The 57,671-nt window shown below is 32.7% G+C and carries 49 protein-coding genes, 3 tRNA genes and 2 pseudogenes (1 of these 54 running past the window's edge); 34 read left to right on the top strand and 20 right to left on the bottom strand.

Going from position 1 to position 57,671, the window contains the following annotated elements:
* Positions 1-230 (bottom strand): PLDc N-terminal domain-containing protein (locus DFQ09_RS16745; protein WP_147298364.1); only part of this gene is annotated, 230 nt, incomplete at its 3' end.
* Between the two features lie 806 nt (positions 231-1,036).
* Here DFQ09_RS16745 and DFQ09_RS16750 point away from each other — a divergent pair.
* Positions 1,037-1,600: a Crp/Fnr family transcriptional regulator gene (locus DFQ09_RS16750; protein WP_115812432.1), complete on the top strand. Its 564-nt coding sequence runs from the start codon at positions 1,037-1,039 to the stop codon at positions 1,598-1,600.
* Between the two features lie 60 nt (positions 1,601-1,660).
* Positions 1,661-2,239: an NAD(P)H-dependent oxidoreductase gene (locus DFQ09_RS16755; RefSeq protein WP_115812434.1), complete on the top strand. Its 579-nt coding sequence runs from the start codon at positions 1,661-1,663 to the stop codon at positions 2,237-2,239.
* A 909-nt stretch (positions 2,240-3,148) separates the two neighbouring features.
* On the opposite strand, the gene DFQ09_RS16760 is transcribed toward DFQ09_RS16755, so the two are convergent.
* The 3 genes from DFQ09_RS16760 to DFQ09_RS16770 all read right to left on the bottom strand — a co-directional run bounded on the left by DFQ09_RS16760 (position 3,149) and on the right by DFQ09_RS16770 (position 3,472).
* Positions 3,149-3,222 (bottom strand) — tRNA-Arg (locus tag DFQ09_RS16760).
* Positions 3,223-3,256: 34 nt separating this feature from the next.
* Positions 3,257-3,331: transfer RNA gene (locus tag DFQ09_RS16765), tRNA-Pro, on the bottom strand.
* A gap of 52 nt (positions 3,332-3,383) precedes the next feature.
* Positions 3,384-3,472: transfer RNA gene (locus DFQ09_RS16770), tRNA-Ser, on the bottom strand.
* A 224-nt stretch (positions 3,473-3,696) separates the two neighbouring features.
* Here DFQ09_RS16770 and DFQ09_RS16775 point away from each other — a divergent pair.
* Positions 3,697-4,290 carry a hypothetical protein gene (locus DFQ09_RS16775; protein ID WP_115812436.1) on the top strand — a complete coding sequence of 198 codons (594 nt, stop codon included), beginning with the start codon at positions 3,697-3,699 and terminating at the stop codon, positions 4,288-4,290.
* A 46-nt stretch (positions 4,291-4,336) separates the two neighbouring features.
* On the opposite strand, the gene DFQ09_RS16780 is transcribed toward DFQ09_RS16775, so the two are convergent.
* From DFQ09_RS16780 to tsaD, 7 genes are all read right to left on the bottom strand, one after another.
* Positions 4,337-5,518 (bottom strand): THUMP-like domain-containing protein, encoded by a 1,182-nt coding sequence (locus DFQ09_RS16780; RefSeq protein ID WP_115812438.1) that lies wholly within the window; start codon positions 5,516-5,518, stop codon positions 4,337-4,339.
* Positions 5,519-5,525: 7 nt separating this feature from the next.
* On the bottom strand, positions 5,526-6,614 hold the full coding sequence (locus DFQ09_RS16785; protein WP_115812440.1) for an AI-2E family transporter: 1,089 nt from the start codon (positions 6,612-6,614) through the stop codon (positions 5,526-5,528).
* Positions 6,615-6,745: 131 nt separating this feature from the next.
* On the bottom strand, positions 6,746-7,255 hold the full coding sequence (locus DFQ09_RS16790) for a TrmH family RNA methyltransferase (protein ID WP_115812442.1): 510 nt from the start codon (positions 7,253-7,255) through the stop codon (positions 6,746-6,748).
* A 291-nt stretch (positions 7,256-7,546) separates the two neighbouring features.
* Positions 7,547-8,188 carry a DUF4159 domain-containing protein gene (locus DFQ09_RS16795; RefSeq protein WP_115812664.1) on the bottom strand — a complete coding sequence of 214 codons (642 nt, stop codon included), beginning with the start codon at positions 8,186-8,188 and terminating at the stop codon, positions 7,547-7,549.
* 1 nt (position 8,189) lies between these two features.
* On the bottom strand, positions 8,190-8,894 hold the full coding sequence (locus DFQ09_RS16800; RefSeq protein WP_115812444.1) for a 16S rRNA (uracil(1498)-N(3))-methyltransferase: 705 nt from the start codon (positions 8,892-8,894) through the stop codon (positions 8,190-8,192).
* Positions 8,894-9,526, bottom strand: coding sequence for a peptidylprolyl isomerase (locus DFQ09_RS16805; protein WP_115812446.1), 633 nt, complete (start codon positions 9,524-9,526; stop codon positions 8,894-8,896). The genes DFQ09_RS16800 and DFQ09_RS16805 overlap by 1 nt, the downstream gene beginning before the upstream one ends.
* Positions 9,527-9,830: 304 nt before the next feature.
* Positions 9,831-10,853 carry a tRNA (adenosine(37)-N6)-threonylcarbamoyltransferase complex transferase subunit TsaD gene (tsaD, locus tag DFQ09_RS16810; RefSeq protein ID WP_115812448.1) on the bottom strand — a complete coding sequence of 341 codons (1,023 nt, stop codon included), beginning with the start codon at positions 10,851-10,853 and terminating at the stop codon, positions 9,831-9,833.
* A 370-nt stretch (positions 10,854-11,223) separates the two neighbouring features.
* Between tsaD and DFQ09_RS16815 the strand changes: the two genes are divergently transcribed.
* The 6 genes from DFQ09_RS16815 (at position 11,224) to DFQ09_RS16840 (ending at position 19,338) form a co-directional block, all read left to right on the top strand.
* Positions 11,224-15,591, top strand: a complete 4,368-nt coding sequence (locus DFQ09_RS16815) for a translocation/assembly module TamB domain-containing protein (RefSeq protein ID WP_245940384.1) — start codon at positions 11,224-11,226, stop codon at positions 15,589-15,591.
* Between the two features lie 136 nt (positions 15,592-15,727).
* Entirely contained in the window at positions 15,728-16,714 is a 987-nt protein-coding gene (gene pfkA / locus DFQ09_RS16820; RefSeq protein WP_115812450.1) for a 6-phosphofructokinase, read from the top strand.
* A gap of 32 nt (positions 16,715-16,746) precedes the next feature.
* On the top strand, positions 16,747-17,748 hold the full coding sequence (gap, locus tag DFQ09_RS16825) for a type I glyceraldehyde-3-phosphate dehydrogenase (protein WP_115812452.1): 1,002 nt from the start codon (positions 16,747-16,749) through the stop codon (positions 17,746-17,748).
* A gap of 78 nt (positions 17,749-17,826) precedes the next feature.
* Positions 17,827-18,690, top strand: a complete 864-nt coding sequence (locus tag DFQ09_RS16830; protein WP_115812454.1) for an N-acetylglucosamine kinase — start codon at positions 17,827-17,829, stop codon at positions 18,688-18,690.
* Position 18,691: 1 nt separating this feature from the next.
* Entirely contained in the window at positions 18,692-19,054 is a 363-nt protein-coding gene (locus DFQ09_RS16835) for a methylglyoxal synthase (protein ID WP_115812456.1), read from the top strand.
* A gap of 101 nt (positions 19,055-19,155) precedes the next feature.
* A complete protein-coding gene (locus DFQ09_RS16840; RefSeq protein WP_115812458.1) occupies positions 19,156-19,338 on the top strand; it encodes a hypothetical protein in 183 nt (60 codons plus the stop codon).
* Between the two features lie 72 nt (positions 19,339-19,410).
* On the opposite strand, the pseudogene DFQ09_RS16845 reads toward DFQ09_RS16840, so the two are convergent.
* From DFQ09_RS16845 to DFQ09_RS16855, 3 genes and pseudogenes are all read right to left on the bottom strand, one after another.
* A pseudogene (locus DFQ09_RS16845) lies at positions 19,411-19,605 on the bottom strand (carboxyl transferase domain-containing protein); the annotation flags it as partial.
* Positions 19,606-19,621: 16 nt separating this feature from the next.
* Entirely contained in the window at positions 19,622-20,686 is a 1,065-nt protein-coding gene (locus DFQ09_RS16850; RefSeq protein WP_115812460.1) for a hypothetical protein, read from the bottom strand.
* Between the two features lie 226 nt (positions 20,687-20,912).
* Positions 20,913-22,541 carry an acyl-CoA carboxylase subunit beta gene (locus tag DFQ09_RS16855; RefSeq protein ID WP_115812462.1) on the bottom strand — a complete coding sequence of 543 codons (1,629 nt, stop codon included), beginning with the start codon at positions 22,539-22,541 and terminating at the stop codon, positions 20,913-20,915.
* A 183-nt stretch (positions 22,542-22,724) separates the two neighbouring features.
* Between DFQ09_RS16855 and DFQ09_RS16860 the strand changes: the two genes are divergently transcribed.
* From DFQ09_RS16860 to ettA, 7 genes are all read left to right on the top strand, one after another.
* Complete coding sequence (locus DFQ09_RS16860; protein WP_115812464.1) at positions 22,725-23,078, top strand: DoxX family protein; 354 nt, start codon at positions 22,725-22,727, stop codon at positions 23,076-23,078.
* Positions 23,079-23,096: 18 nt separating this feature from the next.
* Positions 23,097-23,627, top strand: coding sequence for an NADPH-dependent FMN reductase (locus tag DFQ09_RS16865; RefSeq protein ID WP_181897205.1), 531 nt, complete (start codon positions 23,097-23,099; stop codon positions 23,625-23,627).
* A gap of 2 nt (positions 23,628-23,629) precedes the next feature.
* On the top strand, positions 23,630-23,905 hold the full coding sequence (locus DFQ09_RS16870) for a GNAT family N-acetyltransferase (RefSeq protein WP_115812466.1): 276 nt from the start codon (positions 23,630-23,632) through the stop codon (positions 23,903-23,905).
* Between the two features lie 25 nt (positions 23,906-23,930).
* Positions 23,931-24,368, top strand: coding sequence for a MarR family winged helix-turn-helix transcriptional regulator (locus DFQ09_RS16875; protein ID WP_115812468.1), 438 nt, complete (start codon positions 23,931-23,933; stop codon positions 24,366-24,368).
* A 25-nt stretch (positions 24,369-24,393) separates the two neighbouring features.
* Entirely contained in the window at positions 24,394-25,119 is a 726-nt protein-coding gene (locus DFQ09_RS16880) for a pirin family protein (RefSeq protein WP_115812470.1), read from the top strand.
* 103 nt (positions 25,120-25,222) lie between these two features.
* The gene (locus DFQ09_RS16885) at positions 25,223-25,405 is read left to right on the top strand and encodes a CAL67264 family membrane protein (protein ID WP_040757621.1); all 183 of its coding nucleotides are present in this window, start codon (positions 25,223-25,225) and stop codon (positions 25,403-25,405) included.
* A 50-nt stretch (positions 25,406-25,455) separates the two neighbouring features.
* Positions 25,456-27,147 carry an energy-dependent translational throttle protein EttA gene (gene ettA, locus DFQ09_RS16890; RefSeq protein ID WP_115812472.1) on the top strand — a complete coding sequence of 564 codons (1,692 nt, stop codon included), beginning with the start codon at positions 25,456-25,458 and terminating at the stop codon, positions 27,145-27,147.
* A 50-nt stretch (positions 27,148-27,197) separates the two neighbouring features.
* On the opposite strand, the gene DFQ09_RS18995 is transcribed toward ettA, so the two are convergent.
* Positions 27,198-27,362 (bottom strand): hypothetical protein, encoded by a 165-nt coding sequence (locus tag DFQ09_RS18995; RefSeq protein ID WP_181897206.1) that lies wholly within the window; start codon positions 27,360-27,362, stop codon positions 27,198-27,200.
* A 3-nt stretch (positions 27,363-27,365) separates the two neighbouring features.
* A complete protein-coding gene (locus DFQ09_RS18780) occupies positions 27,366-27,590 on the bottom strand; it encodes a hypothetical protein (protein WP_147298365.1) in 225 nt (74 codons plus the stop codon).
* Positions 27,591-27,908: 318 nt separating this feature from the next.
* Between DFQ09_RS18780 and DFQ09_RS16895 the strand changes: the two genes are divergently transcribed.
* The 10 genes from DFQ09_RS16895 (at position 27,909) to DFQ09_RS16935 (ending at position 38,223) form a co-directional block, all read left to right on the top strand.
* Entirely contained in the window at positions 27,909-29,258 is a 1,350-nt protein-coding gene (locus tag DFQ09_RS16895) for a coiled-coil domain-containing protein (RefSeq protein WP_115812474.1), read from the top strand.
* Between the two features lie 150 nt (positions 29,259-29,408).
* The gene (locus DFQ09_RS16900) at positions 29,409-30,452 is read left to right on the top strand and encodes a hypothetical protein (protein WP_115812475.1); all 1,044 of its coding nucleotides are present in this window, start codon (positions 29,409-29,411) and stop codon (positions 30,450-30,452) included.
* Between the two features lie 50 nt (positions 30,453-30,502).
* Positions 30,503-30,628, top strand: coding sequence for a four helix bundle protein (locus DFQ09_RS19155; RefSeq protein ID WP_317124909.1), 126 nt, complete (start codon positions 30,503-30,505; stop codon positions 30,626-30,628).
* A 70-nt stretch (positions 30,629-30,698) separates the two neighbouring features.
* The gene (locus tag DFQ09_RS19160) at positions 30,699-30,833 is read left to right on the top strand and encodes a four helix bundle protein (RefSeq protein WP_317124910.1); all 135 of its coding nucleotides are present in this window, start codon (positions 30,699-30,701) and stop codon (positions 30,831-30,833) included.
* Between the two features lie 170 nt (positions 30,834-31,003).
* Positions 31,004-32,959 (top strand): AAA family ATPase, encoded by a 1,956-nt coding sequence (locus tag DFQ09_RS16910; RefSeq protein WP_115812477.1) that lies wholly within the window; start codon positions 31,004-31,006, stop codon positions 32,957-32,959.
* Positions 32,960-33,034: 75 nt separating this feature from the next.
* The gene (locus DFQ09_RS16915; RefSeq protein WP_115812669.1) at positions 33,035-33,622 is read left to right on the top strand and encodes an NUDIX domain-containing protein; all 588 of its coding nucleotides are present in this window, start codon (positions 33,035-33,037) and stop codon (positions 33,620-33,622) included.
* A 161-nt stretch (positions 33,623-33,783) separates the two neighbouring features.
* Positions 33,784-35,019: a DUF6638 family protein gene (locus tag DFQ09_RS16920; protein WP_115812479.1), complete on the top strand. Its 1,236-nt coding sequence runs from the start codon at positions 33,784-33,786 to the stop codon at positions 35,017-35,019.
* A 180-nt stretch (positions 35,020-35,199) separates the two neighbouring features.
* Positions 35,200-35,736: a hypothetical protein gene (locus DFQ09_RS16925; protein WP_115812481.1), complete on the top strand. Its 537-nt coding sequence runs from the start codon at positions 35,200-35,202 to the stop codon at positions 35,734-35,736.
* Positions 35,737-35,856: 120 nt separating this feature from the next.
* Positions 35,857-37,554: a hypothetical protein gene (locus tag DFQ09_RS16930; RefSeq protein WP_115812483.1), complete on the top strand. Its 1,698-nt coding sequence runs from the start codon at positions 35,857-35,859 to the stop codon at positions 37,552-37,554.
* Positions 37,555-37,752: 198 nt separating this feature from the next.
* The gene (locus tag DFQ09_RS16935; protein WP_147298366.1) at positions 37,753-38,223 is read left to right on the top strand and encodes a hypothetical protein; all 471 of its coding nucleotides are present in this window, start codon (positions 37,753-37,755) and stop codon (positions 38,221-38,223) included.
* Between the two features lie 6 nt (positions 38,224-38,229).
* Here DFQ09_RS16935 and DFQ09_RS16940 read toward each other — a convergent pair whose 3' ends face one another.
* The 3 genes from DFQ09_RS16940 to DFQ09_RS16950 form a co-directional block, all read right to left on the bottom strand.
* Positions 38,230-39,579, bottom strand: a complete 1,350-nt coding sequence (locus tag DFQ09_RS16940; RefSeq protein WP_115812489.1) for a DEAD/DEAH box helicase — start codon at positions 39,577-39,579, stop codon at positions 38,230-38,232.
* Positions 39,580-39,619: 40 nt separating this feature from the next.
* Positions 39,620-43,165, bottom strand: coding sequence for a TraB/GumN family protein (locus DFQ09_RS16945; protein ID WP_115812491.1), 3,546 nt, complete (start codon positions 43,163-43,165; stop codon positions 39,620-39,622).
* Between the two features lie 109 nt (positions 43,166-43,274).
* Positions 43,275-44,165: an aldose 1-epimerase family protein gene (locus DFQ09_RS16950; protein ID WP_115812493.1), complete on the bottom strand. Its 891-nt coding sequence runs from the start codon at positions 44,163-44,165 to the stop codon at positions 43,275-43,277.
* A 116-nt stretch (positions 44,166-44,281) separates the two neighbouring features.
* Between DFQ09_RS16950 and DFQ09_RS16955 the strand changes: the two genes are divergently transcribed.
* On the top strand, positions 44,282-45,574 hold the full coding sequence (locus DFQ09_RS16955; RefSeq protein ID WP_115812495.1) for an anthranilate synthase component I family protein: 1,293 nt from the start codon (positions 44,282-44,284) through the stop codon (positions 45,572-45,574).
* A 217-nt stretch (positions 45,575-45,791) separates the two neighbouring features.
* Here DFQ09_RS16955 and DFQ09_RS16960 read toward each other — a convergent pair whose 3' ends face one another.
* On the bottom strand, positions 45,792-46,481 hold the full coding sequence (locus tag DFQ09_RS16960; RefSeq protein ID WP_115812497.1) for a hypothetical protein: 690 nt from the start codon (positions 46,479-46,481) through the stop codon (positions 45,792-45,794).
* 183 nt (positions 46,482-46,664) lie between these two features.
* On the opposite strand from DFQ09_RS16960, the gene tilS reads away from it, so the two are divergent.
* The 7 genes and pseudogenes from tilS to DFQ09_RS16995 all read left to right on the top strand — a co-directional run.
* On the top strand, positions 46,665-47,981 hold the full coding sequence (gene tilS / locus DFQ09_RS16965; protein ID WP_115812499.1) for a tRNA lysidine(34) synthetase TilS: 1,317 nt from the start codon (positions 46,665-46,667) through the stop codon (positions 47,979-47,981).
* A gap of 87 nt (positions 47,982-48,068) precedes the next feature.
* Complete coding sequence (gene ade / locus DFQ09_RS16970) at positions 48,069-49,691, top strand: adenine deaminase (RefSeq protein WP_115812501.1); 1,623 nt, start codon at positions 48,069-48,071, stop codon at positions 49,689-49,691.
* 88 nt (positions 49,692-49,779) lie between these two features.
* Positions 49,780-51,669, top strand: a complete 1,890-nt coding sequence (locus DFQ09_RS16975; RefSeq protein ID WP_115812503.1) for a CocE/NonD family hydrolase — start codon at positions 49,780-49,782, stop codon at positions 51,667-51,669.
* Between the two features lie 54 nt (positions 51,670-51,723).
* On the top strand, positions 51,724-52,683 hold the full coding sequence (locus DFQ09_RS16980) for a YheT family hydrolase (RefSeq protein WP_115812505.1): 960 nt from the start codon (positions 51,724-51,726) through the stop codon (positions 52,681-52,683).
* A 39-nt stretch (positions 52,684-52,722) separates the two neighbouring features.
* The gene (locus DFQ09_RS16985) at positions 52,723-55,974 is read left to right on the top strand and encodes a DUF7619 domain-containing protein (RefSeq protein ID WP_115812507.1); all 3,252 of its coding nucleotides are present in this window, start codon (positions 52,723-52,725) and stop codon (positions 55,972-55,974) included.
* A gap of 98 nt (positions 55,975-56,072) precedes the next feature.
* Positions 56,073-56,276, top strand: a pseudogene (locus DFQ09_RS16990) (magnesium chelatase domain-containing protein); the annotation flags it as partial.
* A gap of 224 nt (positions 56,277-56,500) precedes the next feature.
* On the top strand, positions 56,501-57,671 hold the start of the coding sequence (locus DFQ09_RS16995) for a T9SS type B sorting domain-containing protein (protein WP_115812509.1). Its footprint extends 3,161 nt past the window's final position; the window shows 1,171 of its 4,332 coding nt (coding positions 1-1,171); its start codon is at positions 56,501-56,503; the stop codon falls past the right edge of the window.

Genomic DNA, 57,671 nt, shown 5'->3' on the forward strand with positions numbered 1-57,671 from the left:
AATTCCGTTCTGTTAAAATTCGGTTGAAATTTTCTCGGTTCTTTCGTTACATATTTTTTCTTTAATTGAAAGTAAAATATCGAGCCTAAAACTGGAAAAAATAGAACAGCTAAAAGCCAAATTGTATTCATATTCGGGTTTTTAAATCTCGACCTTGTTATGTCAATAATTGCCCAAAACCATAATATAATGGTTAAAATCACAAATCCAATAATCAATGTTGTTTCCATAATTTTATATTTTATTATTTAATTTTCTGTTTAGCACAATGTTTGTCTTAAATTGCGTAGAACTTGTTATATCATAACTTTTATCGCTCATATCCCACAAATTAAATAGGTAATAGCAAGTGTTTTAAATATTTAATGTCATTAGCTACGAAGTTAATTATATTTCTAATAAAAACTATACGTAAAGTTACGTACGCTTCATTAAAAGCCAAGATAAAACCTTCTATTCTAAATTACTTACGGTAAACCGTAATTGCCAACACATAACAACCAAAACCCTATACAGATCAAACCCGCTTTGATTATGCAAGGTGGTATTAATAGCTTCAATGCTATAGTCTCTGTCTGCTATAAACGGCATGAGGTGTTTAATTACAGGACGTACTTTTTTTATTTTATGGGCTTTAAGCTTGTTGTCGGTTCATCTAGAAAAATTACTGGTGGAATGTGGTAAACTTTTATGAATATTATCTATAGAAAATTTATTTACTGCAAATTATATGGACAAGTCAACCATTAATTAAGTGTTTCTATTCAAACATTAATCTATATTTAGGTCCAAAAAGCAGAAATATAAAGTATAGGTTATAGCGTGGTTATGTAATGCTTATAGCGTTGTTGTAGCACGGTTATATTGTGTTTTATTCCAGTAAAGAAGTACTGTGGTAAAAAATGCAATTAATTAATATAACTAAATAAGGTTACATGTATCTTTAGACTATAAAACACCAAACATAGTATATAAATTATCAACCTAAATTAAATTTTAACCTGTAGTCATATTTCAAGATAAGACATTAGAGAAAATGAGAAGCTATTTAGAAACATTTAATGTATTGACCGCAAACGAAATTGACCTATTTGAAAAAAAAGTAGTGCTTAAAAAACTAAACAAAGGCGAGTTTTTTATAAAAGAAGGACAAACTTGCAAAGAAGTGGGTTTTGTAACCTCTGGGTTGTTTAGATCATTTTACCATTCATCATCGGAAGAAGAAGTAACATATTGCTTTACTTTTTCCAATTCGTTTGTGAGTGCTTATTCTTCGTTTTTATCTCAAAATAAAACAGTTGAGAATATTCAAGCTTTAACCGATATTGAGATTTTAACAATATCAAGAAATGAAATTTTAAAATTAGAGCAATCAAGTACTAATTGGTTGAGATTTTTTAAACTAATCGCAGAACAAGAATATATCAAAATGGAAAAAAGAATTTTCCTATTACAAAAAGAAACTGCTGAAAAACGGTATCGCGATTTACTCATTAATCAACCTGAATTTTTACAATTAATTCCTCTCAATTTGCTTTCGTCATATTTAGGTATTACTCAAAGACATTTGAGCCGAATAAGAAAGTCGATTTCGAACTAGACAAATGTCCTTTCAAAGAAAATTAATTGTGTAGTTCTTTGTAAAAAACAAAGGACAAGTATGAAACAAGTACTAATAATTAATGGACATCCTGATAAACAGAGTTTTAATTATGCTTTGTCAGAGGCTTATATTAAGGGCGCAAATAAAACAGATTCACTATTGACCCAAATTAACATTGCTGAATTGAAATTCGATCCTAATCTAAAATTTGGTTATCGAAAAAGGATGAAATTAGAACCAGATTTAGTGAATGCCATTGATAAAATAAAAAAAGCCGATCATATCGTGTGGATATTTCCAATGTGGTGGTATGGTTATCCTGCGTTAATGAAAGGCTTCATTGACAGAACATTTCTACCTGGAATTACCTATCAACCAATTGAAGGAAAACCATTACCAGATAAACTGTTGAAAGGTAAATCAGCACGCTTAATTATTACAGCGGATACGCCAAAATGGTATGATTTTCTAATAATGAAAAGTCCCGCAATAAATCAATTTAAAAAAGGGACTTTACAGTTTTGTGGAATAAATCCTATTAAAGTAACTTTTATTGCAACAATGAAAAATTCAAGTAGTGATTTTAAAAAAAAATGGTTAGAAAAAATATGTTTGTTGGGAGAAGCCTTAAAATAACTGAAACAAGCAAAGAGCTGTAAAAAAAAACAAGAAAGAATTTAAAGATTTTTCGCTAAAGTACTTTTGTAATTGCCATTAAATAGTAATCACTATTCAATAATACTAAAATATTGTCTTAATAATTAAAAGGATGCAACAACGCATTCCAATCCAACAATCTATCCTAACAATTAGGTGTTTTTCACAAACATTAGTCTGTATTTAGCTCCAAGAAGCAGACATATAAAGTACAGGTTATAGCGTGGTTATGTAGTGCTTATAGCGTTGTTGTAGCATGGTTATATTGTGTTTTATCCCAGTATAGATAAGGTTTAAGTGTGTTTGTGAAGGGTTATAGTAGTTTTGTAATTAAAAACATAAACAAGGACGTGCATATATGATGGCTTGAATAAGGTATAGCTTCTTAAATTTAAAGTAGAGTGGTGGAGTGCCTTTTATTGGAGATTTATATAAAGTTAAAGTGACTAATTATCTAAGGTATTAGCTTAGTGATGCCCTATCCGTTTAAAATAAAACAAAATTACTAGGATTTAATTTTCTCAATTATTTAATTTGGTATGTGTTTTAGGTACGAGTGGTAATGAACGCCAAAAACTCTAAATAAGATATCTCGGATAGAATGAGAGTTTTAAATAGACTCTAAATTGTAATCGAAATTATATTTGTAGTATTTGCCACCATATTTTATTAAAATAGTGTTAAAAATCAATTTGTGTGCGTAAAGTGTGCGTAATCGAGAAATCTTATAAAAATTATTTCACTCATTAATTAATATATAGTCATAATTTTTGTAAAATTCAGGCTTGTTCTTGTTAACAATAAAAAGGTGTATCATTTTGATTTACAGATTAATACGCGTATTTGTTAAACACAAAAAAGCCTCAACATAAATGTTAAGGCTTTTTGTGATCGCACTAGGATTCGAACCTAGGACCGCCTGCTTAGAAGGCAGGTGCTCTATCCAGCTGAGCTATGCGACCATTCCAGAGTAAAACTCTAAAAATTCAATAAAAGTCGGGGTGGCAGGATTCGAACCTGCGGCCTCCACGTCCCAAACGTGGCGCGATAACCGGGCTACGCTACACCCCGAATTGGTTATCATTAATATTACTAACAGTCGCATATGCTGCAGTAAATTTTGCGGAGAGACAGGGATTCGAACCCTGGGTAAGTGTTTCCACCTACGACGATTTAGCAAACCGCTCCTTTCGGCCACTCAGGCACCTCTCCAATAAGCAAAAGAACATTCTCTTTAAATGCGGATGCAAATGTAACTTAACATTTTAAAGAACGCAACAATTTTTTTGAGTTTTTTTAAAAAAATATCGGAATATTTTACATCGCATATTTAAGTGTATATTTATCAGAGAGATATAAGAATTGTGTCGAAATTTCTTATATCTATTTAGTGTTTGTTTTATTAAAGTGACCATTTATAAATTCTAAAGTGTTAAATGTCTAGTTATAAAAAGGATAGAGCGTTTACAGATTACGTGCATAAACATATTGCACTACCTAATATTTATAAACGCATTGATTGGCAAGAGGTTAGGTTAAAAAAGAGCTACGCTAAATTTATTGACATGACGGACGGTATTGATTACATTTTTAGAAATGGAAATGCTATAAAAAGTGTACAAGAACGTTTTAGAGAAGAAAAATATAAAACCTTCAACGATTTTACAATTCGTTATAGACGCGATAAAAACAAACATGAGGATCGTAAAGAATCTGAATATTTTAAAATGAAGGCGCATTATTTTACTTATGGTATTTTAAATTGCTCTAAAAAAGAAGTAAGCAAATCTTCAGTATTTTTGAAATATGCCATTATCGACCTAAAAAAAGTATATGAAAAGTTAGATTCTGGAGCTATATTTATTTCTGATAATGGCCAGAATAAATGTCGAATTATAAATAATAACCGATTAGAATGTCCTGTGAAATATAATTCAGATGGATCGTCCTCATTCTTTCCTGTTGATATTTCATTCTTGGTTAAACTTTGGGGAGGTGATATGGTTGTTGTTCAAGACGGATTTCTGTGACTGAAGAAATGAATACCAACTAGACAATAATATGATATAAGAATTGCTAATATACTTTAGAGCACACAATAATAATTTTAGAATCATTACAATCTGTAGTGAAAAAGAGATAGCTATTTCCGCCATCCTTAACTTTTAGTTTTTTACGAATATCGCTTACAGAAAGCGGAAAGTTTCGAGTGGTGATGTTTGCTTTCGAGATTTTTTCTTTTGAGAATGTTTTTTTGTTGAATGGTAGGATCTTTTCAATTATAAATCGTCTACCCGGAAAATCTATAAGGGTCTCAGAAGTGTATAAATGCGAGTGTTTGTGTAATTTGTCTATATTAAGAAGCGCACTAACCGAATTAAAACTCCCCGATTTTAAAACAGCAGCATTGGGTTCGTATAAATAGGTGAGGGGCTCATTGTAAGTTGCTATGGCTTCAGACTCATTGCTGAAATTAAAATTAAAATCTTGAGATTTATCTTTTTGTAAATTCACTGTTTTTACTAAAACGTTACCGTTATAATTACGCTCTAAGGTCCATAATAACTCTTTAACCTCATTGTTAACGGCCACAACATGAATTTCTTTTACATAATTTAAATCAGAAAGTGTCGCCGATAAATCCAATAATGGCGAGGTTTTAATCATCACATTCTTAGCATATTTTAGAAATAGATCTTGATATGTTTTTATGTTTGGTTCGCAATCTGAAAGTAAAAACACTTTTTGTTTTGAATCGTCACGACGCGATGGATCCACATAAATCCAATCTAACGGCGTATTAATGTGTTTTAAAGCTTCGATTCCATTTTCGTTAATGCAGATAATATTAGTAATATTGAGCGCTTCTATGTTGTGTTTTACAAGTTCGGATAATTCAGAATTAATTTCACAATGGGTAACATGGTTTACTTGTTTTGAGAAATAATAAGCATCAACTCCAAATCCTCCTGTGAGGTCAATTAACGAATTTCCAGATACTAAACTAGCTTTAAATTCAGCAGTTAGTTCTGAAGAGGTTTGTTCAATATTTAACCTGTTAGGGTAGTATATATTTTGTGTTGTAAACCACGTTGGTAGTTTCTTATGGCACCGTTTTTTCGCTTCAATTTGTTCTATGATTAATTTTGAATCTACCGATTCAAAAGGAATACCTTTTAATAATAAAGCAGAAGTGTCTGAATTTACATTGTCGTTTATAAAGTCTTGAATTTCAATATTTAAAAGTGTCTTATTCAATTTGAAACTATAGGTTTTTGGTGAACTTCTGAACGATGTTATAATCTGATAAGAACTCTTTTAAAATTACTTTTATTGCTGTGTAAGTCGGTATCGCTACAATCATTCCTACTACACCAAATAAAATGCCTGCTATGATGATAACTAAGAAGATTTCTAACGGATGAGATTTTACACTTTTAGAAAAAATGTAGGGTTGACTAAAGAAATTGTCTACCAATTGTGCAAAAATAAAACCAATCATCACATAGGTGGTTTTTGGTAAAATCACTTCGCTAAAGCTTTCTCCTAAATTGCTAGACATACTTAATAAAAGCATTAAAAATCCACTAACTAATGGCCCAACATAAGGCACAAGATTAAGAAGTGCACATAAAAATGCGATAACAATAGCATTATCAATTCCAAAGACTAGTAAGACAATAGTGTATATTACGAATAAGATTAAAATTTGAAATATAAGACCTACAAAATAACGTGATAGTAAATCTTTAATGGTTGTAATTGAGCGCTTAGAACGCTCTTCGTTTCCGCTGGGAATAAATGTCATTAAACCATCTTCAAACAACTTACTGTCCTTTAAAAAGAAGAATGAAATAAAGAGTACGGAGAACAGTCCGATGCTAAAACTGCCTAAGCCGCTAATAAAGCTATTTAAAAAGTCTGGTATAATAGCAAAATCGAGTTTTGAAAGTAAATGTGAATCTTCTATAGATTGTTCAATATCAATATTATTAAACTGAAAGTAGGTGATAATTTGATCATAAAGATTTTCAATATTACCTTGTAGTTGTTCAATATTTAATAAGGCTAAATTATGACCTTGCTCAATTATTAATGGTATAAATAATCCTATAAGACCGACTAATATCCCTAGAAGTAAAACCATTGTGGTAACCACAGCAATGGTATTGTTAAATTTTAATCGCTCTCTTAAAAATAGTATAATTGGTCGTCCTATTAATGAAATAACAACAGCAAGAGCGATGTAAACAATAACAGATTGAATTTTAAATAAGAAATATAATATCAAAATTACAGCTAGAACAACCCCTAAAGCTCGTAAAATACCGTTGGCTATGATTTTTGAATTCATGTGTTTGTATTTATTGTTTTAATAGGACACATGTTGTTCGCTATTAATAGTCTGCTTGATTGAAATTGCGTTTAGCAGGCTCGTTTCATGCGATAAATATACTTAAAGATGTTGAGATTAAATGTTTCAATCTAAATAGCATTCAATTGTTTTGTGATTTCATAAAGGGCAATACTAGTAGCTTGGACAACATTCATGCTGCTATTATTTCCAAACATATTAATATGAACGATAGCATCTACTTGTTCTAAAATAGCCTCAGATACTCCAAAATTTTCATCACCTAAAATTAACGCAATGGGTTGGTTGGTTTGAAGTTTAAATTCGGTTATGGGCTGACTGTTTTCTGAAATTTCTAAAGCAATGATATAATAGTTATTTGCCTTTAAAGTTTTTACTTGTGTTTCAATAGCGTCTTCTATACTGTAATCAACATACTTTTCTGTAGAACGTGATGTCTTTGTCATGCGTTTACCTAATGAGATATCTGAGCCGCAAAAAATGAGTTTTTCAATGCCAAAAGCATCTGCAATTCTGAATAGACTCCCAATATTTGGAGCATTGGTAACATTATCGCAAACTACTGTGATAGGAAATGTTTGTTTTTTGAAATTGGAATTGTAGTGGTTTAACTGGCTCAAAAGTTAGGTTTAAAATTTTATTGAAAGGCTTAATCAATTAATATGAGTTGCATTTCCGCAATTATATATTGAATGATATGAATGTCCGAAGCAACATGTTATTCTTTTAGGACATTCAGCATGAAAGTTAGATAAGCCAGCGGAGTAGGTATGACTATTTATAGACTCCATAGACTGAAATGTAAAAGCTAAAACTAATAAAGCTGCTGTTATTTTATATTTTATGGAAAGCTTCTTCATAATCTATTTCTTCTTTGTTCTTGACTCTTTGATCTTTATTCTAAATAAAAATTAATTCTCAAAAGCATACTTCAGAATGTTAGCACCCATTTTTAGTGCTTTCTCTCTGACATCTTCCGGGTCATTATGTACTTCTTGGTCTTCCCAACCATCTCCTAAATCACTTTCAAGAGTAAATAATAATACCAATCTATTATCTTGAAAAATCCCAAAAGCTTGAGGCGCTTTACCGTCGTGCTCATGGATTTTAGGTAAACCATTTGGAAATTCAAATGCCGAACTAAATATTTTGTGGTCCTTAGGAATTTCGATTAATTCATTATTTGGAAATACTTTCTTCAGTTCTCTAGTGATGTAAGGTTCCATTCCATAATTGTCATCAATATGAAGAAACCCACCAGAAATGAGATAATTCCTTAAATTTTCAGCATCATCATCACTAAAAAACACATTACCATGACCCGTCATGTGTAAAAAAGGAAACTGAAAAACATCAATACTTCCTGCTTCTACAGTTTGAATACTTTCGTTGATGTTAGTGTCAATATTATCATTACAATACTTTACTAAATTCGGTAAAGCCGTTGGATTACTGTACCAATCGCCTCCTCCTTTATATTTTAGGATGGCGACATCTTGGGAAAACAAGAAGAGGGAAAAGAGAGAAAAGAAAAGAGAAAAAAGTACTTTCATATTATTCATTAGTATATGCCACAGAATGGCAAGCTGCAATAGCAGCCGTTTCTGTTCTTAAGCGTGTCTCACCCAAAGTTACGGGAATAAAATGGTGCTCCAAGGCCATTTCGATTTCTTTAACGCTAAAGTCTCCTTCTGGTCCAATTAAAATGATACAATCTGATGCTGTTTTTAATTGCGATTTTAAAGATTTTTTATCTGTTTCTTCACAATGAGCAATAAAAATCTGATCTGTAAAATCTTGATTCATGAAGTCTTTAAAAGCGACTGGAGCATTTAATTTTGGTAAATAACATTGCAGCGATTGTTTCATTGCGGACTGAATGATTTTTTCAAAACGTTCGGTCTTCACCACTTTACGTTCGCTATGATCGCAAATAATAGGGGTAATGGTTTCTACACCCATCTCTGTTGCTTTTTCTAAAAACCACTCGTACCTGTCGTTCATTTTTGTTGGAGCAACAGCTAAATGTAAATTATAACCTCTTTTAGGTTGTAGGCTTTTAGAAGTAATAGCAACCGTGCAATGTTTCTGATCTGCTAATGTGATTTCTGCAGTAAACAACCAACCATTTCCATTGGTGATATGCAACGTGTCACCAATAGTTTTGCGTAAAACTTTTGCGATATGCCTGCTTTCGTCTTTGTCAAAACTAAAGCTTGTATCGTTTTCAGAAATATTTGGATTGTAAAATAATTGCATTATTCAATATCTTCAGTGAATTTTAAGACTGTAATCTCTTCAATTGGTGTTCTGTTTTCGGTTTTAAGAACTAAATAATATTTTTTATTTTCAATATCGTCGATAGGAAAAACATCTCCGATGTCATGATTTTCATGTATTGCCACAGCATCAAAAGCAAGAGGCATATCACCAGCTTTTATCCATCCGGTATCACCTTTTGTTTTTGCTGTATTTCCTGAAGAGTGGTGCTTTGCTAAATCTTTAAACTTATAGCCTTGTTGGTATAATGCAAAGACCTTCTCTCGTTTTATTTTGGCTTCTTCTTCTGAAGTTTTAAACGCATCGATTACAATAATGTCAAATTTAAAATGATCCACATCAGATTTATCCACAACTTTATAAAAGGTTTTTTTAAAGTCGGTTCTTGTTACTTTTTTTCCACCTTTAGAAAGATTAAACAGGTCGTTGGCTAATCTGGTTTTATGTTTTTCTCTATTATATGTAGATAATTTACCTTGTTTAGGTTTGTTTTCTTTTAAAAACGCCGTTGCTTCCTCTGACGTTGAAATGGAATCGAGTTGTTTTTCAAAAGACTCTTGAGAAAAACTGAATAAAGGAATTAAAAGTAAAAGTGTAAATAAATGCTTCATAATTTAGATTTGAATTTAGTTAGATTTTGGGGTACTGCAAAGCAACTAAATTTTAGGTTATAATTGAAGTAAAGAATGTAAGAATATTAACAGATGTTTTAACAATTTTGAAAAAGAAACTCTTTTGTAATGTGCAAAAATCTTGTAGATCTAAAAATTAGACCTGAATTGATGACTTCTCTCTCCAAGAATTTTATTTTTTCTGAGAATCTCTGTGTACAACTTTTTCACTGAGATACTCAGAAGTAGCAGGATAATAAAATCTAATTGGTAAATAGTGTTTTTAAGAATATAAACTCAAAAATTATATTTTCAATCGTGCCGTAGCCATGACATCAAAATCCGAAAAATCTTTCTCTAAATATTTTAAATATCCAACAATAGCAATCATGGCAGCATTATCGGTGGTGTATTCAAACTTTGGAATATAACTCGTCCATCCAAATTTTTGTTCAGCATCTTTAAGTGCTTTTCTAATACCTGAATTCGCTGAAACGCCTCCGCCAATTGCAATATGATTTATGCCAGTTTGCTTCACAGCTAGTTTTAATTTAGCCATTAAAATTCCAACGATAGTATATTGAATAGACGCACAGATATCATTTAAGTTTTCTTCAATAAAATTAGGATTTACTTTGACTTCGCGTTGTACAAAATAGAGAATGTTCGTTTTTAATCCTGAAAAACTGAAATTCAAGCCATCAACTTTTGGTTTGGTAAATTGATACGCTTTCGGATTTCCGAGTTGCGCACGTCTGTCAATTTCTGGTCCTGCAGGATATCCTAAACCTAAAACTTTTCCGCTTTTATCATAAGCTTCGCCAACGGCATCATCAATAGTTTCACCTATAACTTCCATGTCAAAATGACTATTCACTTTTACAATCTGCGTGTGTCCACCAGAAATAGTCATGGCTAAAAAAGGGAAAGGTGGTTTTTTATGATCTTTTTCGTCAATAAAATGGGCTAAAATATGGGCTTGCATGTGGTTGACGTCAATCAAAGGAATATCCAACCCGTAAGCCAACGATTTGGCAAAAGAGGTGCCAACTAATAAAGAGCCCATTAACCCTGGACCTTTAGTGAAAGCTACAGCGCTCAATTGCTCCTTTTTAATTCCGGCTTTTTCTATGGCTTGGTGTACCACTGGTACAATGTTTTGTTGGTGCGCACGCGATGCTAATTCTGGTACAACACCACCATATTCAGCATGTATTTTCTGATCTGCAACAACATTGCTTAGAATTTGATCGTTACATAGTATTGCTGCGCTTGTGTCATCGCAAGACGACTCAATTCCGAGGATGTAAATATTTTCTTTTTTCATAGTCGATATTGGGCACAATAATTGTTAATTTTACCAGTTAAAGTCCTTTTCCTTATTTAACAACGTATTGTATGGACAAAGGTAATAAGAAATCAGACCAAATGAATTTTAAAATGGTTGATAATAAATTTGAATTATTTTTTCTTTTTAAGATATAAAAAATCTAAGCATAGCCATAGCTACGGTTCTATTTTTTAATGAAATAAAAAGGATAAAAGAAACTAATTTAATCGATTATTTTGAAGTTTAATTGGTGTAAAAATTAAATCTCATAAATTCTATCAAACGGATATTCAAAATAATAGGAAAAATAGTAGCAATTATAGTGTTGCTATTTTTTATTTTGTTTCTAGTGTTATCTATTCCAGCTGTGCAAACAAAGTTAGGGAGATATGCTACAGATAGAATTAATAGCGATTTTAAAACTAATATAAATATTGGTCGCGTTGGACTTCAACTCAATGGGGATATTGAATTGAAAGAAATATTAATTAGAGATTATAAAAAGGATACACTGATCAGTGTTGGGGAGTTAAATAGCTCTATAATTAGCTTTCAAAATTTATTAAATAGCAAACTCAATTTTGGTGATATTGACCTTCAGGATGTTATTTTTAACCTAAAAACGTATAAAGGAGAATCAGATACTAATTTAGATGTCTTTGTGGCAAAGTTTGATAGCGATAACCCAAGAGTTGGTCCAAGTGAGTTTTTGTTTTCATCGAGTGATGTTTCCATTGAAAATGGGATATTTAGATTAATTGATGAAAATTTAGAAACACCAGAAATATTTGAGTTTACAGAACTCAATGCAAATACTACCAACTTCTTAATTAATGGTCCTGAGGTAAGATCTCGAATTAATAAATTCAGCTTTAGAGATAGTAGAGGTATAGCCGTTAAGAACTTAATGGCAAATTTTGAGTACACTTTAGATCATATGAGTTTTGGTGATCTTAACATTAAGTCAGAAGAATCGGAAATAAAAGGAGACTTAAGATTTGATTACAACCGAGAAGATTTTAAGCATTTTACAGACAAGGTAAATGTGGTCGCAAGCTTTAGAGATTCTGATATTTCACTAACAGAGTTAAATGTGTTTTTTGATGAGTTTGGTACAGACCAACATGCAGCATTTAATGCCGATTTATCAGGGACATTAAACAATCTTGAAGCTAAAAACCTCAATATAAGCACAACGACCAATACCCGAATTATTGGGGATATTACATTTAAAAACCTGTTTAGTAAAGAGGACGATAGTTTTGCTTTACAAGGAAATTTTCAAAATTTAGCGTCGAATTATAGAGACTTAACGGCTTTATTACCAAGACTATTAGGGAACTCTATTCCTAGTGTTATTTCTAAGGTTGGGAATTTTAACATAAAGGGAACATCATTTATCACCGCTAAACGTGTTGAAGCAGATTTAGAAATAGACACAGATTTGGGTTTTATAAAATCTAATTTACTGCTTACAAATATCGATAATATTGATAATGCCAATTACGTAGGAAATATTGTGTTGGATGAATTTAATATCGGTGAGCTCATTAATGATCCACTAGTTAAAAATGCCTCTTTAAATCTTGATGTTGATGGAAAAGGGTTTACAATTAAAAACCTTAGAACAGATGTTAAAGGAGATGTTTTTGTATTAGACTATAACGGTTATACCTATAGAGATATAAAGCTTTCTGGTGATCTTGGAAATAGTATTTTTAACGGAATTGTAAAAATTGAAGACCTTAATTTACAACTCGATTTTAATGGATTAGCAGATTTTTCTGAAGACCTTAAAAAATTCGACTTTAAAGCCAATGTTGGTTATGCTAACCTTAGTGAATTAAATTTTGTAACACGAGATAGTATTTCAGAATTTAGAGGTTTAGTAACCATGTCTGCAACAGGTACAACTATAGATAATGCCGTTGGTGCCATTAATATTAAGAACACCACCTATAAAAATCAAGATAGTGATTACAGTTTTCAAGATTTTGATATTGTATCTTCTTTTGATAATAATGAAAGAACCTTAGCCATTAATTCACCAGACATTATTAATGGTAAAATTACAGGTCAGTTTAAAACCAAGGATATATTAGGTTTAGTTGAGAATTCTGTGGGAAGTATTTATACCAATTTTGTGCCGAATGTTGTAGGAAAAGATCAGTATATCAATTTTAGATTTAACATTTATTCTAAAATCGCAACGGTATTTTTTAAAGACCTTATTTTAGGTAAAAACACGTTTATTGAAGGACGGATAGAAACCGATGAAAAAGGGTTTGAGCTCACGTTTAATTCGCCAGAAATTAAATTTAAAGATTACTTTGCTAATAATATTAATGTTAGTATTGATAACAGTAATCCTCTATTTAATACGTTTGTGGAAATTGATACTCTTAGTGCAGGCATTTATAACGCTTCTCAATTTAGCCTCATTAACGTTACCAAGAGGGATACTTTATTAATTAAGTCTGAATTTAAAGGAGGAACTAATAATACAGATGACTTTAATCTAAGTCTGTTTTATACTATAGATAAAGCAAATAAATCTGTTGTAGGATTAAGAAAATCTGAAGTAAAGTTTAAAGGATTTGATTGGCTTTTAAATTCAGAAAAGGACACCTTAAATAAAGTGACTTTTGATAGAGATTTTAAAGCTTTTGATATTTTTCCAATACGGATTACACATGAGGATGAAGAAATATTAGTTTCAGGCCAAGTAAAAGACTCTATTAATAAGAACTTCAATGTAGATTTTAAAGATGTGCAATTGGTGAAAATAACACCCCGAATTGACAGTTTGGCTCTAAGAGGTATTGTAAATGGACATCTAGATTTGGTTCAGAATGCAGGCGTTTATTTACCAAAATCTAATGTAGAAGTCAGCGGGTTTTTTGTAAATGATTACGACTTAGGAAATCTTAAAGCCAAAATAGAAGGGAATAATTCTATTACCAATTATAACGTCGATGTTACTTTAGTTAATGATAATTTAAAATCATTAGACGCAAAAGGTACCATAGATGTCGCAGAGAAGAATCCTGTAATTGATTTAAACGTTAAGTTCGAAGAGTTTTTGCTAGATCCTTTAAATCCATTGGGAGAAGGGGTTATTAATAATATAAGAGGTTTGGTTTCTGGTTATGCTAATGTAACCGGAAGCTTAAATAAACCTGCTATTTATGGGGAGCTCTTGCTCGATAGAGCGGGTATGTCCATTCCATATCTCAACGTGGATTATGGTTTTGATTTCGATTCAAAAGTATCACTAAGAGGTCAGCAGTTTATTTTTAATGATGTTTCCATGACGGACTCTAAATACTTTTCTAAAGGAAGTTTAAATGGCTTTATTGCACACAATAACTTTTCAGATTGGAAACTAGGTTTAGAATTAGATACCGACCGACTTTTGGTTTTAAACACAGAAGAATCTGAAGACGAATTATATTATGGTACAGGATTTATTTCAGGAAAAGCAGAAATAAAAGGGCCAACAGATCAACTCACTATTAAAGTTATAAATGGAAGAACCGAAGCAGGAACAGAGTTTTTTATACCGCTTAATGATTCTGAAAGTTTTGGTGACAACTCGTTTATTCATTTTTTAAGTCCTGAAGAGAAAGCAGCCAGAATTAAAGGAGAAATCTCAGAGCAAATTGAAGTTAAAGGTTTAGTCTTAGATTTTGATTTAAATGTCAACGAAAACGCAGTTATTGAAATTGTAATAGATAAAGAAGCAGGAAGCACTATAAAAGGACGAGGAGTAGGTGGTTTAAACTTTTTAATAAATACCAACGGAACCTTCAACATGTGGGGAGATTTTGTGGTTTACGAAGGGTTTTACAATTTTAAATACGGTGGCTTTGTAGAAAAGAAATTTAAGGTTGAACAAGGAGGAAGTATTGTATGGGAAGGTGATCCTCTAAATGCCGAACTAAACTTAAAAGCGGTTTATGAAGGCAATGCTAATCCTTCCGTTTTATTAGATAATCCTATAAATCAGAGTATCGATGTAGAAGTCGAAATTCATTTAACAGGCAAATTAGAACAACCAGATCCACAGTTCGATTTTAGATTCCCTAATGTGAGTTCAACCGTTAAATCTGAGTTAGATTATAGGTTGTCTTCTAAGGACGAACGCGATAATCAAGCCTTAATATTTTTAGCAACAGGAGGGTTTTCTAGCAGTTTAGGAGGTGCTAACTTCACAGGGACGATTTCAGAACGATTAACAGGAATTGTAAACAACCTTTTTGGTACAAATAATGGAAATTTAGATATCGGTATTGATTTTGAATTAGGCCAAGACACACCAGAATTACAGACTAACAATAAGTTTGGTTTAACACTTCAAACCAAAATAAGTGATAAAATATTAGTAAACGGTAAGGTAGGTGTACCATTTGGAAGTGCTAGCCAAACGGTTATTAGTGGAGATGTTCAAATAGATTTATTGCTAAATGAAGATGGTACATTAAGAGCTAAAGTATTCAATAGAGAAAATAGTATTAGAAACTTTGGTGAAGAAATTGGCTATACACAAGGTGTTGGTTTGTCTTATAATGTAGAGTTTGATTCGTTCAAAGAATTACTTCAAATTATCTTTTCGGGTAAAAACAAAAAAGATAAAAATGAAAGTAAAGAGCAGGAAAAAAAGAAGAATGATGATAATGATTTACTGCCCGATTATATGACTATGAAGGATAAAAAGACAAAAAACAAATCTTAAACTCCGTAAATTCTTTCATACTTATTAAATACTTATTAACGAAAACGTTTGAATTGTTTTATCGCTAGTTATTTTATGATAATAGTCACTTTTTTATATATTAAGTTTCTTAATTTTACTGTAAATAATTAAGATAATGCTACAAACAATAAAAAAAATAGGTGTTTTAACCTCTGGAGGAGATGCGCCAGGAATGAACGCTGCAATTAGATCTGTAGTAAGAACTTGTGCTTTTCATGATATAAAATGCTACGGTATTTATAGAGGCTATGAAGGGATGATTGATGGGGATTTTATAGAGATGGATGCACGTAGTGTAAAAGGTATCATTAATAAAGGTGGTACGATTTTAAAATCTGCGAGATCAAAAGAATTTAGAACAAAAGAAGGCCGACAATTAGCTTACGAGCAATTAAAAAAAGCTGGTATTGATGCTTTTGTTGTGATAGGTGGTGATGGTAGTTTTACGGGTGCCATGATATTTAATAAGGAATTTAATTTTCCAGTAATGGGAATTCCAGGTACTATAGATAACGATATCTTTGGTACAACACATACACTTGGTTACGATACAGCTTTAAATACAGTTGTTGAAGTTATCGATAAAATTAGAGACACAGCAAGTTCACATAACAGATTGTTTTTTGTTGAAGTGATGGGAAGAGATGTTGGGCATATTGCTTTAAATGTTGGTATTGCTGGTGGAGCAGAAGAAATTTTAATTCCTGAAGAAGATTTAGGACTAGATAGACTCGTTGAATCTTTAAAACGAAGTAAAAAATCTGGAAAATCATCGAGTATAGTTGTAGTCGCCGAAGGGGATAAAATAGGTAAAAGTGTTTTTGAACTTAAAGATTATGTAGACCAAAATATGGAAGGGTACGATGTTAGAGTTTCTGTACTTGGGCATATGCAACGTGGAGGTCCACCGTCATGTTTTGATAGGGTTTTTGCAAGTAGAATGGGAGTAAAGGCTGTAGAAAGTTTAATTACAGGCAAAAGTAATTATATGGTTGGTATGAAAAACGACGTCATAGAATTAACACCATTTGATCAAGCTGTAAAAGGAAAATCAAAAATAAACAAGGAACTTTTAAGAGTTTCTGATATAATGTCAATTTAATAACGAATAAAAATTAAAATAAAAATAGAGAAATGGCAAATTTAAAATTAGGAATCAACGGATTCGGTAGAATAGGAAGAATAGTTTTTAGAGCAACAGTAAAACGTAATGACGTTGATGTTGTGGCAATTAATGATTTATTAGATGTAGAGCATTTAGCATATTTATTAAAATATGATTCAGTTCACGGAAGATTTGACGGAACTGTTGAAGTAAAAGATGGACATTTAGTAGTTGACGGAAAAACAATTCGTGTTACAGCAGAAAGAGATCCTAAAAATTTAAAGTGGGATGAAGCAGGAGCAACAGTTGTTGCAGAATGTACAGGTATTTTTACAACTTTAGAAACAGCGCAATACCATATTGATGGTGGTGCTAAAAAAGTAGTAATTTCTGCACCAAGTAAAGATGCACCAATGTTTGTAATGGGTGTAAATGATAATACGTTAAAAGCTAGCGATACTATCGTTTCTAACGCGTCTTGTACAACAAACTGTTTAGCACCTATCGCTAAAGTAATTGAAGATAACTTCGGAATTGAAGAAGCTTTAATGACAACAATTCACGCAGCAACGTCTACACAATTTACAGTAGATGCACCATCACCTAAAAATTACCGTTTAGGACGTTCTGCTCTTAATAACATTATTCCAAGTTCTACAGGAGCTGCAAAAGCAGTAGGTAAAGTAATTCCTGAATTAGACGGAAAACTTACAGGTATGGCATTTAGAGTACCAACTGTAGATGTTTCAGTTGTAGATTTAACTGTAAAAACTAAAAAAGACACAACTTTAGCAGAGATTAAAGCAGCAATGAAGAAAGCAGCTGAAGGATCTATGAAAGGTGTTCTAGGATATACTGAAGATGCTGTTGTATCTCAAGATTTTGTAAGTGAAGAAAGAACTAGTGTTTTTGATGCGGATGCTTCAATTGAATTAAATTCTAAATTCTTTAAATTAATCTCATGGTATGACAATGAATTTGGATATTCAAACAAATTAATTGATTTAGCTCAAAAAGCAAATAGCTTATAAGACCTAGTGTTAATTCAGAAAATTCCGTAGAATTATGAATTATCATAGGCTACGGAATTTTTAATTATATAGATTATTATGATTTTAATTACAGATGGAGGTTCTACAAAATGCGACTGGATTGCTATAGATTCTAATGGCAAACAAGCCGTAGACAAAATAAGAACCAAAGGTTTAAATCCTGCTATTGTAGCAGAAAAAAAACTGAATAAAACAATTCGTAAGAGTAAAGAATTAATGGCTATTGCTAGCGATGTTACGCATATTTACTTTTATGGTGCAGGCTGCGGAACAGAGAAACCAACACTGTTATTAAAATCAATTCTTGAATCTTATTTCGTTAACGCAACCGTAGAGGTTAGAGAAGATACCTATGCGGCAGTTAGAGCATGTATTAATTCTAACGATGAAGCTGCTGTAGTTTGTATACTAGGAACAGGTTCTAATTGTAGTTATTATGATGGTAAAGATTTGCACCAACGTGTAAATAGTCTTGGATTTATATTAATGGACGATGCCAGTGGAAACTATTTTGGTAAACAATTAATTAGAGATTACTACTTTAAGAAAATGCCAGATACCATTAGTGTTGCATTTGCTCATAAGCATAATTTAGATGCCGATTTTATTAAATACAATCTTTACAAGCAAACGAATCCAAGCGCGTATTTAGCTGACCATGCCGAATTTATGTTTATCAATAAAGATTCAGAATACATTAGTAATATTATAACTAAAGGTATTCGTCTATTTGCAGAAAACATGATTCTTCAATATAAAGAGGAATTAAAAGCAGGTGCGCCTGTTCATTTTGCAGGATCTATTGCCTTTTTTGGTCAACAAGAAATTAAGCAAGTAGCTAAAGAATATGGCTTTAAAGTTGGTAATTTTGTGAGACGACCAATTGAAGGCTTAGTAGACTATCACGTGAAAAACTTGTAATATGGAAATAGCTATAATAGCTCATGATGGAAAAAAAGCTGAAATGGTTCAATTTTTAAATGAACATAGCAACGTTTTACATCATAAAAATATTAATTTAATTTCTACAGGAACAACTGGAGAAAAAGTATCTAAAGCAGGTTTTAATGTTAATGCTTTATTATCTGGTCCTTTAGGTGGTGATGCACAAATAGCAGCAAGAGTAGCAGAAGGAAAATGTAATATGGTACTTTTTTTTAGAGATCCATTAGATCGCCATCCGCATGAACCAGATATTCTTATGTTAATGAGATTGTGTGATGTACACAATGTGCCATTGGCTACAAATCCGGCTACAGCAGATTTATTAATGAAGTCATTATAGTTTTTTTTTAATAACGTGTTAATAAAACTACGCAAGGCTGTTGTAAAATTTATATTTTGGTTATATCTTTGTACTAACAAAACGAAAACTACACAAGAATTATGTTCGACTTTGATCAATATTTAGGATTTTTAGCATTTTTAACCATATTAACTATAGGATTTTGGTTAATGATTTTCCTTTTAACCTTTGTAGTACCATATTGGATTTTTGGTTCAGCAATGGAACGTTTTAAAGAAGTAAGAGAAGAAAAGAAAGCTAAACGTGAAGGGTTAACTCTTTAATAGCATTTTATGATATAAAAAAAAGAGCGCAATTTGCGCTCTTTTTTTGTGTGTTATATTTACTTATGAGTTTTAAACCTGTAAAACGCCCATATTAAAAGGCTTTTCAATAGGAGCATGGTTAGCAGCTTCTATTCCCATAGAAATCCATGTTCTTGTGTCTAAAGGATCGATAACTCCATCGGTCCAAATACGAGAGGCAGCATAATATGGAGATACCTGATCGTCGTATCTCGATTTAATCTTATTGAATAATTCCTCTTCTTTTTACAGCATTAAACATTTAATTTTCATAGTACTCAATAATACGTTTGGCAAGCATGGTTGGTGTTTTCTTAATCTCACCATCTAAATGCAGCTCACAATAGAGCCAATTGTCATAGCTATCATAATTTTTATATACATATAAGTAAGTAGCAAAAGGTGTCTTAAAATCATCCCTATAAGCTATGATCTTTGATACATCTCCTTTATCATTAAAGAACAATTCTTTGTGAGGTTTTATGTTTTTATTGATGCTCATGAAATCACTCATTTTAATGCGCCTCATTTTGGTTAATTGCCCATTGTTGTTGTAGGTGTACTCTTCTCTAAAAAACACTTGGTTGTCGTAGTAAAGTTTTACGGTGCTCAAGAGGTCAACATCGTTGTAAGTGTATTTTTCTACTGTTTTGAAACGACGGTAGGCATCATAATTATGGTCTATTTGTATAGGATCTCGATAACGGTCTGATATAAAATTGAACTGTTTCTCTATTAATTGATCCTTTGTATTATAAATATAGTTGACTGCGTAAGTAGAATCTATAATTTCCGGTTTACCGTCTATATTTTTATCCCAGTCAGTTAATTTGAACTCTTTTAAAACCTTACCAGAATTATCAAACATATAATCATATCTATAATATATTTTTAAATCCATACTATCGCTAAGATTAATTTGGGAACTACTGCTATAACCTTTTTGATTAAGCTTTAGAGTGTTTGGATTATAGCTGTATCTGGGGTAATCTTTTTGAGTGTATTGCTTCTTAGAGTTAAAATCTTCTTCATCGTAGAAATATATACCAGCATTAGTATCTCTAACGATATGATTAACGCTGTCAATAGGTCTTAGTCTTATTACTCTTCCTAATGAATCAAACTTAGCAGAAATAGTACTTATAAATTCATTTGCTCCTCCTGCATAAAGATTAGCCTTATAATACTGCTTTTGATCGAATGATAAATCTTTATCTACATAGTCCACATAACATTGCAACAGTTTGACGGGGCCTTTTAAATGTCTATTTCTTACCTCTTGTTCATAACGTGGTATAACATCTTTCTTGGTTGTCTTACAAGCCATAAAACCAATACAGGTAAACAAACAAATTATATGTATTAAATAAATGCGCATACTATCTAGGAAATTGAGTTAATGATTTTCTAATGCCTTCATCTCTTGTATTTTAGATATTCGTATCTATTATTTTTTTAATATCGTTAAATGTAGTTAGAAAAGGAATGTCAGCTTGTAATATTAAAAACATTTCAAATAACAAGATTATTTTTGGGTTGTGCGTTCGGTCATATCAAACCTGCAAAACTCCCATATTAAAAGGTTTCTCAATAGGAGCATGGTTAGCAGCTTCTATTCCCATAGAAATCCATGTTCTTGTGTCTAAAGGGTCAATTACTCCATCGGTCCAAATACGAGATGCGGCATAATATGGAGATACTTGGTCGTCGTATCTCGATTTAATCTTATTGAATAATTCCGCTTCTTTTTCCTTAGTGATTTTTTCTCCCCTCTTCTTAAGTGAAGCAGTTTCAATTTGTAATAACACTTTTGCAGCAGAATTACCACTCATTACAGCGAGTTCTGCACTTGGCCATGCTGCAATTAATCTAGGGTCATACGCTTTTCCACACATCGCATAATTTCCGGCACCATAACTATTACCTAATATAATCGTGAATTTTGGTACTACAGAATTACTAACCGCATTCACCATTTTAGCTCCATCTTTAATAATTCCGGAGTGTTCCGATTTACTACCAACCATAAAGCCTGTAACGTCTTGCAAGAAAACCAAAGGTATTTTCTTCTGATTGCAATTGGCAATAAAACGCGTGGCTTTATCTGCAGAGTCATTATATATAACACCGCCAAATTGCATTTCTCCTTTTGCGTTTTTTACTAATTTTCGTTGATTAGCCACAATACCAACCGCCCAACCTTCAATCCGAGCATAAGCTGTGATAATGGTTTTGCCATAATCTTCTTTGTACTCGTCAAACTCAGAGTTGTCAACCAAACGCTTAATAATCTCTTTCATATCGTATTGGTCAGCGCGACTTTTTGGAAGAATTCCATAGATATCATCCGGATTCTCTTTTGGTTTTTTAGATTCAGCTCTATTGTAACCAGCTTTGTCAAAATCCCCGATCTTATCAACGAGATTTTTAATTTTATCTAAAGCATCTTTATCATCCTTTGCTTTGTAATCTGTAACTCCAGAAATTTCGCAGTGCGTTGTAGCTCCACCTAAAGTTTCATTATCAATCGTTTCGCCTATTGCAGCTTTTACTAAATAGCTTCCTGCTAAGAAAATACTTCCTGTTTTATCCACAATGATAGCTTCATCACTCATTATCGGTAAATAAGCACCTCCAGCGACACAGCTTCCCATAATTGCCGCAATTTGGGTAATTCCCATACTACTCATTATGGCATTATTTCTAAAAATACGACCAAAATGTTCTTTGTCTGGGAAAATTTCATCTTGCATTGGTAGAAAAACACCAGCGCTATCCACCAAATAAATAATTGGTAAGCGGTTTTCAATAGCGATTTCTTGGGCGCGTAAATTCTTTTTTCCTGTAATTGGGAACCAAGCACCTGCCTTCACAGTGGCGTCATTGGCAACAACAATGCATTGCTTTCCTTTTACATAGCCCATCTTCACAACAACACCTCCCGATGGACAGCCACCATATTGCTCATACATACCTTCACCAGCAAATGCTCCTATTTCTATAGACTTAGCTTTAGGATCCAAAAGGTAATTAACACGTTCTCTAGCTGTCATTTTCCCTTTAGCCTTATGTTTCTCAATACTTTTTTCACCACCACCGAGTTTTACTTTAACTAATCGTTTTTTTAGGTCAGAAAGTAAAAGTTTATTGTGGTCTTCGTTTTTATTGAATTTGATATCCATATGAGTTGCCCATGAAAGTGGGTGTTGTTTATGAGTTAAAACTTAGTTTTTGTTTTGTACGAATTTACAAAACGAAAAGATGTTTGGAAAGTGATTGGTTTGTAAAATAATATTACATGGAATTATTTTCCTTGGAAACTAATTAGTTTTATTGTAGATTTGTACCTTTAAAACAAATGAAAAATGAAAAAAAATAAGATTATCTATTACGCAGCCACAGGGGTATTAACTTTGTTAATGTTGTTTTCTATTAGCATGTACTTTTTTAAACATGACGATATGGTAATCGCATTCACAAATTTTGGATATCCAGCCTATATTATTTATCCTTATGCTGTTGTTAAATTATTAGGATTGATTGTACTATGGGCACCAGGCCTAAAAACGCTAAAGGAATGGGCGTATTCCGGTTTCTTTTTTGCTTTTATTCTAGCCTTTTTCGCACATTATATGATCGGTGATGGTGAACAAATGGCAGCGGTATTAGCATTTATTTTACTGATAACATCTTATATCTTTTATAAAAAACTCAATTAAACTTAAACACTAAAACAAATGAAGCATATCATAGTATTTGCAGGAAGTAATAGCAGCACTTCAATTAATAAACAATTAGTCACTTACGCGTCACAATTAGTAGATGGTGTTAGTGCAACGGTATTAGATTTAAACGATTTTGAAATGCCAATATATAGTTCAGATAGAGAACAAGCCGGAGGATTTCCTAAAGAAGCTATAGATTTTGTCAGTCACTTAAAAGGAGCAGATGGTTTTATAGTCTCTTTAGCGGAACATAACGGAGCGTATAGTACGGCTTTTAAAAACATATTTGATTGGGCGTCTAGAGTAGAACAAAAGACATTTTTAAACAAATCTTTATTGCTTATGGCAACCTCTCCTGGCGCTAGAGGAGGGGCTTCTGTTTTAGAAATGGCTTCTGATCGTTTTCCTAGACACGATGCCAATATTGTTGCTCAATTTTCTTTACCTTCATTTTATGATAACTTTTCTGATGGTAAGATTACAAATGAAGCCTTAAATTCAGAATTATTAAATAAAATAAAACTATTTAAAGACAGTCTATAATTATGGAATTAAAACACGAAGAATCAAAAAATAGATTTTATCTACTAGATAATAAAAAGGAGATTGGTGAAATCGCGTATGCTAATGTTAAAGACGGTCTCATCGATATTAATCATACAGAGATTGATGTTAACTACAGAGGTCAAGATCTCGGTTTACAATTAATTAAAGCCGTTGCAGATTTCGCAAGAGAAAATAAATTACAAGCAAGAGCAAGCTGTCCTTATGTCGCTAAAGTGTTTGGTGAGACAGATAAATATGATGACATCAAAGCCTAAATAGAATTTTTAAGACTATTAAAATATGGGAGATTTATCGAAAGATATTAATTCAAAATTCGAAAACTTTAAAGTAAAGGCGGTTTTGAATATCATTTATACAGCCAATTGGATTACGAGCCGTCAAAGCGAATCTTTTAAGGACTTTGGGATCTCACAACAGCAGTATAATATTTTAAGAATTTTAAGAGGAGCAAATGAGCCATTAAAAGTGCAAACCATAAAGGATCGAATGTTAGAGCGCTCGCCTAATGCAACACGATTAATGGATAAACTATGTGCAAAACAATTAATTAAACGGTTGCCATCAGAACACGATAGGCGTGTGGTTAAAATTGAAATTACACAGCAAGGCCTGGATTTGCTAAACACAATTCCGAGCGATATGAATAAAGAGTTAATTAAAAATTTAAGTGAAGCTGAAGCGGAACAATTAAGTGACTTATTGGATAAAATGCGCTAGTAGAATTAAATAAAAGGAAATAATCATGAAAAAAGTAATACATAAAGCAGACAGTAGAGGATTTGCAGATCATGGATGGTTACAAGCAAATCATTCCTTTAGTTTTGCAAGTTGGAATAATCCGGAACGCGTGCATTTCGGTGCATTAAGAGTCTTAAATGATGATGTTATTGGTCCAAAAATGGGGTTTGGAACACATCCACATGATAATATGGAGATTATAACCATACCACTAAAAGGAGTTTTAAAGCATCGTGATAATATGAACGACGATTGGCAAGCTGTTCATCCAGGTGAAGTGCAAGTAATGTCAGCAGGAACCGGAGTTCAGCATTCTGAAATTAATGGGGCGATTGATGAGCATTTAAGTTTATTTCAAATTTGGGTAATACCGCAAAAACGAAATGTAGAGCCGCGTTATGATCAGAAATTATTCAAGTCTGAAGATCGAAAAGGACAGCTTCAAACCTTAGTAACGTCTTTTGAAGATACTGATGTAGAAAGTCTTAAAATTCATCAAGATGCTAAGCTTTCAAGAATTGATTTGTCAAAAGATGAAACATTCATATATCAACTAAAAGGGAAGAGTCATGGTGTGTATGCTATGCTTATTTCTGGTAGTGTTGAAATCGAGGGTGAGACTTTAGAATCTAGAGATGCCATTGGAATTTCAGAAACGGATAATTTCAATATAATAGCCAAAACCGATAGTGAGCTATTATTTATTGAAGTTCCTATGATTAATTTTTAGTTGTTTGAAACAATTTACATTAGAAGCATCACAAATAGTGATGCTTTTTTTATTTAAAATGCGATATTTGTAAACTAACTAACGATTAAAACTAAGATTGATTATGGCAATGAATAAAAATACGGTATTAGCTTGGGCAACATGGATTATGGTCTTTGTAGGATTAGGGTTAATTGCCCTTGGAGCATTTAGATATGATGATGTTGCAGGTTGGGGATTTGCTGCTGTTGGTGGTGGTTTTTTCTGTATAGCATGGGTTTTCAATGCTTTAAAAGGACGTGTGTAATTAATTTGTGATGTTCAATAGTTTAACTTTACAATAAATAACTAACAATTATGAGTGACGATAAAAAAGTAATTTTTGCAATGTCTGGTCTAACAAAGACCTTTCCAGGAGCAAATACTCCTGTTTTAAAAAATATATATTTAAGTTTCTTTTATGGTGCTAAGATTGGTATTCTAGGTCTAAATGGTTCTGGTAAGTCTACACTTTTAAAGATCATAGCAGGAGTTGATAAAAACTATCAAGGTGATGTGGTTTTTCAACCGGGTTATACGGTTGGGTATTTAGAACAAGAACCGCAATTAGATGATGACAAGACGGTTATGGAAATTGTGCGCGAAGGTGCTGCAGAAACCGTTGCTATACTTGATGAATATAACAATATTAATGATCAATTTGGTTTAGAGGAAGTGTATAGCGATGCCGATAAAATGGAAAAGCTAATGAATCGTCAAGCAGAATTACAAGATCAGATTGATGCTGCTAATGCATGGGAATTAGATACCAAACTAGAAATCGCAATGGATGCTTTAAGAACTCCAGATGGTGATAAGAAAATTGGTGTACTTTCTGGTGGTGAACGTCGTCGTGTTGCTTTATGCCGTTTATTACTTCAAGAACCAGATGTGTTGTTATTAGATGAGCCAACCAACCACTTAGATGCAGAATCTGTACATTGGTTAGAGCATCATTTAGCACAATATAAAGGAACTGTTATTGCTGTTACACACGATAGATATTTCTTAGATAATGTGGCTGGCTGGATTTTAGAACTCGATAGAGGTGAAGGAATTCCTTGGAAAGGAAACTATTCGTCTTGGTTAGATCAAAAGTCTACACGTATGGCACAAGAAAGTAAAACAGCCTCTAAGCGTCAAAAGACATTAGAGCGTGAGCTAGATTGGGTACGTCAAGGTGCAAAAGGTCGTCAGACAAAGCAAAAAGCTCGTTTGAAGAACTATGATAAATTAATGAGTCAAGATCAAAAGCAGCTTGACGAAAAATTAGAAATCTATATTCCTAATGGACCACGTTTAGGAACAAATGTAATCGAAGCTATTGGTGTTGCTAAGGGTTATGATGATAAATTACTGTACGATAATCTAAATTTCAATTTGCCTCAAGCGGGTATTGTTGGTATTATTGGGCCAAATGGTGCTGGTAAAACGACTATTTTCAGAATGATAATGGGCGAAGAAGCATCAGATAAAGGTGAATTTAAAGTCGGAGAGACGGCTAAGATTGCATACGTTGATCAGAAACATTCTAATATTGATCCTGAAAAAACAATTTGGCAAAACTTTAGTGACGAGCAAGAATTGGTAATGATGGGTGGTAAGGAAGTAAATTCTAGAGCCTATTTAAGCCGATTTAACTTCTCTGGTGGTGAGCAAAACAAGAAAGTAAAATTGCTTTCGGGTGGTGAGCGTAACCGTTTACATCTCGCTATGACACTTAAAGAAGAAGGTAATGTATTACTTTTAGATGAGCCAACTAACGATTTAGATGTTAATACATTAAGAGCGTTAGAAGAAGGTTTAGAGAACTTTGCAGGTTGTGCTGTTGTTATTAGTCACGATAGGTGGTTCTTAGATAGAATCTGTACGCACATTTTAGCTTTTGAAGGGGACTCTCAAGTCTATTTCTTTGAAGGTGGATTTAGTGAATACGAAGAAAACAAGAAGAAACGTTTGGGTGGTGATTTAATGCCAAAACGAATTAAGTATAGAAAGTTGGTAAGGTAAATTTACAGACTATTGAAACAAGAAAGAGCCAGCAAATTGCTGGCTCTTTTTTATGTTTTTTTATTTTCTAACTGTTTTATTTTTTCTTTTAATTTTCTGGATTTTAAATATTGTAAAGCCCATAAAATTGTCATTGTAACAAACCCAATTCCCAAAATACTTATCATTCGTTGAGAAGAGCCATCTAGAATACGCGTAATCGCTGTTAAATTCATTATTTAATTATCACCATAAAGATGCCCGCTATGTAAATCTTCACCAGACTCTTCATAATCTTTATAAGCATTGGTTTGCATTAATTTTTTGTTTTCCGATTTTAACTTATACATCTTAATGATGGCTATTAAAATAAAAACGAGAAAAATAGATGCTACGGCTATTAAGATCATCGTAAGCTGTGTAGTCGTCACAATCAAAGCCTTTGAAAGCAGGTTCTTATGCATTATTATTCGTTTTAGATTTGGGTTCTACAGCGCTAATATATAAAAAAAGTTAATGTTAAATACTTAATAGTAAATTATTTACAAACTATTAGTTCACAAACGCACCGATTAACTGTTGTATAAGTCCGTTAAACCACAGTGTTTTTAAGGTGAATATGAGGTTATTAAATTATTAAGAAATTCAATTTTATTTCAATTTTCTGTAACAAATATTAAAAAACTGCTACCTATATTTTAGTAACTAAAGTTTTTGTAGTCTTAAAAAATTACCGAAATTGCTTAACAGAATGATGTTCAACTTTAATAACACTACACTATATGCCTGATGATTTTGATTTATTAGAAACCAATTCACAAGAGAAAGCTGAAAAAGTCGATGTAAATTGGGGAAAAGCCATTGACCAAATGAAGTCAAAGCTTGCTCAAGAAGATGACCCAGAAAGTCGTCAGAAAATATTAAATGCCACATTAGATAATGTGGTTGATATGGCAGAAAAAGACAGGTCTACGTTATTAGATGCTATTAAGGATTTAACAGATTATCAGGACGAAGTCGGAATTATGTTTGAAGGTTTTTCTGCACTAAACGCTTCAGAACAAAAAATCATAGACGATGCTATTAAACGTTTAGAACGTGCTAAAGTTGAGCTTGAGGATGCAAATAATAAACCAGACACATGGTGGAATAACCTTTGGGGACGCAAAAGCAAAATAAATGATGCCGAAGCAGAACTTAAGAATGCTCAAAAAACACGTGATGCTGCAGATAATGAAGCAAAAGCTATGTTTCAGCAACGAATTGAAACAGCCGATGTTCAAACCTTATTAAATGAATTATCATTTAAGAGTCAAGCAGCGATCAAACGTCTAAAAGACAGAGAAATTGAAATTAAGGAAGTTGAAGAAAGCCTTAAAACAGCTATTGTAGAGGCTTCTAATAATCATACAAAAGCACTTCAAAAGAAAAAAGAAGTAGAAGATAAGCTAGAGACGGAATATGCGTTATTAAAACAAGCACGTCAAGCTTTAGAAGAAGTAGCAGATAAGCAGTCAACTGATTATTCGGATGCTTTAAGTAAAGTTACTACACTAGAGCAAAAAGTAGAAGAGTTAGAAGGTCTTAAGAATGCTTACACAACATTAGCTGCTTCAAAAGATAGTTTCGTACACAAGCATAACCTTACTATTAAAGTATTAACATCTTTACGTAGTAATTTACAAACGCACCGTGCAAAATTAAAGTCTGATACAGATGAGCGTTTAAAGTATTACGATGGTTATGTAGTGGCTTTAAAAGCACGTACAGATCAAGAATTTGCAGCAATCTTAGAACATTTAGGTGTTAAAACGGATGAGCATATTGGAGTCACTTTAGCAGCAATGCATACCGCAAGTGCAAAAGCGCGTCAAGAAATGATGGACAACATTCCAGTGCACGAAAAAGTGATGCAGGGTGTTTATGGTAGTTATGCTGAAGCGCTACAAGAAATTCGAGAAAAAGATAAGTCTATTCAAAAGAATTTTGCTGAGCGTTATGGAATTGATATGAAAGAGATTTTCGAAGATTACTACGCAGCAGATGCAAACGCACCTTCAGGGGGGGATGGAGGAGGAGAGCCAGCAGGTGAACCAAAGCCAGAAGCAGGAGATGATGATTTGTTAGGATAATAAGTAATTGTTAGTTATCAGTATTCAGTTGGTAGTCAAATCGAGACTGAATACTGTGGCTAAAACTATATATTCAATATCTTTTTTAAATAATATTTTCCAGGTATTCTTGGGACACTGCAAACTGAATACTGCCAACGGCCTACTAAAATGATTGTAACACCACTAGATTCAGCAATATTAGATTCCAAAGAGCAATATGTATTCTATCATAGAATGATAGATTTCTCGCTGAAAGAACTCATTGTTGCTGTTCAACAAAAACAAATTTTAAACCAACAAGAAGTACTTCTCTTTAAGCAATACAGCGATTTATTATTGTATTCTATTGAAGCTATGCGTGTAAAATACATGTATGACGATGAAGAAAACATGAAAGTCGATTTAACAGACTCTAGTTTTCCTAATTATTTAGAATTCCGTTACTTATTTAATGATTTAGCATTAAGAGAAGATTATTTAGGCAAACTCACAGATATCGATACTTTAAAAGACGAGTTTTTAGACACTTTAATGAGAAAGAAAGAACCTATTGCTAAGCGTAAGCTCTTTCAAGCAGCGTCAATAGTTTACTATACGTCTGCTAAAAAAGAATATATTTTTAATCGCTTTGTTCAAGGTAAAATTATAGCAGCACCAGAAGGTTCTGTTGCAGAGTATTTGGTGAGTTGGAGTTTTTATGATGTGTCTCACAACAGACCATTTATTTGCTACATGTATTTTGATTACGACGGTAAAGATCCTCTAAAGGAACGCAATGAAATTTATAGTGCTTTAAAATCTATTGCAGACCGTGAAATGTCTTTAGATACTATGGCGTATGGGATTGATAAACGTCTGCCAAAAGTATTTCCAAAGCTCATAAAACGTGTGGATTTAGGTCCAATTCATAACATATTTGCTAAAGACGAAAATAAAGTGACACATGCCATTTTACAGAGTATAGCAAATAAGGAGATTCCATTAGAATCGTATGCGATTTCATTTAAAATAGATGAATTAAAATCGGCTAGCGAATTTAAAGAAGGTAGTTTTTTTAGTAAACAAACCTATCAACGTTGGGATGCTATGTATAGACAACGTTACGTCTTTGCACCGCACAGAATTATACAAATGCTATATAATAAAACACCTGAGATTATGAATAAGTTGGCAATGTCACCTATTCAGATTTCGGAATTAAAAATGGAATGAGTCTGCAGTGTGCAGTCCTCAGTTAGCAGTCAGAATCAGTAAATATTAATATGTCTTTTAAAACATTATTGGCTTATCAAAAAGGATTCGATTTAGCAATGGAAATATTTCATTTAGCTAAAGCGTTTCCTAAGTCTGAAATGTTTGGTTTATCGTCGCAAATGATAAGATTCTAATAGGTCGGTTTGTTAAAATGTAGCTGAAGGCTATAGAAAGCGACAGTACAAAAAGCATTTTAAAAGTAAATTGTCTTATGCTGACAGTGAAAATTCTGAAACACAATTATGGTTGGATTTTGCCTTAGCATGTGATTATATTTCAGAAGAAAAGAAAAATGAATTACAATATAAAAGTGAAGACATAGGAAAGCTTATCAATTAGATGATGAAATATCCTGATAAATTCGGATTATAAAATTTTAATAAAATCTGTCAAGTCCAAGTCGTAGGAGTAAGTACTGAGGGCTGAAGACTGAAGACTAAATAAAAAGCAAGAGTAAGCTGCAACAGTAAATACTGAAGACTGCATACTGTAAACTGAAGACTAAAAAAATGGAACACAACTCAACTTTCCCCATAAAACAAAATGAATTAGATATGCTTCGCGATGAAGCAACATCATACTTAAAATCTATTCAATGGGAACAAGGTCAACGCGCTAAAAACAAAGATAACGACGCCAAAGATGAATCTATTTTATTGTATTTGTCTAGAGCCAATAACGGAAGCAATGTCAATGTCACTTCTGTTTCAAAAACCATTTTGGCTTTAAAAAAGCGCTTGTTGCCAGAATCGGTTGCACTTCCTATTTTCTTAAATCAAACGTTGTATGCTGTACAAGAAGGATTGACTTTGGGTATATGGATTAAAGATTCGTACTATGATGCTTCAGGTTTATCGAGTTTAAGTGAAAATAAATCAGCTTTAGATAGTTCTGGACGACGCGAATACGAAAGTAAAATGCACACCGCAACGGCTTTTATGTTGTTTGCTACAGCCTATAAAATTTTACACGATTTAAAACCGCATGCTTCAGACGATTTATCAGTAATGAAGCAGAAGTTTGCTGGTATTCCAGAAGTATCTTTTTTAACACCTTTAAAAGGAATTTCGTGTCAGTTATTTTATTACGACAAATATTTAGGTCATCCCGAAATTATAAAGTCAGATAAAGATGTTATAGATTTTACAGTGGTTTATTTTGAAGCTTTAATTGCAGAAATTCAACTACGTAAAAGCAGTTTAGAATATACAGAAACCGTTTCGGACCGAACGTACAAACTCGAAAACTCAGACTTTGCAGTTTCAGGTTGGGAAAATGTATTTCAAGGAACAGCAAAGAGTGTTGAATTCAATAAAATACAGTTTGAGCAAATTGTAGGTAACAAGGATGCTAAACATTTTGGTCGTCGATTAACTGAACGTTTGTTAAGCTATGATATTGAAGCAAAGAAAAACCCATTTCAAGAATTAGGTGGATTTATGCCGGTTTTTATGGGTTACGGAATTCCAGGAACAGGAAAAAGTATGTTAATTGCTGCCATCGCCACGAGACTAAAAGAACATTCTGATAATTTAGATATTCCATTTTTATTCCACCCAATGCCAGATACGCTGATATCTACATTTCAAGGAGGTTCTGCCGAAAAAATGGTAGAGTGGATGAAGCCTCTGCAAGATCCTACCAAATTAATTTTTGCACCAATTGATGATGCCGAAAATAATTTGCAAGAACGAACAGCTCAAGGAGTTTCAGCAGGTGTAAAAGAAGTGATTGGTGTATTTTTAAGATATACAGAAGGTGCTTATGCTGTGAATTACGGAAACAGTTCAATTGGTTTATTTACCAACCTTCCAGAAATGCTAGATAAAGCGGTGATTTCTCGTGTGCAAGGTCGATTTAAAATTGATGGAGCACGCTCTGAGCACGATTTTGTAGATCAAGATTATATCTGGTGGAAGAAGTTAAAAGATACCATGCCAGATTTTGTAAATATGAATGATCCGGAAGTTTATAAATACTTATCAGATCAGGGTTTAGCAAACAGTATGGGCGAAATTTTGAATGCGGTTGATCACCCTTCAGAAGAACGTGTTCATGATACGTTTAATAAAGTAGAAAAGCTTCACGAAAACAACGACCATATGTTTTATGCAGCTTTGTATAAAGAGATTCAGAAGATATTTCCGTTTTTCTCTTCAAGAGATGTTAGAAACATTCAATCTGCAATTTCATTACGATTAACAGATTTTGATTTAGAACAAGACTGGTTTGAGAATCCTGAGACGTATTTTAAAAAGGATTATGAAACGAAGTTCGACATGCTTCAAGAATTAATGAAATCTAATATGAAAGGTTTAAACTTTTCAGATATAAGACGACAAGAAGTGATTCGCTATTTGGATAACGTAGCAACCATAGCTGATACAGACTTTAAACGAAAAGTAGATGCGAGAGTGAATCAGATGAATATAGATAGTGAAGCAAGAGCGCAGTTTGGGAACTAAATTTAAAAGTGTAAAGTAAAAAGTGTGAAGTCTATGTCATTCCGACAAAGCGAGGCACGAGCGACAATAAATCTTATGAACAACCTAAAAAACATAACTAAAACAACCCTTTCAAAAGAATGGGCAAGATTAGATAGAATCGATTACTATTATCAATTTAAAAATGGGGAATGGAAACGTTTATCACGGGAATGTTATAACCGTGGAAATGGTGCCGCGATATTACTATACAATGTAGAAAAACAAACGGTTATTCTTACTAAACAGTTCCGTATGCCAGCTTATGAGAATAATAGTAGTGAAGGTATGTCAATTGAAGCCTGTGCAGGAGCAATTGACAATAATGATAAGCCTTTAGAAACCATAATTAGGGAAACAGAAGAAGAGGTAGGTTATAAAATAAGTGATGCTAAACAAGTTTTAACAGCATATACATCACCTGGAGCTTTAACAGAAAAAATGTTCTTATTTATTGCAGAATATGATGAGAACATGAAAGTTAGTAAAGGTGGGGGATTAGAAAGTGAAGATGAAGACATTGAAATTCTTGAAATTCCGTTTTCAGAGGCTTTAGAAATGATTAAAAAAGAAGAGATTATTGATGCAAAAACGATTATGTTATTGCAATATGCTCAGATTAATAAAATTCTAATTCCTGAGTAGAAAGGAATGGAATGAAATAAAAAAAGAAGGTTAAATAAAACCAATGGTGTTTAGTAGGAAATAGTTTTAAAACCTATTAATAATTTTTTGAGAGATTTAATTATAAATAATGAGATTACCGCTGAAGTTTATCTTGAGCGAAGCCGAAAGACAGCAACAAGATGCAGAAACTAAAACAAGCCAATTTATACCGAAGCGAACTTATTCCCATTAGCGGAAAATTAGTAGAACGGTACAACAAATGCTTAAAGACTTTAGGCTTTACAGAAACAAAACTAACATCATTTTTTATTGATGGAGTAGGCTGGAGTCCTGAGGTTGCTGAAGAAAAAAGTAACATGCACTATCTTAATCATGGTGATGCAAATCCGCATGGGATTATAATTTCACCATTACAAAAAGGGAAACCGGTGTATTTGCCTTTTCATTCTTTTGATAAGGAAATGATGCAACATGTTTTTAGAACGCATGGTCAAAAAATTAATGATATTACTAGAGATTCTGCTATTTGCTTAGATTTTGATCAGAATATCGATGTCTTTTATGAGCCTTTAGATGTGTTGAAATATGATAAAATCAATATCACATTCAAGCTTATAGATAACTTAGAACAGGTTCAAAAAGATCAGTTACATCTCGTTGATAAATTTAAAAATGGTAATAACTTTATAGATGAAGGCATTCATCAACAATTACTAGATTCTGCAACTACTTATGGGGACTTAAGAGAAAGAGATTTAAGCTTACATCCGTTACAATTTAGAACAGATTCGTTTTACACAAGAGCTTTTGATGGAGTGTATTTACTTCGCGACTTTATAAAACCGATAGTCGTTTTTGAAAGTAAAGAACAGTATAAGGAAGCGATAAAAGATACCATTCACGATGTGCTGATTTATCATATTGAGCAACCAGAATTAGTAGATAAGTTAAAGGATCATTTAATAATTGAATGTGATTTGGAGACGTTAGTAAAAGCACCAAATTACGATCGCGTTAAGAAGTTTGAATTAGCTCAGTTTTTAAAAGAGACTGAACATCCTATTAAGGATATTTTAAATGATAATGTATTATTTAAAAGTTACTTAAACAAAATAGACATCAATGCCAGAAAGCAAGTGATGAGTGTCGAAATATATCTCGAAAAATTAGAACGAAGTAATGCTTATAAAATTGAAGATATTGTAGATCAGGCCTTTTATTTTGCTTTGCATCAGCCACATTCATCGCTGTCTTCTGAGCATCGCGATTTAATTCATAAGTTACTCATTAACATTGCTCCAATGGATGTGTTATTCTTGTATTGGTATGACAAAGAGCAGTTTTATATAAATTATTTGACTTGGGATGATTCTTTTAAGGATTGGGTAATTGAAAGAATCCGTAACAATATTTAATAATTTTAGACTAATTTAGTAGAGCAATTTTTTTACTCGCAAAGACGCAAAGACGCAAAGACGCAAAGACGCAAAGACGCAAAGGCGCAAAGAAAATATTAATTCAAGTTGTCAGCAAACTTCTAGCTTCAAGCTTCGTGCTTCAATCTTAACTGCTTCCAACTTCTAACTTTTACAACCATGGGAATAGAACTAGTAATTTTTATAGCCGCCATTTTATTCGGAATCTTTCTGTATTGGAGAGAGTCTAATAGCAATGCGACATATCGCTTTTTAAATAAAATAGTGAATAGCAAAGAGCTACAAATGAGTCCGGATAATCCAAAAGGATTTGTTTACCAACAATCACTTTTACCACGTATTATTTTTGTGGTTAGTTTGGTTTTGGTATCCGCGTTAATCGTAGAGTTCTTAACTCCAATTGCTGTTTTTAGTAGTTATAACGGCGTTTCTGCATTTGCATCTTTTGCCGTTGGAACACTTTTAGGAACCTATATCGCTGGTTTTGTAATTAAATCGTCTGAAGTTATTGAGGAACAAAGTGAATCCTTAGAAGACAAGTTTGATGATGTCGTTGAAAAAGGGAAAGATTTTATAGAGGATCTAAGAACCAGAGAGCCAAAAGTGGTTGAGGAAGCAAAGAAAGAAATTAAAACAGAACCTGAAGTAGAAAAGCCAAGTGCACGTGACCGTTTAAAAGATAAGGGATTAATGTAATCCTAAATGTCATACTGAGCGCAGTCGAAGTATCTCATTAACATTAAAATATTTATAAAAATAACGAACAGATTGCCACAGTTGACACAAACGTCAACTTCGCAATGATAAACAATTACTATGATAAAATCATATTGGAATAAAGGCGGCAAACAAAAACGAATCACTGTTTTAGTAGTAGTGCTATTATTAGTGTTATTATTCTTTTTTAGAGATGATTATCAACCTGTTTTATTATTTCTAAGAAAGTATATTTTCATCATATTGGTAAGTGTAATACTTCTATTTTTAGGTTTACGTAAATTCAGAAAATCAGCAAAAGTAGGCAGTCGATTAGGTGTTTTAGCCTTGCTTATTGTCTTTTTTGGTGTATTATATGTTGTTGGTTGGCATTATCAAATGTATGATTATATGAAAACGTACAATGTTTTCAAGAGTATAGATAAAGTTGAAATAAACGAATTACCACTAACCCAAAATGAACGTATTCAGCCTTTACGTAACGTTTTTTCTATGGCTAACGAAAGTGTTGGTGAAACTAAAGACGTGTCCTTACCGCATTTAGTAAGAGTAGATGGTCAGAATAAGTGGACTATGGCTATTCAGCCGAGTGAAAAGTACGTTATGCAACGTATTAGCGATAATACGGAAGAAGTGTTTTCGGTAAGTAGTACCACACCATTTCCTAGATTTTCTAATGAGAATCGTATTGATGTGACGTTTTCAATTGGTGAATCTTTAAAATTTAGTAGAAACACCTACAATGCCGTAGTGCAGCGCTTTAATCCTTGGATGCTGTTTAATCATGAGCCTAGTGATACGTTTTATATGAAAAATGATAATGGCGAATGGGTGCAGGTGGTGAGTTTAATTAAATGGAAAGGTTTCTTTTTTCCTTACCCAAGTTTTGGAGGTGTGATGATTATTGAAAACGGAGAACATGATTTTAACGATTATATGGAGCGTATTTTAATTGGAAAAGGAACGTATGTAAGTCCAGAAGAGATTAAAAATTACCCGTTCTTAATGAAGCAAAATACATTATCTGAAAAGGTGTCTCAACTTGAAGCCGAATCGTTAAAGTTCTTAGGTGGTTTTAGTGATCCTTTACCTTGGAATATGGAAACGGCCGTTAAGATACCGTTGATGCCAAAAGATCAGAATCAACAACCTTATGTTACTGATTTTAATTTTTCAGATTCAAATTCAGATGCTTATAGTGGTTTATACCATTGGTTTGGGTTAGAACCCGTGGGTAATGAGCGTACTAGTTTAAGTTATAGTGTGTTTGTACCTGCTGACGGAACAGATAAACTCTATTATTACGACCATGCGACTAAAAAACAAGGGTATGCTGGTGTTTCTGCAATGCCATTAAAAGTAAAAGAATCTCGTAAGGAATATGATTGGACCGCCAGCACTCCTGTAGAATTTAGACCTTATATTAAAGACATCGCGGGTAGAAAGCGTATGTTTTTCTTAGGAACCATATCATCAATAAGTTCTACAGATGCACAACAGTTTGACGGTTCTGCAACACCAGATTTAGTGTTAATTGATAGTGAATATCGCGATGTCATTTGGATAGATGTAAAACATCCAAGCACATGGGATGAGGAAGTTTATAAACAACTAAATGAAGCTTGGAGAGCTAGTGAGGGTATCGGTTATTTCTTTAATGAAAAACCAAAGGATGAAGATATTATGGAGCAACAAATGGATTCCTTAATGTCTATTCCGAGGATTGAAAATAATACCGATAAGATTAATACTTTACAGCGTCAGCTAGATTCTTTGAAGGCTGTTGGTGGACAGTAACATTTTAAAGTTATAAAATATTTTCAGACCTGTTAGATTTTAAAAACCTGACAGGTCTTTTTTATAAATGATATTTCAATTTGATAAATAATTATTTTACTCAAATGACTTATTTAACATTCTGTTATTATTTCATAATCTATTAAAATACTGTAACAAAACCTTCAAATTTAAGACCTATAATATAAAGGTAATGTTATGGGATACATGGGTTTGGGTTTGCAGAAATGGATTTATGGGATGCGTCCTCGTAAGCCATTTTCTATGCAACGAAAGGGCTCATTTACTGCGGTTCCAACCTATAGTAGGGAATTTAAGCTTCAATACTCAAATAATAAAGGAAGTTATAATTTTGGAATAATATTGTTCCTTGTTATGGTGTTGGTTATTACGTTATGTATTCCAAGTTGGTTAGACCATTCTAGGTTGCAACATAAGCAAGAATTGGCTTGGGCTATAAAGAAAGACAACGATGCTTTTAATTTTTTAATAAAATCAGGAAAGCAGCGTGTAAGTAAAGGCCGAATTTTAGGAGCATACTCTGAATTTAAACTCGCATATGCAATTAAGCCTAAAGATAAAGAGTTAAATCAATTGCTTTTAGAAACTCTAATAATTCTTTGTTTAGATTACAATAAATATTGTGATGATTTAATAAAACTAGAGTAGAAGCGTTTATTTCTTATTCCGCTGATTATAATTTTTATCACCTCTCGTTTTTGGCTTCTTATATTTTGCGGCAATTTTAAATTTGTAAGAACCACCTAAATTTTCTTTAGAGTTCTTTTCAGATTTTTCATGAAACGCTGGTCCAGGAGCATCTTCATCACGACGTTTAATTGGGTTGTTTCGCTCACGAATTTGCGGACGCTCTTCTTCGATTAATTCTGTTGAAATCGTAACGTCTTCGGGAATCTCAAGGGTTTCAATTTTCATCTGCATTAATTCTTCAATGCGTTCTAAGCCTTCTTGTTCGCTTTCAGTAGAAAATAAAATAGTATGTCCTTCTTTTTCAGCACGACCAGTTCTACCAATTCTGTGCATGTAGTTTTCAGGATAATCGGGGGTATCAAAATTAATAACATGAGAAACACCTTCAATATCTAAACCTCTTGCCATAACGTCTGTTGCTACTAACAAGCGATTTTCACCTTCTCTAAATTGCTCTATACTACGCAACCTGTAATTTTGCGTTTTATTAGAGTGAATAACACACGTTTCAGCAGGAAACAATTCTTCCAATTGATCAAAAAGACGATCTGCCATTTTCTTATAAGCCACAAAAATTAAGACTCTTGAGAATTGGTCTTTATCACGAAGCAAATGTTCTAACAGATTAACTTTAGTATAAAAATTAGGAACATTAAAACGTTCTTGTTTTATGTTTTCTAAAGGAGTACCAGAAACTGCGATTGATATTTTTGTTGGACTTTTAAAAAAGTCAGTAATTAAATCATCAACATCTTTAGTCATCGTAGCCGAATACATAATGTTTTGACGACGCGGAGGTAAAATATCGAAAATATTAAGTAGTTGATGTCTAAAACCTAAGTCTAACATTACATCAACTTCATCAATTACTAATTTTTGAATGGACTTTAGCTGTAAAACACGGCTCACAGCTAAATCATACAGTCGACCAGGAGTAGCAACAATGATGTCTTGACCTTGTGCAACAGCTTGTTTCTGTGTATTTATATTAGTACCACCGTAAACACCTAAAACACGATTGTTAATGTATTTAGAGAATTTTTCAATTTCACTAACAACTTGAACCACTAATTCACGTGTTGGTACTAAAATCAAAACTCTCGGATTTTCTTGTTGCGAAAATTTCAAATTTCTTAATATAGGCAACATATAGGCAAGGGTTTTACCAGTACCAGTTTGTGCAATACCAACGACATCTTTACCGGCAGCTACTACATTAAAAGATTCCGCCTGTATTGGAGTAGGAGTGTCAAATCCTAAATCGTCTAAAGCGTTGTATAAAGGTGTATTTAAATTAAGGTCGTTAAAAGTCACGTTTCTGTTTTAAGGTGCAAAGATAGTTGTTAATAGATAACTATTTAGAGAACTCTAAAAAATCTGTAATTAGAGACTCTATTTTAGTCATCCATTCATCATCATATTCATCCCAATAGCTTGAGGAATCAAACATTTTCAATTTTGATTCTTGAGATATTTTCTCAATAGGACCAACGATACCAATATATGAAACGGTTTCACTTGGTTCCTCTTGTATATAGTTAAATTTAACCGCATAAAACGTAGTATTATCTCTATTAATTTTTTTCAAAAATGCGATTTCATCCGGATAACCACCATCTTCACCTGCATAATTGTAAAAGGATAGCTCGGCAAACTCCTTTTCTTTAAGGAATTTTTGATCTATATTCTTTAGCTTGTTGATTTTATGAAAAGCGTCCATGATTTCAAACCTATAATATTTATCGTCTAAATATTTATTTAATAGTTCATCTGAAATAGAGTACTCATTAAAAATTCTAGCAGTAATCGCTAATAATCGTAACCATTTGTCATCATCTCTATTTAAAAGGATTGATGTAACGGTATTACTAATGCTGTCATCATATTTTACAGTATTTAGACTTTGTAAGTAAGCTACCATTAAATTATAATAGGTGTAATCATAATCCTCGTCGTAATCATCTTCAGGTGGAGTTAGATTAAAAAACACTTCAGCGTCTATAATTAAATAATCTAGAATCTTATTATAACTTGATTCTACAATGTTATTTGTTTCTAATTCGGAATTATATATGTCATTAGATAAATAGATAATGTCATTTCTATATTGCGTTACAGACATAAGCGATATTAGTTTATCATAATTTTCTATGGCATAGCTTAATGAGTCGTTAAAAGGTTGAAATAAACTATAGTCATATGAATCTTCTTTAGTCGGTGGATTTGAAAACAATAAAGTATTGTAAAGCGGCAAGGATTTTTCTGATTTAATAGCTGGTATAGCAATGAGTATAGCTGTTTTTAATACATCGGAAGTGCTAGATGTATTGTAAAATGATTCTAGAATATCTAAAGAGGATTCATCATTAATTAGACTGAACTCATATATAATATTAGATTTTATAACATCATCAGTTTCCTCTGAAAAAGAATAATTCAATGCGTCACTTAAAATAGGTAAATCATCTTTGTCAAATTCATAATAATCAAATGCTTTTAAAGCTGCGTTATAGACGATTGTATCCTTAGATTTTAAATCTTCAATAATATACTTTGCTTTAGATTCGTAGATGTCAATATCTGAAGTTACAGGTTGCACACTTATGGAAGTGAACACTTTATCTATAATACCATTATCTAACTCCTCGTCTGTAACAATGGCTTTAGAAATATGTAGCCTGTAATTATCATACCAAAATTGATTAACAACTTGGCGATTTGCGTTTTTAAACAATTTATTTCTAACGGAAAACTGAATTAAAGAATCACCGTTTCTAACTATAATTTTTTCACTAATGATGCTATCGTTGTACTCCGTTAAGGCATTTTTGTAGTCTTCGAGGAGTTTTTTATAACTACTAATTCTAAAATATTTACCAATATTATTATAACCATATTGGTAAATGCCTCCGGAATTTGGATTTAGTGAGGTGTAATCGTAAGAATCTAGAACATTAGAATCCGTATAATCCAATGTGTCAATGACTTCTTTTACATTTTCAAACAGTTTTATTTTGAAATCTTTATTAGGGGATTCATACTCGGTAAGATCAATATCTTCATAAGGCAGTAAAGTGAAACTATTAAAAAATTCGTCGTTAACGTTTACTTTTTCTGTTTCATTAAGTTTTTGTTTAAGTAAAAGGTAGGTTCTATTGCCTCTAAAATAAACACGTACAATAGAATGGAATTTATTATTAATATTTATTTCGTATTCACGCCCTTCAATATCATTCAAGTAAATGATTTTTGGTTCTGATAGTAATGTAGCACTTTGAGTTAGACTGTTTTCTGTTTCTTTAAAAGCTACTTCTGGGTTTTGGAGAAAATAGCCCAAAGGTTGGTCGTTATAGCGAATTAAATAATTGTTTGAATTATCAGTGTCAGTGGCGATAAAAAGGTTAAGGAAATAAGGATCACCTTCTGAATCAATAGGATTAGCATGTTCTCTAGAGACATCTTTAGCGTCAACAGGTATTTGAATTGAAAAAGCTCCCTTCTTACTTTTAAATTCTCGCCAGCCTTTAGTTTCTGGTTTTAATTCTACTCCTTCAACGGCAATTGAATTAAAGTAACGCTTAATATAATTTTCATCGATTTGATCTTGTGAAGTTTCAGCTGAGAAATAGTAGAAATGGTTATTTTTTATGATAAATCTTGCTTTTATCATATGGCCATCAGGTAATTCAGCGGTAATATCAGAGCCAAACTGATCTGGATCCGTTAGTTTTTCCTGTTTAATAACGATTCCTTCTCTTTTTTCGATAATATTAGAAATCATAGTTTCTAATAAGGTGTCTATCTGAGATTGTGCTAAAGTATAGCCTGCACTAAATCCCATAAAAAGGTAGCTCGTTTCAGTGGGCATATCTCCATAACCATAAATTGTAAACTTATCGTAATCTTGCTTAATGTTAGGAGCTTGTGGTAGTTCTAGTTGAAACCCTAAATCATTATCTGTATAGTTATACCAAAAACTTTTTGAAGAATCGACTTTATACGTGTCGGCCACTCCTGTAAATTTAGCCTCAACAACACTGACTTTATAACCTTCTTTTTGTAGCAATTCTATAACATTTCCTTTTCCTACTAAATGAGCTGCTCCAACACCTGCAAATAGACTTCCTTTTTTCATGATTTCGATAATGCTAGCACTCATCACCTTATTTCTAGAAATCATAGTCGCATCATTAATGTCATACTGATTAACAAAATCTGCGATTTTATCTAAATCACCACTAGCATAAACCTTTGTCATTATTTCCTTGGTTCTAGTAATGCTATCTACATCAACACTTAAATGGCTTAGAATTTGTTCTGTTTTCTCTTCATCGGAAAGGTTGTCAAAATAATTCATTTGATCTTTTACATTTTCCAATCCGGTAATTGTTTTATTCATGGTGCGCGCCTGACCTAAAAGATAAAAATCTACAAAGGTAGATTTGTCATCTTCTTTATCAATATCTGGGATTAGCATACTAACCACACGATCTGGACTCATAATTTCAGAGTCGATTAAAGAGTATTTGTTAATCTCTTCAAACCGTTCTAAAAGACGTTTATAGTCGTCAGGGTTTAATAAATTTTTATAAAATGTGTTCGCCGTGATGTCATATTCCTTATTGATAATTGCAGTCATTAATGAGTCTGCATTAACTTCTAAAGCAAAATATTCTGTGTTTTCAATAGCAGGCATCACGGCATCACTAAAGTTAAAAACTCTAGCATCATCAATATGCATGGTTCCAAATATGTAAGAAGGAACATCTGTGTTGCCACCTTCAATTTTCCATAACAAACTATATCTATCGTTGTTTTGAGCAAATGCAAATTGCGATAAAAACGATAGAATTATAAAAAGACGAAATAGGTGATTGTTTTTTAAGATTTGGTAGCTCATAGGATGGTGTTAACTTTTTGTTAAAGCAAATTAATATACTATTTTAAATAATAGGGCATTTTGCTTCAATAAAATTAAAACAACAATCTAGATTTTTAATCTAAACAACTTACTGTAAGTGATTTTTGTTTATTTCAATACTGTAGCTCGCATTAAATTTTGAACCAGCCTCCAATGTTATAATCCCTTCCTTAGTTTCAATGTTTTGATCTGTAGTTTCATTATCAGCAAAACCCAACCAAGGCTCAATACAAACATAAGGTGCGTTTGGTTTTGCCCAAATGCCTAAGTGTTTAAAATCTTCAAAATTCAGAGTCAAAACGTTCCCTTTGGTTTTGTGCTTTAAGCTTACTATTCTCGATTTTAAATCTTTAAAAATTAAAGCGTCTTCGTTAAATAGATCTGGTTTTAGGTTTATGTTGGTGCCTTCCGTAAATGCGGGTTTGGTTTTATCAGAAATTAATCCCGTATTCATGTTTAATAGGTGAGACTGACTGTTTTCAGATTGCTCAAATTCTAAAAAGTAATCGGTATAGTTTTCATCCTTCGAAAGCGGACAATTAAAAGCAGGGTGACCTCCTAAAGAAAAATAAAGTGCTTTGTCGTCTAAATTGGTAACCGAATGTTTAATGATTAGGGTGTTTTTTGAAAGTGTATAAGTGATTTCAAATTCAAACAAGAAAGGATAATAAGTATATAATTCTTCATTTGAAACTAATGAAAACGTAATACTAGAATTGCTCTGATGTTTAATAGTGAAATTATCGTTATGTCTTGCAAAACCATGCTTTGGCATAGGATACGTTTTGTTGTTGTAGATGTATGTATCATCTTTCATGCAACCGATAATAGGGAATAGGTTTGGCGCGTGACTTCCCCAAAACTCAGGATTAGCTTGCCACATAAATTCGGTGTTATGCTTTGCTGAAGTGATGTTACATAACTCGGCACCTTTAGGTTTTATATTAACCTCTAAGAGATCATTTTTTAAACTATACATTGATTTTATTTTTTTTTGAAATATACAATTCTTATAGAACCCATGAAATTGCTTTGGATTCAAATTTATTTCCTACCAAATTTTAATTTAGGTAAATTGCAGCAATTATATTTCTATTGAGAACAACACACATCCATCAACTTAAAAACAGCGCGACCTTTAAGCAAAATTTATTGCTTTGGAGTCAGCAATTTGACGATATCGTTTGGTTAGATTCTAATAACCACAAGGACCAATATAGTAGTTACGATGCTGTGTTGGCAGTCGATGCGTTTACAACAATACGTACCGATTATTTTGATGCGTTTGAGCGTTTAAAGGAATATCAGACATTAACCAACGATTGGATTTTTGGATACCTCACCTACGATTTAAAAAACACAACGGAGCACCTAAAATCGAAAAATTATGATGGTTTAAATTTTCCTGATTTGTATTTCTTTCAGCCGAAGAAACTATTTTTAATTAAAGATAATCAAGTTGAAATTCAGTATTTAAAAATGGTTGATGATGAGATTGAGGATGATTTATTAGAAATCGAAAAATCGAAAAATCTAACCACAGAAAAATCGAACCATCCCATCAAAATAAAACTAAGAATCCACAAAGACTCTTATTTTGAAAAAGCAACTAAAATACTGGCTCATATTCAACGCGGTGATATTTACGAAGCTAATTTTTGTCAAGAGTTTTATGCAGAAGACAGCGAAATAAATCCGGTTGTGACCTTTAATAAGCTGAATGCTATTTCAAAGCCACCTTTTGCGAGTTTCTTAAAGTTTGAAGATAAATATATGATGTCTGCATCGCCAGAGCGTTATATTAAAAAAAATGGAACAACCATTATTTCGCAACCCATTAAAGGGACGGCGAAGCGTTCAGGCGATAAGAAGGAAGACTTAAAACTCGCAGAAGACTTATCTCAAGACCCAAAAGAACGTAGTGAAAATATTATGATTGTCGATTTGGTTCGTAATGATTTATCGCACACCGCTATAAAAGGTAGTGTAGAGGTGAAGGAGCTTTGTAAAGTGCATTCGTTTTTGCAAGTGCATCAAATGATTTCAACAGTGCAATCTAAAGTAGAACCAGAAACTAATGCTGTAGACATCATAAAATCTACATTCCCGATGGGAAGCATGACAGGTGTTCCAAAAATTTCAGCCATGAAAATTATTGAAAACCTCGAGGAAACAAAACGCGGTTTATATTCTGGTTCAGTGGGTTATTTCACACCAAAAGGAAATTTCGATTTTAACGTCATTATTAGAAGTATCCTTTATAATGAAACCAAAAAATACATTTCTTATTCGGTTGGAGGTGCCATCACAGCAAAAAGTGATCCTCTCAAGGAATATGAAGAATGCTTAATTAAAGCAAAAGCCATGCGCGAATCTTTAGAAGGATAGTTTTTTTAGTTGCAATTGCTATAAGCACTTCGACTGCGCTCAGCGTGACATCTAGTTTCAATTTGTGCTTTTTCTTACAGATTTAAAAATAAAATAAAATATCATTTCATCATCTAGAAAAATCGCTATGCACATCTTCGTGCCTTCTTCGTGCAACTCTGAATAATAGTTTATTTACCCTAACAACTAACAACTAACAACTAACAACTAACAACCATCACTCAATATGCCGTCTAAAAGTGCGTTTAACCTTATCAAAAATAGCCTCAACACGTTTTTGTTCAATCTTTTTAATCTTAGCAATAGATTCAAAATCGAGTTTACCTATAATGTATAAATCCACAATATTAGAGACATTAAACGGTAGCCAGTTGTAAAGTTGTCCAAACACTCTCGGAGACTTAGATATAGATAAATCCTTAATATCAAAGGCTTTTAAAATGGAAGTTTCTTTATCTGAATATAAATGCAACGAATTCTCTTCATCTTGATGGTAAGATATATCGTTCAACTCTGTGTTTAGTATAAAATCAAAATCACCGTCAATCGTATAGTCTTCATTTAATTTAGATAATTCTTTCTTAAGAATGTCATCTGTGCTTATGGTGTTCTTATGAAATGCTTCATTTTTAAATAACACATTCATATAATTATCCACAATTCTAAATAATTCTAATCTTATAGCCATAGCATCGGCATCCACATCAAAACCATCACTGTATAAAACGATGATACTTTCGTCAATGATTCCGTTAGATGAAAACATGTTTTTTGGTAAGATGCCAGTTGTTTCAGCGATATAAATTCTATGTTTTACATAAGGATGTAAATGTGGTAAAGCCGAAAGCACCTTTTTGTCAAAGGCAGTTCGTGCAGATGTTGTTGTAGATTCCTCTGATACGTTCATAACCTAATAATTTTAAATTCCCTTAAAGTTAATTAAAAGGAAATGACTTGTATATGATAATTGTCATTTTAACATCCGTTTAAATATGTAGATTATCATTAAGGCAATATCGCTTTCTGAATCTTCCTACAACAACATTAAAGAGTCGGTTTTAGAAACCATAAATTTCAATACCTTTGAAATGTGCAAAACGATTTTCAAATACATATCCATAAGAATCTTCCATTTTTAAAAGAAGGCAAGTTTATAATTGCTATTTCCGGTGGAATAGATAGCGTGGTATTGGCGCATTTATGTAAGCGTCATAATCTTAATTTTTCGCTAGCCCATTGTAATTTCAACTTAAGAGAAGAGGAAAGCAATAAGGATGAGGACTTTGTCTTAGAATTGGCCGAAGAATTAGATGTCGAAGTTTTTATTCAGAATTTTGATACAGAAGTCTATGCAAAAGAGCATAAACGGTCTATTCAAATGGCTGCGCGTGAGTTGCGTTACGATTGGTTTAAAGAATTAGCAGAACAGTTAAAATTCGATTATATCTTAACAGCGCACCATGCTGACGATAATTTGGAAACTTTCCTTATTAATTTTACAAGAGGAACAGGGTTAAATGGTTTAACCGGAATCCCGATGATTAATGATAATGTTGTAAGGCCTTTGTTGCCGTTTTCAAGAGCGCAAATTGAAGCTTTTGTAAATCAGGAAAGCATTTTGTGGAGAGAAGATGCGAGTAATGCGTCGCGAAAGTATTTAAGAAATAAATTGAGACACGAAGTTGTTCCGATTTTAAAGGAAATCAATCCACAATTATTAGATAGCTTTCAAAACACCATTTCTAATCTTAATGATACGGCAGGTCTCATAGAAGATAACCTCAATAACTTTGCAGAAAGCGCTATTGTGAGTAATGATGCTTACGGAATAACTTATAAAATTTCAGAATTCAAAAAACTTAATAATCCTAAAGCTTATTTGTTTGAATTGTTTAAGGACTATGGTTTTACAGAATGGAATGATATCGTCGATTTATTAGATGCGCAATCTGGTAAGTTGGTGAAATCGAATTCGCATCGTTTAATAAAGCATCGCGAGTTTTTAATATTAACCGATTTTTGTCATTCTGAGCAAAGCGAAGAATCTCTATTGATCAATGAAAATAATATAGAAATAGAAACACCAATAGGTAAGCTTTCTTTTGATACTGTTGAAGGCCTTTTTGAGGTTTCAAAAAACACAATTTACATTGATAAAGACCTCTTAAAATTTCCATTAGAATTAAGATTATGGAAAGAAGGAGATGTGTTTCAACCCTCAGGAATGACCGGTAAAAAGAAGCTGAGTAAATACCTTAAAGATGAAAGACAGTCTTTGGTTGAAAAAGAAAATACGTGGTTATTAACATCCGATAATAAGGTCGTATGGGTCGTCGGTAAACGAGCTGATGAACGATTTAAAGTGACAAACAACACAAAAAATAGACTTAAAGTTGAGATTCAATAAGTTAATGTAAATAATTCATAATTAATTATTTAAGTGGGTTGTGTTTTTGAATTTTAAGTGATTTTATAATAAAATAAAACAGACAATTTGATAATAAAAGGAAACATCGTAGATATTCAGAATCGAAGCATCTACAAAGGGGAAGTGACTATTAAAAATGGTAAAATAGAATCTATCATAGAAAAGGATTGTGAAGAAAATCATTTCATTTTACCAGGTTTTGTAGATGCACATATTCATATTGAAAGCTCAATGTTAGTGCCAAGTGAATTTGCAAAGATTGCAGTAAATCACGGAACCGTTTCTACCGTTTCTGACCCACACGAAATCGCCAATGTACTTGGTGTAAAAGGCGTGGAGTTTATGATTGAAAACGGAAAGAAAACCCCTTTTAAATTCAATTTCGGAGCACCTTCTTGTGTTCCTGCGACGAGTTTTGAATCCGCAGGAGCAGTGATTGATTCTGATGATATTAAAACCTTAATGGCGAATCCTGATATTAAGTATTTAGCCGAAATGATGAATTATCCCGGAGTCATTTATGATGATGCTGAAGTGCTTAAGAAAATCGAATGGGCAAAACACTACAATAAACCAGTTGATGGCCATGCGCCAGGATTGCGAGGTGATGATTTAACAAAATATATTTCTGCAGGGATTTCTACAGATCATGAATGTTTCACCTATGATGAAGGTTTAGAAAAGCTTCAAAAAGGAATGAAGGTTATTATCCGTGAGGGTAGTGCCGCTAAAAACTTTAATGCGCTTATCGATTTATTAGACGAGCATTATGAAAACATGATGTTTTGTAGTGATGATAAGCATCCAGATGATTTACTATTAGGACATATAAACGAAGTTTGTGCAAGAGCTGTTGCTAAAGGTAATGATGTCTTTAAAGTATTACAAGCTGCTTGTGTGAATCCGGTGAAGCACTACAATTTAGATGTAGGATTGCTGAATGTTGGTGATGATGCCGATTGTATTGTTGTCGGCGATTTAAAAGATTTTAAAACGCTTCAAACGTATATTAACGGTGAATTAGTTTATGATAATGGAGTGTCAAACATAAAACATGTCGATTTTCAGAATTTGAATAATTTCAAAACGGATAAAAAGGAAGTTTCAGATTTTAGATTCGAATCAAATTCAAAACAAATTAGAGTTATTGAATGTTTGGATGGAGAGTTAGTAACCAATGAAATTATTGAAGATTCAACGATTGAGGATGGAAATCTAGTATCTAATACAGAAACCGATATTTTAAAAATGGTTGTTGTAAATCGTTATCAAAACGATCAACCTGCAATAGCATTTATTAAAAACTATGGACTAAAAGAAGGAGCAATTGCGAGTTCTGTTGGTCATGACTCTCATAATATCATTGCTGTTGGTGTTTCGGACGAAGCGATTTGTAAAGCTGTGAACTTATTAATAGAAAATGAAGGTGGTATTTGTGCGGTTTCAGATTCAGAAGAAAAAGTAGTAGCACTTCCTGTGGCAGGAATTATGAGTGATAAAAGTGCTGACGTTATAGGAAAGCAATATTCCGAATTAGATAAAATGGCTAAACAATTAGGAAGCAAGCTTCATGCACCTTATATGAGTTTGTCGTTTATGGCCTTATTGGTGATTCCGGCATTAAAATTAAGTGATAAAGGACTTTTTGATGGTGGGAAGTTCGAGTTTACTTCAGTTGAAGTCGCTTAAAACCTAATGCCATCCTGTAAGGTTTCTAAAACCTGATAGGTGTGATATTCAAAATTAACTACCTTAGAACCATTAAAATTCAACCCATATGATATTCCAAAGAATTACGCTTTTCCTATTAATTTTTATAACACTTTCAAGTTGCAAGCCTGCTGAAACATCTTCTGCTAAAGCGATTTCGGAAGTTGCCGTTGAGACGATTTACAATCCACAAGACCATTATACAAAGAAAGAAGTGGTGATAGCAATGCGTGATGGAATTAAGTTGCATACTACTATTTATTCTCCAAAGGATACGTCTAAGACTTATCCGATGCTAATGATGCGTACGCCTTACAGTTGCAGGCCTTATGGTGAGGATGAATTCAAATCTAAAATAGGGCCTAACAAATACCTTATGGAAGAAGGTAATATTATGGTGTATCAAGATGTTCGTGGACGTTGGAATAGTGAAGGGGTTTATGATAATATGCGTGCTTATATTCCTAATAAAACAGGGACTCAAATCGATGAAGCAAGTGATACTTATGATACTATTGAATGGTTAGTAAATAATGTTGAAAATAATAATGGAAATGTTGGAACTTACGGTATTTCATATCCTGGTTTTTATGCCACGTATTCTTTGTTAGATTCCCATCCAGCTTTAAAAGCAGTGTCTCCACAAGCCTGTATTGGTGATTTCTTTTTCGATGATTTTATTCATAATGGTGCGTTTTTATTAAGTTATTGGAGAGCAACAGCTTTATTTGGTGCTATAAAACAAGAGCCAACAACTGAAGCTTGGTATGCATTTCCAGATATGGGAACAGAAGATCAACATCAATTTTTCTTAGACCACATGCCATTAAGTAAACTGAATAAATTCTACGACAGCACTAATGTATTTATGGAGCAAATAAAAACCCATGTTACTTATGATGAGTTTTGGAAGAGCAGAGGGATTATTCAACATTTAAAAAATATTAAACCAGCGACGATGATTGTTGGTGGTTTGTTTGATGCTGAAGATTTATACGGACCATTTAATACGTATAAAAGCATTGAAGAAAATAGCGATAATTATAATACTGTTGTTTTTGGGCCTTGGAGTCACGGAGATTGGGCTAGAAATAGCGAAAGACAAGTTGTTGGGAATATTCATTTTGGAGATAGCATATCAGATCATTTTCAGAAAAATATTGAAACCAAATTCTTTAATCATTTCCTAAAAGGAGAGGCAAATGGACAAACTAATTTGCCTGAAGCACAATTCTTTAATACAGGAACAAAAAAATGGCAGTCTTTTGACGTTTGGCCACCAGAAAATGCAACGAAGGAAAGTTATTACATGCAGCCTTATGAGCGTTTAACACAACAACCTAATAAAATGTATGGAGCGTCAGAATTTATAAGTGATCCTAAAAAACCTGTACCATACACGGAAGATATAAAAGTGGGTTTCACGCCAAGAAAATTCATGACAGACGATCAGCGTTTCGCCTCAAGACGCCCAGATGTGCTCACGTTTGAAACTGAAGTCTTGGAGGATGACGTTACACTTGCTGGAGATATTCTAGCAAAGTTATACGTTTCAACAACAGGAACAGCAGCAGATTGGATTGTAAAAGTAATCGATGTGTTTCCTGCAGATACTGAAAACACGGATGATGTTCAAGATCATTTAAAACTAAGTAATTACCACATGATGGTGCGCAGTGAAGTCCTAAGAGGACGTTTTAGAAACAGCATGTCTAAACCAGAGCCTTTTGTGCCAAACGAAAAGACAAAAGTGAATCTAAAGTTGCAAGATGTGTTTCATACCTTTAAAAAAGGACATAAGATTCAGGTGCAAGTTCAGAGCACGTTCTTTCCTTACATAGATGCGAATCCACAGACGTATGTCGATAACATATTTGAAGCCAAGGAAGCGGATTTTCAAAAGCAAACACATAAAGTGTATAATGACTCTGCAATTGAATTTACAATTTTAAAATAATTTGAAGATGTCACCTTGAGCGCAGTCGAAAGGTCGTTATAAAATAAAAAATTAATGCCAATATTAGAATCAACCTACAAACCACCATTCTGGGCTAAGAAAAGCTTTGTGTCAACCGTTTTTTCTGGGTTAGCCAGAAAAGTTGAAGGAGTAGATCAGACTAGAGAACGTATAACACTTCCAGATGCCGACTTCTTAGATTTAGATTGGAGCTACGCGAAACAAAAATCGAATAAGATCATTATTCTCTTACATGGATTGGAGGGCAATGCGCAACGTCCCTATATAACAGGAGCAGCAAAACACTTTAACAACAATGGTATCGATGCTGTTGCAGTCAATTTTAGAGGTTGTGGAGGTGAGCCTAATCTCTTGTTTCGTAGTTACCATTCTGGCGCCACAGAAGATTTAGATGCTACGGTAAAGCATGTATTGTCCAAAGGGCAATATGATGAAATCTATATCAAAGGTATTAGCCTAGGTGCTAATATGGTTTTGAAATATGTGGGTGAAGGAAGGGAGCTTCCAACGGAACTAAAGTCGGTTATAGCCGTGTCTACGCCTTGTGATTTAAAAGGCTCTTGCGGAGAATTATTAAGTTTGAAAAATAAACATTACGCGATTCGATTTTTAGCGCATTTAAAAGATAAATTGAAACCAAAATTAGAGCAATTCCCTAATAATATATCAGTTGCAGATTTTGATTCAATTAAAACTTTAATAGACTTTGATGATGTCTATACGTCGAAAGCGCATGGTTTTAAGGACGCTTTTGATTATTATGAGAAAGCCAGTTGCTTGCAATTCTTGCCAAATATAAAAGTACCGTCTTTAATAATTAATGCACTTAATGATTCCTTTTTATCTGCAGAATGTTATCCCGTAAAAGAAGCGAAACAGAATTCTAATGTCTTTTTAGAAATGCCTAAATATGGAGGGCATGTTGGATTTATTCAAAAAGGGAAGGCGTATTATAATGAGCAACGTGCTTTAGAATTTGTCAACCAAACCTAGTTTACTAATATTTACCTATTTTCACCCAAAATCCCTACTATGAAACAACTAACTACAATTCTATTATGTGTGCTTTTTGCACAAACCGCCTTTAGTCAGATTATCGATTTCCCTGATGCTAATTTCAAGGCTAAATTGGTAAGTCAGAACCAGCCAACTATAGATACTAATAACGATGATGAAATCTCAGTATCTGAAGCAGCTGCTGTAACTGGAAGGTTAAAAATACGTGGTTATGGCGGAAGTACAGGACGAATTTCTGACCTTACAGGGATTGAGTTCTTTATAAATGCTACAGTATTAGAAGCGGAGGATAATGAGTTAACCACAGTGGATTTAAGTAATAATGTTGCTTTGGTAAATATTAATTTAAATAGCAATGATTTAACTGCAGTTGATTTTTCTAATAATTCAGCGTTAGAGGTTATTGATGTAGGTAGTAATAATCTAGCTAGCTTAGATGTGTCGAGCAATGTGAATCTTAGAATATTGAGCTGTACAAATATGCAGATGACTGCTCTTAATGTCAACAATTGTACGCAACTTGAAGAGTTAAACTGCGCTATCAATCAATTTACATCTTTAGATTTAAGTTCTAATACAGCTTTAAAAACAATAGTTGCGCATTCACTTTCTCAACTTACCAATTTAGACCTTTCTAATAATGTATTGTTAGAAACTATAGATTGCGGAAGTGGTGGTTTTTCTACCTTAGATGTTTCCAATAATATAGCATTAACGGAATTGCGATGTTCTTATGGCTTGGTATCAAACCTTGTCTTTGGTTCTAATAATACAGCCTTAACATATTTGGAGTGTCAGCAATCACCAATATCAACGATTGACACGTCATTGCTTTCTGGTTTAACAGATTTAATACTTAATGATAATCAATTTACGGCAATTGATGTTTCTCAAAATTCAAATTTAGAAACTTTAGAGCTAGATGATAATCAGCTAACCACTATAGATATTGAAAGTAATCTGCAATTAAACACATTAAAAGTTGAAACCAACCAATTGCAGACCGCTTATTTAAGAAATGGAAATAATAACCTTCTTACGACCTTGAGGCTTCATTACAACCCTGAGTTGTACTGCGTTTTTGTGGATAATGCCAATATAAACTATGGTAACTGGTACAGAGGAGGTGCAGCCACTTTAGTTGAAACGGAAGCAGAATGTGCTGCAGCATCAGAGGTAACGTTAATACCGGACATTAAATTTGAAATAGAATTAATTAGTCAGGGTTACGATACGAGTCCTTCAAATGGAGAAATTCCGACTTCAAAAATAAACACCATTACAGAATTGGAAATTGAAAGCTCTAATATTACGGACTTAACAGGTATTGCCGATTTTGCGGCCTTAGAAATATTAAGTTGCGCTTATAATAATATTGATCTTATTGATGTTTCAAGTGTTTCGACTTTAAAGCGTTTAAGTGCAAATTATGCTGGTGCTGAACAAGTTATTTTGGGTGATAACCCAAATCTAACATCAGTTAGTTTAACAAGTAATAATCTGGTCTCATTAGATGTTTCGGGTTTGCCAGCATTAACAGGGATAGGGCTTGGTAATAATAATTTAACCACGTTAGATGTTACTAATAATTTAGCGTTATCTGCATTAACGGTTTATGGTAATCCTCTTACGGTATTAGATTTAAGAAATATTAATATTAGAACTTTAAACTGTACTAATACATTAATAGAGTATTTAGATTTAAGTAATAGTACCAATATGAATATATTTTCTATCGGTAATAATCCGAACCTAACTTACGTAAATTTTAAGAGTGGAGGAAATGATAATATTGATCAGATCTATTCAACAACATTTCCAGGGCTTCCTAATTTAGAAACTATATGTGTAGATGATGTTGGTAATTTATTAGCATTGAGAATTCAGGCACTTACAGACCAAGACATAACTCTTACAGAAGATTGTTTAAATCAGGTTACAGGAACATTGCAATACGACATTGATAATGATGGTTGTGACGCTGCAGATTTTAAAATTAAAAATCTAATGATACAGTCTCAGAGTGTTGTAGATACTACGGCAACATTTACAAGTGTTGAAGGTGTGTACGTTAATTATGTATCGTCTAATACGTATGTCACATCGTTAGAATCTAGTCTTCCTGATTATTTTACCGTTGTACCTCAATCACAAACCACGGTCTTTACGGATTTTAATAATACAGAGTTGATAGATTTTTGTATTCAAGCCAATGAAATTGTAGATGATCTTAATGTGATGTTGTTACCTGTTAATCCTGCAAGACCAGGTTTTGATGCTACATACGAATTAATCTTTAGTAACATAGGAACAACGCAATTAGATGGTTCAGTAGCCATAACTTTTGATGACGCCATGCTTAGTTTTTTATCGGCTAATGAAGCGATTGCGTCTCAAACAACAAACAGTCTAACGTTTGATTTTACGGATTTAACGCCTTTTGAGTCAACAACAATTAGGTTAGAGTTTAATGTTTTTACTCCGCCTACTGTAAATAGTGATGACGTGTTGGTATTTACATCAGAAATTCTTCCTGTAAATTCAGATATCACGCCAGAAGATAATAGTTATACATTAGAGCAGGTTGTGGTGAACTCTTATGATCCTAATGACAAACGTGTATTACAAGGTTCAACGATTTTTGAAGAAGAAAAAGGGAATTACTTAGATTATATTATTCGTTTTCAAAATACAGGAACAGCAAGTGCAATCAATGTAAGAATTGAAGATGTATTAGACGCTAAACTCGATTGGAAAACATTACAGCCTTTGGCTTCGAGTCACGATTACACGGTTGAAGTCACAAATGAAAATAAGGTAGCGTTTATTTACGATAACATTAATTTATTGGCACAATCTGATGATGAAGAGCTGTCGCAAGGCTACATTGCGTTTAGAATAATGCCTAAAAACGATGTCGTTGTTGGTGATATTATTGAAGGTGAAGCTGCTATTTATTTTGATTTTAATGCGCCAATTATAACTAATGCGGTAAGTACTGAAATTGTAGCACCTTTAAGTGTTAGTCAATTTCATAAGCAATTGGTGAAGTTGTTTCCTAATCCTGCACAAAATGTGTTAGAGGTTGTGTCGAATCAAATTATTGATAAGTTAACTATAACGGATATTAATGGCAGAATGCTAAAGGCAATTGAATTATCTAATTTAGAATACAACGTGGATGTTTCAAGTTTAACCAAAGGCGTTTACTTTTTGGAAATTAAATCTGGAGGTAGAAAATCAACAAGTAAATTCATTAAAAACTAAAGAGATCAATACATTACAATCTAAAACCTTTCAATATTAAGTTTTGAAAGGTTTTTTTATTGCATTGGTTTTCTTACATTTAAGAAAACTAATCATTCATGCTTAAAAAAGTTTTCGCAAGTGCTGTTTTTGGTGTTGAGGCTTCTGTTATAACAGTTGAGGTAAACGTAGATATAGGAGTTGGTTATCATTTAGTTGGACTTCCAGATAATGCCATTAAAGAAAGTAATTATCGGATTGCAGCTGCGCTTCAGAATAATGGTTACCGAATTCCAGGGAAAAAGATTACCATTGCGTTGGCTAGAAGAATTGGGCTTTATAAAAGTACTTTAGCAAGGTTTGAGCAGGCGTGAAAAGCTAAAAATGACTCACAAATAAAAATTTTAAACAACTTAAAAAAGATCGAAACTTTAAAGTATTTTTAACTTATTGTCCATTTTTCTGTTGTAAGTCCATAAGTTGAGACTATTTAATATAGAAGTTTTAGATAGAGAGGGTTGGGGTAAATTTCTTATTTTTGAAAACTATGAAAAAAGACTTTTCTTTATTAACACTTTATTTCATATTATCTGGTTTTATTACATATTCACAAAATAATACAGATTGTTGGACATTAATCAACAATGGAGTTGATATTTACAATGGTCAATATAATGATAATGACTACCCTGGTTATCACGACCCTGAAACGACTGACTTAGAAGAGGTAACTGGCGGCTTCTTAACAACAGGTCAGTACAATAAACAAACTTTCGATTCAAATGACAATAATATTTACACTAATTTAGAAGATAAAGATGGAAGTTATTTAACAAAGCATGATTATGACGGAAATCTTCAATGGATTGTATATACTGAGAAAAATATTAATTCATATAGAGATGTTATGTTTGGGTCTGTTGAAGACAATGAAGGCAATATATATGTTATTGGGCATTCTATAAATGGTACTTTTTTTGATTCTAATGGCACACCAACAACCTTTGTCACTAATGATAACTGGTCATATGGATTTATTGTTAAACTTAATAGTGATGGAGAACTTTTGTGGCATATTACCATTGACAATGTTTTTAGTAAAAAAATAAATATTGATGAAGATGGAAATATTTTATTGAGTGGAGATATTTCTATTTACAATAACTTTAACTTTAATCTTTATTTAAATGGAGTTATTACTGATAATTTATCAAACTTTGAAATTATGGGTAATAATAGTAATTACGTTAATAGAAGTATACTAAAAATTAATCCTGAAGGTGAATTGCTTTGGTATACTAGTATTAAAACTAGCGGCCCTAATGGTGAGTTTCTAATAGACATTGGTAGTGATAATAACAATAATATTTATGTGACTGGGTATTGCAGTTCTCAAGTTGATATATATTCTGCTGGCTTAACAGAAAATCCTAATATTATTACATGGAGTGGATATTCATCTAAAACTTTTGTAATTAAATTTGATGAAAATGGGCAAGTTTTATGGAATGTTAAGAGTTATATAGATAGTTCTCCAGCTAGTGACGGTGTGTTAGCTTATTCAATGTTTGTTGATGGACAAGGAAATTCATACATATCAGGATCAAACGATTCTAGAAGTATTAATTCCGCAGATCAAGTTTTTGAAAACAATGATGGTTCAATTACTTCTGAACATGTCGGTACCTTTTTTATAGCTAAAGTGAATACTAATGGAA

Source organism: Winogradskyella pacifica (assembly GCF_003386275.1).
Taxonomy (GTDB): domain Bacteria; phylum Bacteroidota; class Bacteroidia; order Flavobacteriales; family Flavobacteriaceae; genus Winogradskyella; species Winogradskyella pacifica.

Bases quoted from the DNA above. Each gene is read 5' to 3' on its own strand.
- DFQ09_RS16910 (WP_115812477.1), top strand. From the start codon at position 31,004: ATGGAACACAACTCAACTTTCCCCATAAAACAAAATGAATTAGATATG.
- DFQ09_RS16950 (WP_115812493.1), bottom strand. From the start codon at position 44,165: ATGTATAGTTTAAAAAATGATCTCTTAGAGGTTAATATAAAACCTAAA.
- DFQ09_RS16975 (WP_115812503.1), top strand. From the start codon at position 49,780: ATGATATTCCAAAGAATTACGCTTTTCCTATTAATTTTTATAACACTT.
- DFQ09_RS16835 (WP_115812456.1), top strand. From the start codon at position 18,692: ATGGAAATAGCTATAATAGCTCATGATGGAAAAAAAGCTGAAATGGTT.
- DFQ09_RS16785 (WP_115812440.1), bottom strand. From the start codon at position 6,614: ATGAATTCAAAAATCATAGCCAACGGTATTTTACGAGCTTTAGGGGTT.
- DFQ09_RS16915 (WP_115812669.1), top strand. From the start codon at position 33,035: ATGAACAACCTAAAAAACATAACTAAAACAACCCTTTCAAAAGAATGG.
- DFQ09_RS16945 (WP_115812491.1), bottom strand. From the start codon at position 43,165: ATGAGCTACCAAATCTTAAAAAACAATCACCTATTTCGTCTTTTTATA.
- DFQ09_RS16985 (WP_115812507.1), top strand. From the start codon at position 52,723: ATGAAACAACTAACTACAATTCTATTATGTGTGCTTTTTGCACAAACC.
- pfkA (WP_115812450.1), top strand. From the start codon at position 15,728: ATGCTACAAACAATAAAAAAAATAGGTGTTTTAACCTCTGGAGGAGAT.
- DFQ09_RS16920 (WP_115812479.1), top strand. From the start codon at position 33,784: ATGCAGAAACTAAAACAAGCCAATTTATACCGAAGCGAACTTATTCCC.
- DFQ09_RS16875 (WP_115812468.1), top strand. From the start codon at position 23,931: ATGGGAGATTTATCGAAAGATATTAATTCAAAATTCGAAAACTTTAAA.
- DFQ09_RS16895 (WP_115812474.1), top strand. From the start codon at position 27,909: ATGCCTGATGATTTTGATTTATTAGAAACCAATTCACAAGAGAAAGCT.
- DFQ09_RS16795 (WP_115812664.1), bottom strand. From the start codon at position 8,188: ATGAAAGTACTTTTTTCTCTTTTCTTTTCTCTCTTTTCCCTCTTCTTG.
- DFQ09_RS16870 (WP_115812466.1), top strand. From the start codon at position 23,630: ATGGAATTAAAACACGAAGAATCAAAAAATAGATTTTATCTACTAGAT.
- DFQ09_RS16830 (WP_115812454.1), top strand. From the start codon at position 17,827: ATGATTTTAATTACAGATGGAGGTTCTACAAAATGCGACTGGATTGCT.
- ettA (WP_115812472.1), top strand. From the start codon at position 25,456: ATGAGTGACGATAAAAAAGTAATTTTTGCAATGTCTGGTCTAACAAAG.
- DFQ09_RS16850 (WP_115812460.1), bottom strand. From the start codon at position 20,686: ATGGCTTGTAAGACAACCAAGAAAGATGTTATACCACGTTATGAACAA.
- DFQ09_RS18995 (WP_181897206.1), bottom strand. From the start codon at position 27,362: ATGAATTTAACAGCGATTACGCGTATTCTAGATGGCTCTTCTCAACGA.
- tsaD (WP_115812448.1), bottom strand. From the start codon at position 10,853: ATGAAAAAAGAAAATATTTACATCCTCGGAATTGAGTCGTCTTGCGAT.
- DFQ09_RS16755 (WP_115812434.1), top strand. From the start codon at position 1,661: ATGAAACAAGTACTAATAATTAATGGACATCCTGATAAACAGAGTTTT.
- DFQ09_RS16900 (WP_115812475.1), top strand. From the start codon at position 29,409: ATGATTGTAACACCACTAGATTCAGCAATATTAGATTCCAAAGAGCAA.
- DFQ09_RS16885 (WP_040757621.1), top strand. From the start codon at position 25,223: ATGGCAATGAATAAAAATACGGTATTAGCTTGGGCAACATGGATTATG.
- DFQ09_RS16840 (WP_115812458.1), top strand. From the start codon at position 19,156: ATGTTCGACTTTGATCAATATTTAGGATTTTTAGCATTTTTAACCATA.
- DFQ09_RS16960 (WP_115812497.1), bottom strand. From the start codon at position 46,481: ATGAACGTATCAGAGGAATCTACAACAACATCTGCACGAACTGCCTTT.
- DFQ09_RS16775 (WP_115812436.1), top strand. From the start codon at position 3,697: ATGTCTAGTTATAAAAAGGATAGAGCGTTTACAGATTACGTGCATAAA.
- DFQ09_RS16805 (WP_115812446.1), bottom strand. From the start codon at position 9,526: ATGAAGCATTTATTTACACTTTTACTTTTAATTCCTTTATTCAGTTTT.
- DFQ09_RS16925 (WP_115812481.1), top strand. From the start codon at position 35,200: ATGGGAATAGAACTAGTAATTTTTATAGCCGCCATTTTATTCGGAATC.
- gap (WP_115812452.1), top strand. From the start codon at position 16,747: ATGGCAAATTTAAAATTAGGAATCAACGGATTCGGTAGAATAGGAAGA.
- DFQ09_RS16855 (WP_115812462.1), bottom strand. From the start codon at position 22,541: ATGGATATCAAATTCAATAAAAACGAAGACCACAATAAACTTTTACTT.
- DFQ09_RS16750 (WP_115812432.1), top strand. From the start codon at position 1,037: ATGAGAAGCTATTTAGAAACATTTAATGTATTGACCGCAAACGAAATT.
- DFQ09_RS18780 (WP_147298365.1), bottom strand. From the start codon at position 27,590: ATGCATAAGAACCTGCTTTCAAAGGCTTTGATTGTGACGACTACACAG.
- DFQ09_RS16800 (WP_115812444.1), bottom strand. From the start codon at position 8,894: ATGCAATTATTTTACAATCCAAATATTTCTGAAAACGATACAAGCTTT.
- DFQ09_RS16930 (WP_115812483.1), top strand. From the start codon at position 35,857: ATGATAAAATCATATTGGAATAAAGGCGGCAAACAAAAACGAATCACT.
- DFQ09_RS16865 (WP_181897205.1), top strand. From the start codon at position 23,097: ATGAAGCATATCATAGTATTTGCAGGAAGTAATAGCAGCACTTCAATT.
- DFQ09_RS16980 (WP_115812505.1), top strand. From the start codon at position 51,724: ATGCCAATATTAGAATCAACCTACAAACCACCATTCTGGGCTAAGAAA.
- DFQ09_RS16935 (WP_147298366.1), top strand. From the start codon at position 37,753: ATGGGATACATGGGTTTGGGTTTGCAGAAATGGATTTATGGGATGCGT.
- DFQ09_RS19155 (WP_317124909.1), top strand. From the start codon at position 30,503: ATGTCTTTTAAAACATTATTGGCTTATCAAAAAGGATTCGATTTAGCA.
- DFQ09_RS16860 (WP_115812464.1), top strand. From the start codon at position 22,725: ATGAAAAAAAATAAGATTATCTATTACGCAGCCACAGGGGTATTAACT.
- DFQ09_RS16880 (WP_115812470.1), top strand. From the start codon at position 24,394: ATGAAAAAAGTAATACATAAAGCAGACAGTAGAGGATTTGCAGATCAT.